The organism is Gordonia asplenii (genome assembly GCF_012933505.1).
Classification (GTDB): Bacteria; Actinomycetota; Actinomycetes; order Mycobacteriales; family Mycobacteriaceae; genus Gordonia; species Gordonia asplenii.
On sequence record NZ_JABBNB010000023.1, the window covers coordinates 1 to 57,671 of the forward strand.

General features: G+C 67.2%; 44 protein-coding genes and 2 pseudogenes (1 of these 46 running past the window's edge). 21 read left to right on the top strand and 25 right to left on the bottom strand.

Annotation, left to right across the window (positions count from 1 at the left end):
* Together HH308_RS19505 and HH308_RS19510 are read left to right on the top strand one after the other, a co-directional pair.
* Positions 1-329: hypothetical protein (locus HH308_RS19505; RefSeq protein WP_376767239.1), on the top strand; the 329-nt coding region annotated here is incomplete at its 5' end.
* A 980-nt stretch (positions 330-1,309) separates the two neighbouring features.
* On the top strand, positions 1,310-2,548 hold the full coding sequence (locus HH308_RS19510; RefSeq protein ID WP_170195999.1) for an IS701 family transposase: 1,239 nt from the start codon (positions 1,310-1,312) through the stop codon (positions 2,546-2,548).
* A gap of 266 nt (positions 2,549-2,814) precedes the next feature.
* Here HH308_RS19510 and HH308_RS19515 read toward each other — a convergent pair whose 3' ends face one another.
* Positions 2,815-3,228 carry a MarR family winged helix-turn-helix transcriptional regulator gene (locus HH308_RS19515; RefSeq protein ID WP_170195916.1) on the bottom strand — a complete coding sequence of 138 codons (414 nt, stop codon included), beginning with the start codon at positions 3,226-3,228 and terminating at the stop codon, positions 2,815-2,817.
* Positions 3,229-3,288: 60 nt separating this feature from the next.
* On the opposite strand from HH308_RS19515, the gene HH308_RS19520 reads away from it, so the two are divergent.
* On the top strand, positions 3,289-4,053 hold the full coding sequence (locus HH308_RS19520) for an alpha/beta fold hydrolase (protein ID WP_170195917.1): 765 nt from the start codon (positions 3,289-3,291) through the stop codon (positions 4,051-4,053).
* 13 nt (positions 4,054-4,066) lie between these two features.
* On the opposite strand, the gene HH308_RS19525 is transcribed toward HH308_RS19520, so the two are convergent.
* Positions 4,067-5,587, bottom strand: a complete 1,521-nt coding sequence (locus tag HH308_RS19525; protein WP_170195918.1) for a glycerol-3-phosphate dehydrogenase/oxidase — start codon at positions 5,585-5,587, stop codon at positions 4,067-4,069.
* A complete protein-coding gene (locus HH308_RS19530) occupies positions 5,587-6,249 on the bottom strand; it encodes a TetR/AcrR family transcriptional regulator (protein ID WP_170195919.1) in 663 nt (220 codons plus the stop codon). Before HH308_RS19530 ends, HH308_RS19525 begins: the two co-directional genes overlap by 1 nt.
* Positions 6,250-6,269: 20 nt before the next feature.
* On the opposite strand from HH308_RS19530, the gene HH308_RS19535 reads away from it, so the two are divergent.
* Both HH308_RS19535 and HH308_RS19540 read left to right on the top strand, forming a co-directional pair.
* On the top strand, positions 6,270-7,889 hold the full coding sequence (locus tag HH308_RS19535; protein WP_170195920.1) for an FAD-binding oxidoreductase: 1,620 nt from the start codon (positions 6,270-6,272) through the stop codon (positions 7,887-7,889).
* Entirely contained in the window at positions 7,889-8,812 is a 924-nt protein-coding gene (locus tag HH308_RS19540) for a diacylglycerol kinase family protein (RefSeq protein ID WP_170195921.1), read from the top strand. Before HH308_RS19535 ends, HH308_RS19540 begins: the two co-directional genes overlap by 1 nt.
* A 4-nt stretch (positions 8,813-8,816) precedes the next feature.
* Here HH308_RS19540 and HH308_RS19545 read toward each other — a convergent pair whose 3' ends face one another.
* Positions 8,817-10,274 carry a CCA tRNA nucleotidyltransferase gene (locus tag HH308_RS19545; protein WP_170195922.1) on the bottom strand — a complete coding sequence of 486 codons (1,458 nt, stop codon included), beginning with the start codon at positions 10,272-10,274 and terminating at the stop codon, positions 8,817-8,819.
* A 173-nt stretch (positions 10,275-10,447) separates the two neighbouring features.
* On the opposite strand from HH308_RS19545, the gene HH308_RS19550 reads away from it, so the two are divergent.
* From HH308_RS19550 to HH308_RS19565, 4 genes are read left to right on the top strand one after another with little or no spacing between them, the layout of a single operon-like run.
* Positions 10,448-11,551, top strand: a complete 1,104-nt coding sequence (locus HH308_RS19550) for an NUDIX hydrolase (protein WP_170195923.1) — start codon at positions 10,448-10,450, stop codon at positions 11,549-11,551.
* Positions 11,544-14,171, top strand: coding sequence for a DUF6049 family protein (locus HH308_RS19555; protein ID WP_170195924.1), 2,628 nt, complete (start codon positions 11,544-11,546; stop codon positions 14,169-14,171). The genes HH308_RS19550 and HH308_RS19555 overlap by 8 nt, the downstream gene beginning before the upstream one ends.
* Positions 14,168-18,019 (top strand): murein biosynthesis integral membrane protein MurJ, encoded by a 3,852-nt coding sequence (locus HH308_RS19560; RefSeq protein ID WP_170195925.1) that lies wholly within the window; start codon positions 14,168-14,170, stop codon positions 18,017-18,019. Before HH308_RS19555 ends, HH308_RS19560 begins: the two co-directional genes overlap by 4 nt.
* Before the next feature lie 11 nt (positions 18,020-18,030).
* Positions 18,031-18,654, top strand: a complete 624-nt coding sequence (locus HH308_RS19565; protein ID WP_170195926.1) for a DNA-3-methyladenine glycosylase I — start codon at positions 18,031-18,033, stop codon at positions 18,652-18,654.
* A 19-nt stretch (positions 18,655-18,673) separates the two neighbouring features.
* Here the strand turns inward: HH308_RS19565 and HH308_RS19570 are convergent, their stop codons facing one another.
* The gene (locus tag HH308_RS19570; RefSeq protein ID WP_170195927.1) at positions 18,674-19,159 is read right to left on the bottom strand and encodes a hypothetical protein; all 486 of its coding nucleotides are present in this window, start codon (positions 19,157-19,159) and stop codon (positions 18,674-18,676) included.
* A 62-nt stretch (positions 19,160-19,221) separates the two neighbouring features.
* Here HH308_RS19570 and HH308_RS19575 point away from each other — a divergent pair, with 62 nt between their 5' ends.
* On the top strand, positions 19,222-20,328 hold the full coding sequence (locus HH308_RS19575; RefSeq protein ID WP_170195928.1) for an aminotransferase class V-fold PLP-dependent enzyme: 1,107 nt from the start codon (positions 19,222-19,224) through the stop codon (positions 20,326-20,328).
* Here the strand turns inward: HH308_RS19575 and HH308_RS19580 are convergent, their stop codons facing one another.
* The 3 genes from HH308_RS19580 to HH308_RS19590 are packed head-to-tail and all read right to left on the bottom strand — an operon-like array spanning position 20,329 to position 25,000.
* Positions 20,329-21,732, bottom strand: a complete 1,404-nt coding sequence (locus tag HH308_RS19580; protein ID WP_170195929.1) for a phytoene desaturase family protein — start codon at positions 21,730-21,732, stop codon at positions 20,329-20,331.
* Complete coding sequence (locus HH308_RS19585; RefSeq protein WP_170195930.1) at positions 21,729-23,519, bottom strand: DUF3556 domain-containing protein; 1,791 nt, start codon at positions 23,517-23,519, stop codon at positions 21,729-21,731. Before HH308_RS19585 ends, HH308_RS19580 begins: the two co-directional genes overlap by 4 nt.
* Before the next feature lie 2 nt (positions 23,520-23,521).
* Positions 23,522-25,000: a class I adenylate-forming enzyme family protein gene (locus tag HH308_RS19590; protein ID WP_170195931.1), complete on the bottom strand. Its 1,479-nt coding sequence runs from the start codon at positions 24,998-25,000 to the stop codon at positions 23,522-23,524.
* Positions 25,001-25,139: 139 nt separating this feature from the next.
* Here HH308_RS19590 and HH308_RS19595 point away from each other — a divergent pair, with 139 nt between their 5' ends.
* Positions 25,140-26,393, top strand: coding sequence for a PucR family transcriptional regulator (locus HH308_RS19595; protein WP_170195932.1), 1,254 nt, complete (start codon positions 25,140-25,142; stop codon positions 26,391-26,393).
* 23 nt (positions 26,394-26,416) lie between these two features.
* Here HH308_RS19595 and HH308_RS19600 read toward each other — a convergent pair whose 3' ends face one another.
* Positions 26,417-26,983, bottom strand: a complete 567-nt coding sequence (locus tag HH308_RS19600) for a TetR/AcrR family transcriptional regulator (protein ID WP_170195933.1) — start codon at positions 26,981-26,983, stop codon at positions 26,417-26,419.
* Between the two features lie 86 nt (positions 26,984-27,069).
* Between HH308_RS19600 and HH308_RS19605 the strand changes: the two genes are divergently transcribed.
* On the top strand, positions 27,070-28,326 hold the full coding sequence (locus HH308_RS19605) for an MFS transporter (RefSeq protein WP_170195934.1): 1,257 nt from the start codon (positions 27,070-27,072) through the stop codon (positions 28,324-28,326).
* Here HH308_RS19605 and HH308_RS19610 read toward each other — a convergent pair.
* Both HH308_RS19610 and HH308_RS19615 read right to left on the bottom strand, forming a co-directional pair.
* On the bottom strand, positions 28,323-29,447 hold the full coding sequence (locus HH308_RS19610; RefSeq protein WP_170195935.1) for a sensor histidine kinase: 1,125 nt from the start codon (positions 29,445-29,447) through the stop codon (positions 28,323-28,325). The two genes, HH308_RS19605 and HH308_RS19610, sit on opposite strands and share 4 nt — an antisense overlap.
* Before the next feature lie 56 nt (positions 29,448-29,503).
* Entirely contained in the window at positions 29,504-30,460 is a 957-nt protein-coding gene (locus tag HH308_RS19615) for an NADPH:quinone oxidoreductase family protein (protein WP_170195936.1), read from the bottom strand.
* Between the two features lie 124 nt (positions 30,461-30,584).
* Between HH308_RS19615 and HH308_RS19620 the strand changes: the two genes are divergently transcribed.
* Complete coding sequence (locus HH308_RS19620) at positions 30,585-31,256, top strand: response regulator transcription factor (RefSeq protein WP_170195937.1); 672 nt, start codon at positions 30,585-30,587, stop codon at positions 31,254-31,256.
* Between the two features lie 594 nt (positions 31,257-31,850).
* On the opposite strand, the gene HH308_RS19630 is transcribed toward HH308_RS19620, so the two are convergent.
* On the bottom strand, positions 31,851-33,182 hold the full coding sequence (locus tag HH308_RS19630) for an MFS transporter (protein ID WP_170195938.1): 1,332 nt from the start codon (positions 33,180-33,182) through the stop codon (positions 31,851-31,853).
* 69 nt (positions 33,183-33,251) lie between these two features.
* Here HH308_RS19630 and HH308_RS19635 point away from each other — a divergent pair, with 69 nt between their 5' ends.
* Both HH308_RS19635 and HH308_RS19640 read left to right on the top strand, forming a co-directional pair.
* Positions 33,252-33,824, top strand: a complete 573-nt coding sequence (locus tag HH308_RS19635; protein WP_312870730.1) for a YqgE/AlgH family protein — start codon at positions 33,252-33,254, stop codon at positions 33,822-33,824.
* Positions 33,825-33,939: 115 nt separating this feature from the next.
* Positions 33,940-35,988 (top strand): CocE/NonD family hydrolase, encoded by a 2,049-nt coding sequence (locus tag HH308_RS19640; RefSeq protein ID WP_170195940.1) that lies wholly within the window; start codon positions 33,940-33,942, stop codon positions 35,986-35,988.
* A gap of 5 nt (positions 35,989-35,993) precedes the next feature.
* Here the strand turns inward: HH308_RS19640 and HH308_RS19645 are convergent, their stop codons facing one another.
* Both HH308_RS19645 and HH308_RS19650 read right to left on the bottom strand, forming a co-directional pair.
* Entirely contained in the window at positions 35,994-37,004 is a 1,011-nt protein-coding gene (locus tag HH308_RS19645; protein WP_170195941.1) for a bile acid:sodium symporter family protein, read from the bottom strand.
* 3 nt (positions 37,005-37,007) lie between these two features.
* Positions 37,008-37,526 (bottom strand): SdpI family protein, encoded by a 519-nt coding sequence (locus HH308_RS19650; RefSeq protein WP_170195942.1) that lies wholly within the window; start codon positions 37,524-37,526, stop codon positions 37,008-37,010.
* 46 nt (positions 37,527-37,572) lie between these two features.
* Between HH308_RS19650 and leuS the strand changes: the two genes are divergently transcribed.
* Complete coding sequence (leuS, locus tag HH308_RS19655; RefSeq protein ID WP_170195943.1) at positions 37,573-40,437, top strand: leucine--tRNA ligase; 2,865 nt, start codon at positions 37,573-37,575, stop codon at positions 40,435-40,437.
* A 765-nt stretch (positions 40,438-41,202) separates the two neighbouring features.
* On the opposite strand, the gene HH308_RS19660 is transcribed toward leuS, so the two are convergent.
* Complete coding sequence (locus HH308_RS19660; protein WP_170195944.1) at positions 41,203-41,565, bottom strand: TfoX/Sxy family protein; 363 nt, start codon at positions 41,563-41,565, stop codon at positions 41,203-41,205.
* A 70-nt stretch (positions 41,566-41,635) separates the two neighbouring features.
* Here HH308_RS19660 and HH308_RS19665 point away from each other — a divergent pair, with 70 nt between their 5' ends.
* A complete protein-coding gene (locus HH308_RS19665; RefSeq protein WP_170195945.1) occupies positions 41,636-42,856 on the top strand; it encodes an acyl-CoA dehydrogenase family protein in 1,221 nt (406 codons plus the stop codon).
* A gap of 16 nt (positions 42,857-42,872) precedes the next feature.
* On the opposite strand, the gene HH308_RS19670 is transcribed toward HH308_RS19665, so the two are convergent.
* Entirely contained in the window at positions 42,873-43,727 is an 855-nt protein-coding gene (locus tag HH308_RS19670; protein ID WP_170195946.1) for an RDD family protein, read from the bottom strand.
* Between the two features lie 319 nt (positions 43,728-44,046).
* Here HH308_RS19670 and HH308_RS30735 point away from each other — a divergent pair.
* The 3 genes and pseudogenes from HH308_RS30735 to HH308_RS19680 all read left to right on the top strand — a co-directional run.
* Positions 44,047-44,217: pseudogene (locus HH308_RS30735) on the top strand (transposase domain-containing protein); the annotation flags it as partial.
* 85 nt (positions 44,218-44,302) lie between these two features.
* Positions 44,303-45,313 (top strand): annotated as a pseudogene (locus HH308_RS19675) (IS4 family transposase); the annotation flags it as partial.
* A gap of 31 nt (positions 45,314-45,344) precedes the next feature.
* The gene (locus HH308_RS19680; RefSeq protein ID WP_170195947.1) at positions 45,345-46,343 is read left to right on the top strand and encodes a stage II sporulation protein M; all 999 of its coding nucleotides are present in this window, start codon (positions 45,345-45,347) and stop codon (positions 46,341-46,343) included.
* 678 nt (positions 46,344-47,021) lie between these two features.
* Here HH308_RS19680 and HH308_RS19685 read toward each other — a convergent pair.
* From HH308_RS19685 to HH308_RS19705, 5 genes are read right to left on the bottom strand one after another with little or no spacing between them, the layout of a single operon-like run.
* Positions 47,022-48,314: a DUF58 domain-containing protein gene (locus HH308_RS19685; RefSeq protein WP_170195948.1), complete on the bottom strand. Its 1,293-nt coding sequence runs from the start codon at positions 48,312-48,314 to the stop codon at positions 47,022-47,024.
* Positions 48,314-49,279, bottom strand: a complete 966-nt coding sequence (locus HH308_RS19690) for an AAA family ATPase (RefSeq protein WP_246284729.1) — start codon at positions 49,277-49,279, stop codon at positions 48,314-48,316. The genes HH308_RS19685 and HH308_RS19690 overlap by 1 nt, the downstream gene beginning before the upstream one ends.
* Before the next feature lie 31 nt (positions 49,280-49,310).
* Positions 49,311-50,543, bottom strand: a complete 1,233-nt coding sequence (locus HH308_RS19695; RefSeq protein WP_170195950.1) for a DUF4350 domain-containing protein — start codon at positions 50,541-50,543, stop codon at positions 49,311-49,313.
* Positions 50,540-51,238: a DUF4129 domain-containing protein gene (locus tag HH308_RS30495; RefSeq protein ID WP_170195951.1), complete on the bottom strand. Its 699-nt coding sequence runs from the start codon at positions 51,236-51,238 to the stop codon at positions 50,540-50,542. Before HH308_RS30495 ends, HH308_RS19695 begins: the two co-directional genes overlap by 4 nt.
* Positions 51,235-52,395 carry a hypothetical protein gene (locus tag HH308_RS19705; RefSeq protein ID WP_170195952.1) on the bottom strand — a complete coding sequence of 387 codons (1,161 nt, stop codon included), beginning with the start codon at positions 52,393-52,395 and terminating at the stop codon, positions 51,235-51,237. Before HH308_RS19705 ends, HH308_RS30495 begins: the two co-directional genes overlap by 4 nt.
* 98 nt (positions 52,396-52,493) lie before the next feature.
* On the opposite strand from HH308_RS19705, the gene HH308_RS19710 reads away from it, so the two are divergent.
* Complete coding sequence (locus HH308_RS19710) at positions 52,494-52,883, top strand: nuclear transport factor 2 family protein (RefSeq protein ID WP_170195953.1); 390 nt, start codon at positions 52,494-52,496, stop codon at positions 52,881-52,883.
* A 236-nt stretch (positions 52,884-53,119) separates the two neighbouring features.
* On the opposite strand, the gene HH308_RS19715 is transcribed toward HH308_RS19710, so the two are convergent.
* From HH308_RS19715 to HH308_RS19730, 4 genes are all read right to left on the bottom strand, one after another.
* Positions 53,120-53,797, bottom strand: a complete 678-nt coding sequence (locus tag HH308_RS19715) for an SDR family oxidoreductase (protein WP_170195954.1) — start codon at positions 53,795-53,797, stop codon at positions 53,120-53,122.
* 23 nt (positions 53,798-53,820) lie between these two features.
* A complete protein-coding gene (locus tag HH308_RS19720; RefSeq protein WP_170196000.1) occupies positions 53,821-55,023 on the bottom strand; it encodes an MFS transporter in 1,203 nt (400 codons plus the stop codon).
* A 94-nt stretch (positions 55,024-55,117) separates the two neighbouring features.
* Complete coding sequence (locus tag HH308_RS19725) at positions 55,118-55,555, bottom strand: MarR family winged helix-turn-helix transcriptional regulator (protein ID WP_170195955.1); 438 nt, start codon at positions 55,553-55,555, stop codon at positions 55,118-55,120.
* Between the two features lie 79 nt (positions 55,556-55,634).
* Positions 55,635-57,671: the 3' portion of a TPM domain-containing protein gene (locus HH308_RS19730; RefSeq protein WP_170195956.1), read on the bottom strand. It continues 36 nt past the right edge of the window; the window shows 2,037 of its 2,073 coding nt (coding positions 37-2,073); its start codon lies off the right edge, out of view — the gene reads right to left on this strand; its stop codon occupies positions 55,635-55,637.

Sequence of the window (57,671 nt, forward strand, 5' to 3'; positions counted from 1 at the left end):
ACCTGTTCGACACCCTCACCCACATCCGCTTCGCCGACCCACCCACCACACCCACCACCACCAGCAGCACCAGCACTGGCAGGAAGAAGCAGCGGCGGCGGTCGGCGTCGACCGTCGACAAACAACGCCGCCGCCAACAAGAACGCGACGCCAATCGAGCCGAACGCGAAACCGCCCAGGCCGCGCACGCAGCCGCCGCCGAACACGACCGCGGCACCGGTGACCCCGTCACATACTGGCGGATCCGCTCCCACCATCCGAGTCCCACCAGTCACACCCGTGACAACGAACCGTTACCGCAATACGACGACACCCCACCACCCTTCTAAACCATGCACATGCGGCGCTCAAACCGAACGCGACAACCCACCCGGAACTCCCGACCGCGGCCAAAAGTGCTGCGGCACAGTTCATCCCACACAGATGCGGCGGTCGGCGGCGACGGTCGACAAGCAACGCCGCCGTCAACGCGAACGCGAAACCACCGAAGCCGCGTACGCAGCAGCCGTCGAACGCGACCGCATCGCCGGCGAGCCCGTCACATACTGGCGTATCCGCCTCCCCGATACCACAAATCCCACCAGCAACATCCGTGACAACGAACCGTTACCGCAATACGACGACACCCCACCACCCTTCTAGAACCAGGCACCACACCGACGCTCAAACCGACCGCGACAGCGCATCTGTCTGTTCCGCACCCGCCCACCGCGAGCCTCCCGACCGCGGCCAAAAGCGCCGCAGCACAGTAAATCCCACAGGTGCGAGGGTCTCGACGCCCCCATCGAACACCCAGGCCCCAGTCGCCCCACCAGTTACAACGAATCGTTACATCGAACAACTCCCCCGAGCTCGCTTCGGTGGAACCGGCCGACTTTCGCTCACCGGTGGGAGGCAATGGGCTACAACACTGGTAGTGGCGTATCGCGGCTAAAGAGTTGTGTGATGTCGAAACCTCTCAACCACAACGACTTTCGACGGTCCGCGCCAATATCGGCGATGACACCCGGCAAGCGTCGCGTGTGCACCCTACGGATGCACACGCCTCGATGTTCGATACCATCACAGCTCGACGCGTGCGCTACCATCAAATGCATTGTGGTACAGGGGTTTCGACACGCTCGTCACTTCGACTCGGCTAGTACTACAGCCGTAGATCGGTGGTGGTGTGGTGTTGCGGCGTGTTTGCGCTGGTAGAGGCGACCGCCGGGGCATGATTTGAGGATTTGTGAAGAAACTAAATACGTCCGCGGCGGCCGCGGCTTTGAGGGTAGACCATGACCGGTGGACCGCACAGCTGGATGTGTTGATCGACGTGATCAGCCCGCGGTTCGCGCGCCGTGAGGCGGCTGGCAATGCGGCGGCGTTCATCGTGGGAGTGTTGTCGTCGTTGCAGTCGAAAAACTGTTGGACCATCGCGGAACTGTCGGGGCACAGATCACCGGACAGGTTGCAGCATGTGCTGTCCCGCGCGAAATGGGACGCCGACGACGTACGGCGGGATCTGCAGGCGTTGGTCGTTGATGCATTCGGATCCGGTGACGCGATCCTCGTCGTCGATGAGACCGGCGATCTGAAGAAGGGCACCAAAACTGTTGGGGTGCAACGCCAGTACACCGGTACGGCGGGTCGGATCGAGAACAGTCAGGTCGCGGTGTACCTCGCCTACGCCGGTAGCGGCGGGTATGGATTCCTTGACCGTGCCCTGTACCTGCCGCAGTCGTGGACCGACGATCCGACTCGGTGCGCACAGGCCGGGGTACCCGCCGATATCGAGTTCGCGACGAAACCCGCGTTGGCCGCGGGCATGATCGCCGACGCCCTCGATGCGGGCGTACCGGCCTGCTGGGTTGCCGGCGACGAAGTATACGGGGCAGACCCGACGCTGCGAACTATGCTGCCCGACAGGAAGATCGGCTATGTGCTTGGCGTGGCCGCCAACCGCACCGTCCCCACCGCCGGCGGTGACATCCGGGTCGACGAGTTGGCCGACGGGCTGCGTGCGCGGGCGTGGCGACGGCTGTCGGCCGGCGACGGAGCCACGGGCCGCCGCTGGTATTCGTGGGCCAGGGTCGCCACCACCGAGACACCCGACACCGGCACGTGCACGGTGCTGGTCGGTCGCAACGATCGCACCGGTGAGCTGGCGTACTACCGCTGCTACACCCCGCACCCGGTGGCACTGACCGCGCTGGTACGGGTAGCCGGGCGACGCTGGATTGTGGAGGAATCGTTTCAGTCGAGCAAGGGACTGACCGGGCTCGAGGAGCATCAGGTGCGAACCTGGACGTCGTGGCATCGCTGGACGATCCTGGTGATGCTCGCTCACGCATTCCTGGCCGTCGCCACCGCCGAGCAACGCACCCACGACACCGCCGACCGATCGCTGATCCGGTTGAGTGTCAACGAGTTCCGCCGACTATTCATCGCACTCTTACTGCCGCCAACCCAGTCAACCCGTCAACTCCTACGCTGGTCCCATTGGCGACGCAGGCACCAAAAACGCGCCCAACAATGCCACCAAAAACACAGAGCCACAACACAATAACCAAATCTACGACTGTAGTACTAGCGCTACTTCGACTCGGCTAGCGCCTCGCTCAGCACGGCGCTCGTCCGGCTCAACCAGCAGAGGGGCGCTTCGACCGGTGAAACCAGGTTGAGCGAGCGGAGCGAGTCGAAACCCGCCGGCCGGGTAATGACGCAACCCGCAGCGTCGCAGTGGTTTCGACTCGGCTTCGCCTCGCTCAACCAGCGGAATGCGGCGAAGCGGGGTGCGCGCAAAATATCAATACCATTAGCCTCGACACATTATTAGTCGCTTGAGGCCGCCTTTACGAGCAGCTCGAGAAGTGCGGTCCGCTCCGTGGTGTCCAATTTGCCGATGGTCTCCTCCAGTACAGACTCGACGACGCTGACACCGGCCTCAAAGGACTGCTCGCCCGACTTCGTCAGGCCGTGGCGAACGGCTCGGCCCGGGCCGTCGATGCGAACCAACAGGCCACGGTCGACCATGCGTCTGGCCAGCTCGCCCATCGATTGGTCGGTCTGGAAAGTCAGCACCGCGAGCGCGTGAAGAGTGGCGTCGGGCTGCTCATGCACGTGGCGCAGAACGTCCCACTGCACCAGTGAGAGTCCCACGTCGGCCAGACGACGGTTCGCCTCCCGATGGTGGATCCACTGGAGCCGCTTCACAGCCAAACCGATGTCCCGTAGACGAGTAGCCACGGAACGACTGTATCTCAGGTTCCTTGCATAGATCACGAAAGCTATATAAGGTTCCTTAGTATGAATCTGGATATCAATGGCACTCAGCTCACAGTCGCCGACCACGGCGACGGCTTCCCGATCCTGCTACTGCACGGCGGTGGTGGACCGCAAACCGTCGCCACCTGGGGCGAGGAGCTGGCCGAAACACGCGGCTTACGCGTGATCGTCCCGACGCATCCCGGATTCGCCGGGACGCCCCGACCAACCGAACTTCGCACCATCGGTCAACTCGCCGAACTCTACGTGCGGCTGCTTGACGCACTGGACGCGACGAATGTGCTGGTCGTCGGCAATTCCATCGGCGGCTGGATCACCGCGGAGATGGCGATCCTGGCCTCACCGCGCGTGCGCGGATATGTGATCGTCAACGGCACCGGAGTCGAGTCACCCGGAAACCCGGTCGCCGACTTCTTCAGTCTGACGCCCGACGAGATCGCACGGTACAGCTATGCAAACCCCGTCCGCTTCGGGCTCGACCCCACCAAGCTTGCGCCGGCCGCGCGGCAGATGATGACACAGAACCGAGCGACGCTAGAGATCTACGGGGGCACCACCATGACGGACCCGACCCTGGGCACGCGCCTTGCCACAGTCTCGACCCCGACGCTGGTGGTGTGGGGAGAAGCTGATCGAATCGCACCCCGCGCCATCGGCGACGCCTTCGTCGATTCGATTCCCGGGGCCGACTTCGAACTCATGCGCGATGCCGGTCACCTGCCCCAGATCGAACAGCCCACCGCCTTGGCCGACATCGTCGAACGCTTCGGTCTGCGGGTCCGTTAGTGAGATCCGGCCCTCACCGGACAGCGGCGACGATCTCCTCGACCGCGCCGCGCACCTTCGCCGCATCATCGGGCACCAGACCTATCCGCGTGCGACGTTCGACGACGTCGTCGAACGTCAGAGCGCCCTCGTGTGTCAGGGCGTACTCGATCTCCGCCCGCGTCACGTCGATTCTCTCAGCGATGGGCGATCCGGCGTCGGGAACTGTTGCGCTACTCAGGACCTTGGCCGACTCCGTCCCGAACCGCGCGACGAGCGATGCCGGCAACTCACCACGACTCGGACCGCCGGAAGCGCCGATCAGCGGCGTCGATGTGGTGATGCAGGGGCGCGAAACAAGTTGTGCCGCATCGACCGCGGCGTCGACGGCGTCCTGTGCCATCCGACGATAGGTGGTCAGCTTACCGCCGACGATGCTCACCAGCGTCGAATCATTCACCCGCACAGCATGTTTACGTGACACATCGGCGAGCGATCCGTCGCCGCCGCCGGAAGTGTCGATCAGTGGCCGCAGACCCGAATAGGTGCCGCGGATATCAGAGCGTGAAAGTGGTTGGCGCAGTGCGACGTTCACGGTGTAGAGCAGGAAATCGATCTCGTCGTCGTCGGGGGTGGGGACGTCGGGGATCTCTCCCGGTGCGTCGACGTCGGTCAGCCCCAAATAGACTCGCCCCAGCTGTTCGGGCATGGCGAAGACGAACCTGCTGATCGATCCGGCGACCGGAACCGTCAGTGCCGCAGTCGGATTGCCGAACGACTCGGCGTCGAAGACGAGATGCGTGCCGCGGCTCGGACGGATGCGCAACGTCGAGTCGACGTCGCCCGCCCACACCCCGGTGGCGTTGATGACACTTCGCGCCGCGACGTCGAAGCTCTCCCCAGTGCGACCGTCGGTGAGCGTCGCACCGGTTCCGGTGACGTTCGACGCCCGCGTGTAGGTGCAGACGGTGGCGCCGAAAACCGCTGCGGTGCGCGCGATTCCGACCACAAGCCGGGCATCGTCGATGAGCTGACCGTCGTAGGTACCCACGCCGCCGCGCAATCCGGCGCGCGCCACGGTCGGCGCCGCCTCGATCATCTGCGCGGCGCTGAGAGCTCCGGGACCGGGCAACACCGACGTCGGCGTCCGCGCGACCCGCCGCAGCACATCACCCGCACGAAAACCGGTGCGCACCAACTGCTTCGAGCGTCGGTCGCCGAAATCGGGGACCACCTGGTGCAGCGGCGAAATGAGGTGTGGCGCAATGGTCGTCATCAGGTGATGTCGTTCGATGGCGCTCTCATAGGCGATTGAGACGCTCGCCGACGCCAGGTACCGCAGACCGCCGTGGACCAGTTTGCTCGACCAGCGCGACGTCCCGAACGCGAGATCATTCGCTTCGACCAGCGCGACCGACAATCCCCGGGACGCGGCGTCAAGCGCTGTGCCGCAACCGGTTACGCCGCCACCGATGACGAGGACGTCGAGCGGTTCACGCCGCTCGGCGAGCTTCTGTAGGTCGGTGCGACGGCGCTGGGCGTTCAAAGCAGACATCAGGAGTTCTCCGGTTCGGGATAGCGTGGGCCGCGTAGCGGCCCCGACTGTGGGTTGTGCAGGTATGAGGCGAGGGCGTGATGCAGTTCGACGGTCCAGTCGTCGCCGAGGATCGGCTCGACGAGCGACCGCGACTGCACCGCGGACTGGGTGATCAACAGGACCATGGCGGCGAGTTTGTCGGGGTCGCCGGCGCGGACGTGACCGTCGCGCTGTGCGTCGGCGATGCCGTCGGCCAGCAGTCGCAGCAGGCCGCGTTGACTTTGGCCGAGCCGGTCGAACACGTACGGCGTCATGAAGTCGGAGCGCGCGGTCCACAGCACGGCGAACAGCTCGTCGTCGCGCATGGCGGCCGCGATGCGGACTACCTGATCGACGGTGGCGTCGAATCCGCGTCCGGTGCGTAGGGGCGTGGTCCCGGTGACGGCGTCGACGATCCGCCCGACTTCGCGCGTCATCAGGTCGCGCAGCAGGGCATCCATGTCGGCCCAGCGGCGGTACACCGTCGGGCGGCTGACGCCGGCTTCGCGAGCGACCTCGGCGAGGGTGACCCGACGACCCTGATGTCGCAGTACCGCGGCGCGGGTGGCGTCGAGAACGCGGTCGGCGATTTCGTCGCCCGCTGAGCTGGAAACACTCGAAGTGTCGTTACGGATTGACATAGTGTGTAACACTGTAGCTCATGACGAACTCATTCGCTGCCCGATTGCCACAACCGCCGATGAAATGGGATGCGTGGGGCGACCCCGAATCAGCCGCTCCGCTGTCCGACTCGATGTCGACACTGATCCGGGGGATGCTCGGCGTCGATGCCGAACCCGCCGCACCGCGAGAGCCCGCCGACGTCGAACTTTCACCATCGCGTCTCACCGCCGCCGACATCGATGCGTTGAGCGGGATCGTCGGGCCGGAGTGGGTCTCGGCCGACGATGCCGACCGACTGCCTCGCGCCGGCGGAAAATCAACGCTTGACCTGCTGCGGCGACGCCGGGCCGGGCAAGACGCGCCCGACGCCGTGGTGCTGCCGGCCGACACCGGCGAGGTGGCCGCGATCCTCGAGTGGTGCTCCGCCAACGGCGTCGCGGTGGTCCCGTTCGGCGGTGGAACGAGTGTCGTCGGCGGACTCGACCCGCTGGCCGGACCATTGCGTGCGGTGATCAGCGTCGACCTGCGTCGGCTCGATGCACTGATCGCGCTCGACGAGGTGTCGGGCATCGCGACGCTCGGCGCAGGCATGACCGGACCCGCGGCGGAGGCCGCCCTGGCCGAGCGCGGATTCTCGCTGGGCCACTTCCCGCAGAGCTTCCGTTTCGCGACGATCGGCGGTTTCGCGGTGACGCGGTCCTCGGGCCAGGCGTCGGCGGGTTACGGGCGCTTCGACGACATGGTCATCGACCTCACCCTCGTCTCCCCCGCCGGCGTGCTCACCGTCGGGCGCGCGCAGAAGTCGGCCGCCGGGCCCGACCTCCGGCAGCTGATCATGGGATCGGAGGGCACCTTCGGCATCGTGACCGCGGTTTCGGTTCGGGTCCACCGGCTGCCGGCGACGACCGGCTACGAGGCGTGGCGCTTCGACTCCTTCGCCGCGGCCGCGACGGCGTTCCGGACGCTTGCTCAGGAGGGCGTCATGCCGACGGTGCTGCGCGTCTCCGACGAGGCCGAGACCGCCCTCAACCTGGCGCGACCCAGTGAAATAGGCGAGGCCAACTCCGACGACGCGCTGCCCGCCGGCGGCTGCCTGGCCATCACCACCTTCGAAGGGTCGCCGACCGCAGTGGCCGCGCGGATGAGCGTGACACGCGAAATCTTCACTGCCGCAGGAGGATTGTCGGGCGGCGAGGGGCCGGCCCGCAGCTGGGAGCACGGCCGCTTCAACGCGCCCTATCTGCGCGACGCGCTGCTCGACATCGGCGTCGGCTGCGAGACCCTGGAAACTGCGACCGTATGGTCGAAGGTCGACGCTGTGAAGGCCGCCGTCACAACGGCTTTGACGTCGGCGCTGCCGGAGCCGACGGTCGTGATGTGCCACATCTCGCACACTTACGCGGCGGGTGCATCGTTGTACTTCACCGTCGTATACCGCCAGGAGGGCGATCCGATCGCCCAGTGGTCGGCGGCGAAAACCGCTGCGTCGCAGGCGATGAGCGACGCCGGGGCGTCGATCACCCACCACCACGCGGTCGGCGTCGACCACAAGCCGTGGCTGATCGCCGAGGACGGCGAGCTGGGCATCGCGGCACTCGCCGCGGTGAAACGCGTATTCGATCCCGCCGGCGTGTGCAATCCCGGCAAACTGATCTGATGAGTCACATCAAAAAGATTGCGCTGCTGGTCAATCCGCATTCGCGGCACGGCCTCGGGGTACGGGTCGCCGAGCACGCACAGCGCGGGTTCGCCAATCGCGGTGTCGCCGTCGAGGTGCTGACCGGATCCGACGCCGTCGACGCCGAGCGACTCGCCGTCGACGCCTGCAACTCCGACGACATCGACGCGGTGGTCGTGGTCGGGGGCGACGGCAGTATCCGGCTCGCGCTCGACGCTGCCGTCGCAGCGGGCGGCACGACGCCGATCGGTGTGATTCCGGCGGGCAGCGGGAACGACCTCGCGCGGGCCCTGCGCCTTCCGATCGACGACGTCAGCGCCGCCGTCGACGTGATCGTCGGAGGCGGCGTGACGCGCATCGACCTGGGGCGGGTGACGCTCGACGGCGGGGCCACGACCACCTTCGTGACCGTCGCCGCAACGGGATTCGACGCCGATGTCACGGCGCGCGCGGTGTCGATGCGGTGGCCGAAAGGACAGTCGCGCTACACGCTCGCCGCCGCGCGGGAGCTGATCGGGCTCGGTCCGCGGCGGTATCGGATCGTCGTCGACGGGGAACCGAAGGTCGACGCCGACGTCGTGTTCGCGGCCGTCGGCAACACCCGGTCGTACGGCGGTGGGATGCTGGTGACGCCGGATGCGTCGTTGACCGACGGGCAACTGGATGTCACGCTCGCCGCCTACCAGCGTCGGCTCGGGCGGATCACCATCGCACGGATCTTCCCGCGAGTGTTCACCGGAACCCACGTGGAGCACTCGCTGGTCCGCCAGTTGCGCGGAGCGCGTATCGAAATCAGTGCTGAGCCAACGGCTTTGGTATCCGTCGACGGCGACGTCGTCGGGTCGCTGCCCGCGGTCTTCGATGTGCTGCCGTCTGCGGTCGGGGTGCTGACGGCGGGGTAGGCCGCTACTCCGGAACTGCTTCCGCCGTCCGCTCGGCCCACCATTGTTTCAGCGCCGCCTCGGCTTCGTCGCGGTCCATGGGGCCGCGATCCAGCCGCAGCTCCTTGAGGTACCGCCACGCCTGCCCTACCTGCGGGCCCGGTGGCAGCCCGAGCAGCTGCATGATCGCGTTGCCGTCGAGGTCGGGCCGCACCCGGTCGAGGTCCTCGGCTTCCTTGAGCACCGCGATGCGCCGCTCGAGGTCGTCGTAGGTCTCCTGCAGCTTCCGGGCCCGGCGCTTGTTGCGGGTGGTGCAGTCGGCGCGAACCAGCTTGTGCAACCGGTCGAGCAGGTCACCGGCGTCGGTCACATAGCGGCGCACCGCCGAATCGGTCCAGCGGCCGTCGCCGTAGCCGTGAAACCGTAGGTGCAGAAAGACCAGCTGCGCGACGTCGTCGGTGACGGCTTTCGGGTACTTCAGTTCCCGGAGTCGTTTGCGCACCATCTTCGCCCCGACCACCTCGTGGTGGTGGAAGCTGACGCCGCCGTTGGGCTCGTGGCGTCGGGTGGCGGGTTTGCCGATGTCGTGCAACAGCGCAGCCCACCTCAGCACGAGGTCGGGGTCACCGGTTTCCAGGTCGATCGCCTGCTGGAGCACGGTCAGCGAATGCTGGTACACGTCTTTGTGCTGGTGATGCTCGTCGATGGTCAACTTCATGCCCGGGATCTCCGGCATGATGCGATCGGCAAGGCCCGTCGCGACCAGCGCGTCGACGCCCTCGATGGCGTGTTCACCGCAGATCATCTTGTCGAGCTCGACGGCGATGCGTTCGACGGTGATCCGGTCGATCTCCTCGACCATCGCACCGATGGCGTCGAATGTCCGCGGTGCCAGCCGGAAACCCAGCTGCGCGACGAAGCGCACCGCGCGCAGCATCCGCAGCGGGTCGTCGCCGAAGGACTGCTCCGGTGCAGCCGGGGTGTCGATGACACCGGCGAGGAGTGCGGTCATCCCGTCGAGCGGATCGATGAAATCCTGCGCGCCGTCGGCGGTGATCCGCACCGCCATCGCGTTGATGGTGAAGTCGCGGCGCACCAGATCGCCGTCGAGGTTGTCGCCGAAGGTCACCGTGGGGTTGCGTGACACCTGGTCGTAGGTGTCGGCGCGGTAGGTCGTCACCTCGACGATCGCGCGGCCCTTGCGCGCACTCACCGTGCCGTACTCGATGCCGGTGTCCCAGACGGTGTCGGCCCAGCCGTCGAGGAGTTCCTTGATGCGCTCCGGCCGGGCGTCGGTGGTGAAGTCGAGGTCCTCGCTGAGCCTGCCGAGCACGGCGTCGCGCACCGACCCGCCGACCAGGTACAGCTCGTGGCCGGCCGCGGTGAACAGCTCGCCGAGTGGATTGAGTACGTCGGATTCCGCGCGCAGCGCCACCGCGGCGGCAGCGAGCAGCCGAGTACGGCGTTGTGCGGGATCATTCACGGTCAGACAGCTTACCTGGGGACCCGCCTACCTCCCCAAACGTGCAAATGTGCAGGTCCGGCCGCCAAGAGTGGCGGTCAGACGCTGCCATCATCGAGCGCGACAGTCTCAGGTGCGACACTCACTAGCCCTTCCAGGCAAACGGAAGGTGTCCAACGACTAGCATTCAAAGCGTGTCCGCCGAACCGTCCAGCTCACATCGAGGCGTCGACGCCGACGCCGATGCGGGCCCGACCTCTGCGGGCAGGCCTCATCGGGGTCGACGTCGTCGTGGGCGTCGTCCTGCCCAGTCGGGGTCGTCGAATCCCGCGGTGATCAGCAGCGTTGACACGTCGCCCGACCAGAAGCCGCAGGTCAACGGCAATGCGCCGAAACCTGGGCCGCCACCCGGACGCGTCGCCGCCCGACCACCCAAGCCGTCGGATCTGACCGGACCGCGCAGCGTCGTCGAACCTGCGCCTGCGCCCAAACCGGGCCCGCCCAAGCCTGCTCCCGCGCAGTCGAAGCAGACCGTCGACCAACCGGCGCGGCCCAAGCCCGGCCCACGCGGCCCCCGCCCCGACAAGAATCGCCGCCGTCGGAACAGAAAGCCCGTCGACGTCGAACCGGCGACCGTGGAAGCGGATGTCGGCGAGCCGGTCAACGGCCGACCGCGCAACCCCAAACTGCGTACCGTCCGCGAGACATCCGCGGGCGGCCTCGTCATCTCGACCTTCGGCGAGCCGTTCACGGAGTTGTCCGCGGCGCTGATCGGCCGTGTCGACCGCCGCGGTCGGATGATGTGGTCGTTGCCCAAAGGGCATATCGAGACCGGCGAGACCGCCGAGCAGACCGCGATCCGGGAGATCGCGGAGGAAACCGGCATCACCGGGTCAGTCGTCGCGCCGCTGGGCAAGATCGACTACTGGTTCGTCAGCGAGGGTCGTCGCATCCACAAGACGGTCCACCACTACCTTTTGCGCAGCTTGGGCGGCGAACTGTCCGACGCAGACTACGAGGTGGCCGAGGTCGCCTGGGTCCCGTTGACGGAACTGCCCCGCCGACTCACGTATTCTGACGAACGTCGCTTGGCACGGATGGCCGAGGGAGTCATCGCCGACTTGACGGCCGATCCCACCCGATTGGCGCAGTCCGAAGCCGAGAGCATTCGTACCGAACCCAATGCCTATGAACGAGCCGCCGCCGCACGCAATGAGCGTCGCAACGATCCGCCGACACCGGCGCGATCGCGTCGACGCCGCCGTCGCGGACGTCGCAGCCCGTCATCGGATGACTGATCGGACGCGGGCGCGGGTCCGGCGCATCACCTCCACGACGTTTTCGCTCATCGCGGTCATCGTTCTCGCCGTGGCCGGACCGCTGTTGGCCGGGCTGAACTCGCAACTCGCGGCCACCGCGTCGGCGGCACCGAGCGGCGAAACCACCGCACGATTCGCCAAGGTGTCCATCGAATCGGTGACACCCAGCATGGTCACCACCACGAGCAGACCGGTCGTGACCATTGCGGGCGAGGTCACCAATACCAGCGACCGCGACCTCACCCAGCTCAGCATCCGGATGCAGCGCGGACAGCGAGTCGCCGACGCGGCCGGACTGCGCACCTCGTTGGCCGCCGACGCCGCGACGTTCGAACGGTCCGGCCCCTTCGTCAACGTCGCCGACAGACTGGCGCCCGGCAAGAGCACGGCCTTCACGCTGTCGATGCAGCTGTCCGGCGCAACCGGACTGGGCATCGAGTCGACGGGGGTCTATCCCCTGCTGGTGAACCTGAATGCGGTGCCCGCATACGGGGTCATGGCCCGCGTCGCCGACTCCCGGACCCTGCTGCCGGTACTGTCGCTCCCGCCCAACGCCCAGCGGGCACCCGCGGACAGCGACGTCGGGCAGGACTCGACGACCGGCGACGTCGGCACCGACGGTTCCGTCGCCGCGGATATGAGCGCACCGGCGTCGTTGACGATGCTATGGCCGCTGGCCGCGCCGCCGCAGATGGCGCCCGGCCGAGTCGGCGGCTCGCAGCCGCGCCTGATCAGCGAAGACCTCGCGCATTCGCTCGCCGCCGGCGGCCGGCTGCGGACCCTGCTCGACAGCGTCTCGACCGCGGCGGGACTGCCCGACCAGACGCCGGACACGTCCGACGGGCCGGGGTCGTCGGCGCCGCCGTCGTCGACCACGCCGAGTGTCGCGCCCACCCCGTCGAAGCTGCAGCAGGCGATCTGCCTCGCCGTCGACCCCGACCTACTGGTCACCGTCCGTGCCATGACCGGCGGTTACGTGGTCACCAGCAACCCCGCCGACCTCGACGCGCCGACGACCCCCGGCACCGGCTCCGACGACGCCGCCGACTGGCTGCACGACCTCACCCAGGTCGCGTCGCGGCTGTGCGTCGTCGCGCTGCCGTTCGCCGGCGCCGACCTCGATTCGCTGCATCAGGTCGGCAACGGCGCACTGTCGGAATCAGCGCTGACATCGCCCGCCGACATCGTCGACTCCATCCTGGGCGTCCGGAGCATCCGCGGCCTCGTCGTGCCCTCGATCGGCGCGATCACCACCGACGGTGCGACGGTGCTGGCGGCGAACAAACTGTCCAATGCCGTCACGTCGGCGTCGTCGCTGGCGGGCGGCGGGTCGTCGGCCGGTCAATACCGCGTCGGCAACCTGCGGCTGCAGAGCTACGACGCGCCGATCAGCGCCGCGCTCGGCGGCATCGGGACGCACCCACTCACCCCGGTCCTCACTCCGCACGACCAGAAGGTCGACCTGGCCGACGAGTCGGCGGTGAGTCGACGACAGTCGGCTCTCGCCGCGATCGCCTACCCGAGCATCGCCGTTCCGGTGTCGAAGCCGGCCGATCCGACGTCGGGCCAGGCGGCGAGCCCCGCCGACGCCGAGCCGACCGTCGGGCGATCGGCGCTGCTCATGCCACCGAACTTCTGGTCGCCGAGTACCGCCGACGCCGACGCGCTGCTGTCGTCGGCGACGCTGCTCCTCGAGGCGGGCGTGGCGAATCCGACTCCCCTGACGAAGGTCGTCCAGCAGTTGGAGGGGGAGGTTCCGCAGAACGCTCGCCTGGTCGAGCCGAGCGGGACGATGCTCGCCGCCAACCGCGGCTGGCTGCCGTCGGCGGGCACGTCGAGTGACATCTCGGCCGACGCCACGCTCAGCTGGCAGCTGCAGGCATCGTTCGTCAGCAGCACCGACGTCAACTCGTCGCCGGAGACCTACCTCGCGCCGATCCGCGCCGATCTGCTGCGTGGGCTGGGCAGTCCGTCGCAGGATACGTCGATGGACCGCATCTCCTTGCGCGCCGACCGCACCCTGCGCGTCGCGGCGGTCGGTGAGGCGCTGTCGCGGATGCGGTCGTCGGTCACCCTGCTCGACCCGGGCGGGCGCTACACGCTGGTCTCCGAACGCAGTCCGCTGCTGCTCGTCGCGCGCAACGACCTCGACCTTCCCATCCGCGTGCGGCTGGACACCATCGCACCGGCGGAGCTCAACATCGACGACGTCGGTGTGATCGAGATCCCGGCGCGTGGTACCCGCCAGGTTCAGCTGCCGACGCGTGCGCAAACATCGGAGTCGATGTCGGTGCAGATCGCGTTGGTGACGAGCACCGGAGTCGGTGTGGGAACCCCGATCAGCCTGTCGGTGAATTCCAACGCCTACGGAAAGCCGCTGTTCATCGTCACGCTGGTGGCCGGTGTCGCGCTGGTTCTGCTGGTGGTCCGTCGCCTCTGGCACCGCTTCCGCGGTCAACCGGACAAGGCCGACGCCGACCGTCCCGAAGCAGACGAGGCGACGAAGGCATTGGCCGCCACCGACTACGAACATCGACTTGCGCAGGAAGCCGAACGTGATGCACTGGAGAACGGCCATCAGGAAGGAGGGCACGAATGAGTGACCGGCAGCCACCCGGACGTCCCCTTCGTCCGCGCCCACCGCAACAGCCTGGACCGCAGCCGGGTCCCGGTTTCACGCCGTTGTCCGGACCGGTCGGCGATCGCCCGCCGCTGGCAGGCGGACGCGGCGATCCGCACGGCGCCCCGATGCGCGGCATGCCGGAGCGGATTCCGCCACGTCAGGCCGGCAATCCGGGACCCCGTCCCAATCCGCCGCGCCCGCCCGGCCCCCGATCGGCCCCGGCGCAGCGCGGTTCCGTCGCCGCGCAGATGACCCCGCAGACGCACGACGACGCCGCGCCGCCGACCGAGTCCACCCCGGATTCGTCGATCCTGAAGACCAGCGGCTCGATCGCCATCGCCACCCTGATGAGCCGGATCACCGGCTTCATCCGCACGGTGCTGGTGCTGGCGATGCTCGGCGCCGCGGTGTCCTCGGCGTTCCAGGCGGCCTACGTGCTGCCGAACATGGTCGCCGAGGTGGTTCTCGGTGCCGTCCTCACCGCGATCGTCATCCCGGTTCTGGTCCGCGCCGAAGCCGAAGACGCCGACGGCGGCGCGACGTTTATCAACCGCATCTTCACGCTGACGGTGACCCTGCTCGGCGCCGCGACGATCGTCGCCTTGATCGGTGCGCCGGTATTGACCTACCTCAACGTCGGAAACGGCGACGTCAATCGATCACTGGCTACCGCGCTGGCCTATCTGCTGCTGCCGGAGATCCTGTTCTACGGTCTGTCCGCCCTGTTCATGGCGATCCTCAACGTGAAGGGCTATTTCAAGCCGGGTGCGTGGGCACCGGTGCTGAACAACTTCGTGCAGATCGCGACGCTGGTCATCTACGCGGTGCTGCCGGGCGAGATCACTCTCAACCCGGTCCGGATGAGCAACCCGCAGATCCTGGTGCTGGGCATCGGCACCACCGTCGGTGTGATCGTGCAGGTCGCGGTGCTCATTCCGTACCTCAAGCAGGCCGGCGTGAAGCTGCGTTGGGTCTGGGGCATCGACGACCGGCTGCGTCGCTTCGGCAACATGGCCCTCGCGGTCATCGTGTACGTGGCGATCCTGCAGGTCGGCCTGATCATCACCTACCGCATCGCGGCGTCGGCCGCGGCGTCGGGCATCAGCGTGTACGCCACGCACTGGCAGCTGCTGCAGCTGCCCTACGGCGTGCTGGGCGTGACGATCCTGACCGCGATCATGCCGCGGCTCTCGCGCAACGCGGCGTCGAACGACACCAACTCGGTGATCGACGACCTGTCGCTGGCTACCCGGTTGACGATGGTCGCGCTGGTCCCGGTGGTGGCGTTCATGACCTTCTTCGGACCGGCCATCGGTCTGGCGGTGTTCAACTTCGGGCAGTTCGACGCCGCCGTCGCCTCCCAGCTCGGTTCGGTGCTCGCCTGGGGCGCCTTCACCCTGATCCCGTACGCGATGACGCTGGTCCAGTTGCGGGTGTTCTACGCCCGCGAGGACGCCTGGGCCCCGACGCTGATGGTCCTCGGCATCACCGCGATCAAGGTCGGCTTGTCGTATCTGGGGCCGGTGCTGTTCGACGACCCCGACCTCATCGTTCGCTGGCTGGCCCTGTCCAACGGCGGCGGCTACCTGATCGGCGCGATCGTCGGGCATTTCCTGCTCCGCAAACGGCTCGGCAACGTGGCGATGACGAATGTGACGCGCACCAGCGTGCTGTCGATCGTCGTCTCGGTGGCCGCCGCGGGCCTGACCTATCTGCTCGCCGACGTCTCCGGCCTGCATCGCCTGGCCGTCGACACCGGCAAGATCGGGGTGCTGGCGTACCTGATCCTCACCGCGATCGTCGCACTCGGACTGTCCTATGCGGGACTGGCCGTGCTCAAGGTGCCCGACGTCGTCGCGATTACCGTCAGCGTGCGCCGAATGCTGGGCCGATTCATTCCCGCGCTGGCCCCGGCAAGTGTTCCCGAGCCCGAGAACATCGCCGAGATGACGATTCAATTTCCGCGCATCAGTACCGAGGAATCGGTGCCGTACTCTGGTCAGGTACAAGTTTTGCGGCGCTTCGACCGCGGGACGTCGACCTGGCAGTCTTACTCCGTCCACAGTGGCGGCGCGGCGGGGACCGGCGCACTGCGTCTGGCGCCGCAGCAGGGGATGTCCAGCCCACCTGACATGAGGTATCGCAGGAGAGGAGTTCGGGGTATGAGCGACGGTGACGTCGAAACCGCGAACAAGACTGAAACCGTTAACTCTTCAAACGATGCCGTACCGCCCAGTCCGGCGCCGACGCCGGTGGGCAAACCCGCCCCCGCCACACCCGACGCCCCCCGTCCCCGCGGCCCGCGGCTGGTTCCCGGCGCGGCGGTCGCGGGCGGACGCTATCGGCTCCTCGACAATCACGGCGGCACACGCGGACTCCAGTTCTGGCGGGCCCTGGACATCAACCTCGACCGTGACGTCGCGCTGACCTTCGTCGACGCCGAGCAGCTCGCGGCTCCGCCGACGCCCGGCGCCAAGACCGACACCCGCGAAGAGGGGCCGCAGGCCGTCCTGTCGCGGACGCTGCGGCTCGGTCACGTCAACTCCTCGGGCGTCGCCCGGGTGCTCGACGTCGTGCGCGGATCGTCGGGCGGAATCGTCGTGACCGAGTGGGTGCCCGGTTCGTCGTTGCGCGAAGTCGCCGAATCGACGCCGTCGCCGGTCGGCGCGGCCCGTGCCGTGCGCGCGCTGGCCGCCGCCGCCGAGGCGGCCCACCGCAACGGCGGCGCACTGTCGATCGACCATCCCGACCGCATCCGCATCTCCACCGACGGCAACGCCGTGCTGGCTTTCCCCGGCACCCTCGTCGGTGACGACAAGGCATCTGACGTGCGAGGACTCGGCGCCGTCCTGTACGCGCTGTTGCTCGCGCGGTGGCCGCTCGACGGCGAGACCGGATCGAAGATCGTCACCACCAACGACAAGCTGGGTTCGGTCGGCGGTCTGCCGCCCGCCATCCCGGACAGCACCGGCAAGCCCGTCGAACCGCGCGAGGCGCGCTCCGACGTCCCGTTCGAGATCTCCGCCGTCGCCGCTCGTGCCCTCGACGGTGACCGTGGCATCCGCACCGCGGGCACCGTGCAGCATGTGCTCGACCAGGCGACCGTCGTCGACCTCAAGACCGACATGCTGCCCGCCGTCGACGGCGGACCCGAGCCGGTTGCGGTGACCCGCAGCGACCGGCTCTCGCCCGGGCGTGACACCGACGAACCCGAACGCAAACGCAACGTCGGGCTGATCGTCGGTTCGGCATTGCTGACGCTGATCGTGGTGGTCGCCCTGATCGTCTGGCTGTCGAACATGCTCGGCGGCAGCAGCGGTCCGACCAACATCGACACCATCATCACCACCTCGACGTCGGGTCAGGCGCAACAGCCGGCCGCGGGGCCGATCTCGCTGACCAACGTCAGTGTCGTCGACTTCTCCGATCAGACCCCCGATCCGTCGACCAATGTGTCCAATGTGATCAGTGGGCAGCAGCCGTCGTGGCGGACCGACAACTACCGCACGACGTCGGACTTCGGCGGGCTCAAGAAGGGCCTGGGGTTGATGTTCAACCTCGGTGGATCCAAGACCGTCAAGACGGTGACCATCAAGACCACCACCCCGGGATTCAACGTCCAGTTGCGGACCGCGCCGTCGCCGACGGCCACCCTCGATCAGACGAAGGTCGTCGGATCCGGCGACGTCATCAGCACCACCACCAACCTGCCGGTGCCCAACGCCGCGGCCAGTCCGTACTTCCTGGTGTGGATCACCGACCTGCCCAACGGCCCCGACGGCGGCTACCAGGCGGTCATCAGCCAGGTGTCGATGAGCGGCTAGGCCCGCGTTCGATGCCCGATACCGAACTGCCCGATACCGAACTGCCCGACGGTGCCGTCCGCGGTGACGACGGCCTGATCCGTGCCGCGTGGGGCGCGCAACCGGGCCCGCTGCGCGATTACTACGACACCGAGTGGGGCATACCCGTCGTCGGTGAGTCGGCACACTTCGAACGCCTTGCGCTGGAAGGGTTTCAGTCCGGCCTGTCCTGGGCGATCATCCTGCGCAAACGGCCCGCGTTCCGCGAGGTCTTCGCCGGATTCGACGCCGACGTCGTCGCGGCGATGACCCCCGACGACGTCGAACGACTCCTGGGTGACGCGCGAATCGTGCGTAACCGCAAGAAGATCGAGGCCGCGGTGAGCAACGCGCACGCGGTGATCGCGCTGCGCGACGAGGGCGGCCTGGAGAAGTTCCTCTGGTCGTTCAAGCCCGACGACACGCCGCGCCCGACGACGACGGCGGACGTCCCGACCACCTCCCCGGAGTCGGTAGCCTTGTCGAAAGCTTTGCGCAAGAAGGGGTTTCGATTCGTCGGCCCGACGACGATGTACGCCTTGATGGAGGCGATCGGTATCGTCGACACCCATCTGCTGGTGTCGCACCGCCGCGGGGCGTCGGGTGTCTGGGACTAAAGCGGTGCGGGAGTAGGGCTCACAGCTTCTCCCCCGCATCGGCCACCCCGTCGCCGTCGCGATCGATGAGGACGTAGTCGAAGCGGCCGTCGCCGTCGGTGTCCAGATAGACGCGGCCCGCGCTGCGCGCATCGCCGTCGCGGCGCACCTCGGTGGCCTTCGCGTCGACGGTGCCGTCGTCGTCGAGGTCGTAGGTGACGTCGGGTGCGTCGGCCGGTGGCGGCACTCGCGGCGCGGGCGACGTCGGCTTCTCCCACAGTCCCGACCCGCCGTCGGCGAAGAAGGCGTCGGGTACCCCGTCGTCGTCGAGATCGAGGGCGGCCACGTCGGCGACACCGTCGCCGTCGGAGTCCCACATGGCGTCGTCGACGCGGCCGTCACCGTCGAAGTCGAGGAGGACGGCGTCGGGCGTGCCGTCGTGGTCGAGGTCGGCGTCGGGCGCGGCGAACCAATGCGTGCTCGGCCCGGTGCCGGTGCCGAAGAAGTAGTCGATGACGTGGTCCACCTCATATTGGACGCAGCGCAGCGGCGTCGGGTTCCATCTGATTTCCGACTATTCTCATCACCATGTTCATCAGTGAGCTCGGCGAGCGGTGGCATGCCGCGCGCATCGACCCGACGATCACCCATCTCGACTCCGCCTCGGCAGGCCGGTCGTCGAATTCCGTCATCGAGACCATCACCGAACATCTGTGGCGTGAGTCCAAACGCGGCTCGTACGTCGCGCTCGACGACGTCTACAACGAACTGCTCGACGGCCGCAACGCGCTCGCCGCGCTGCTCGGCACCACCGGCGATCGGATCGTCTACCGGGACAGTGCGCGTGCGGCGTTGCGGTCGCTGCTGTCGGCCTGGAATCTGCCGATCGCGACGACGGTCTGGGTCGCGAAGAACGAGTTCGGCGCCAACCTGATCGAATTCGAGCGGCGCGGCTTCGCGGTGCGCACCCTGCCCGACGCCGACGTGTACGGACGTGTCGACGTCGATGCGCTGGAAAACATGCTGCAGTTCGAGCAGCCGCAGTTCATTCACGTCTGTTACATCGGATCGGCCAGCGGCGTGGTGCAGCCGGTGGCGAAGATCGTCGACGTCGCACACCACGCGGGTGTGCCCGTCGTCGTCGACATGGCCCAGGCCGTCGGCCACGTCCCGACCGTCACCGGCGCCGACTTCGCCTATGGCACCAGCCGCAAGTGGCTGACCGGCCCGCGCGGCGTGGGATTCGTTGCGGTACAAGAGAAATCGCTGCGACCGCTCGCCCTCGCGGACCTCGAGGTCGGCACCGACGCCGGGTATATCGCCGGCCGACTGGGCTTGGGACGCGCCGTCGCCGAACTGACGACGATCGGTGCGGCGAAGGTCTACGGCGAACTGGCCGACGTCGGGCGCGCGACCCGCGAGCGGATGCATGGCATCGGCAGCTGGGAGGTCGTCGAGCCGCTCGACGAGGCGTCGGCGCTGGTGACCCTCGCCCCGCCGCCGGGCTGGCAGGCCGGCGACGTCGCCGCGGCTGCCGCACATCTGCGCAACACCGGAGTGCTCGTCACCGCGGCACACGCCCAGCGTGCGCCGTTGGCGATGGAGAATTCCGTGTTGCGCTTGAGCCCGCATCTGGATGTCACGCGCGAGCAGTTGGATCGGGTGGCGAACGAATTGCGGACGATGGGGTACTGATTACAGCGTGGCCAGCGCCCGGTTGGCGGCGTGGTAGCCACACATGCCGTGGGCGCCCGCGCCCGGCGGGGTAGCCGCCGAGCACAGGTACACGCCGTCGATTCCGGTGTGGTACGGATCGACCGCTACTCGTGGTCGAAATACCAACTGCCGCAAATCATTTGATCCACTCACCACGTCACCGCCGACATAGTTGGCGTTGTAGCGAGACATTTCGGTGGTGCTGCGCACGTAGGTGGCTTCGATGGCGTCGGCGAACCCCGGCGCGAACTGCTCGATCCGCGCGATGATGGCCGCGGTCGCATCACCGGTGTAGCCGGCAGGTACGTGTGCATAGCTGTACAACGGATTGAGCCCGTCCCGCGAGCGACTCGGGTCGGCGAGATACTGCTGACCGACCAGCACGAACGGGCGCTCCGGCATCCGGCCCCGCACGACGTCGCGCTCGCTCGCCGCCATCTCGGCGAATGACCCGCCGAGGTGAATGGTGCCGGCCCGACGGGCCGGTCGATATGTCCACGGAACCTCACCGCGCACCGCGAAATCGACCTTGAAGACGCCGGGCGCGTGCCGATAGCGGCGGTAGGCGCGCTGGACGTTCGCGGGCATCGCCGCTGCGCAGATATCGGCCGCGGCCGCCGGAACCGTATCGAGCATCACGATGTCGGAGTGGCCGAGTTCGCCGAGTGCGGTTACCCGACGCCCGGTCTCGAAACGGACGCCCCGCTCGGTCGCGCGCGCCACGATCGCGTCGCGGATGGACTGGGAACCGCCCTGCGCGACCACCCAGCCGAATCGATGCGCAGCCGTGGTCAGCGCCACTCCGATCGCACTCGACGCGAGCGAGGTGAACGGCCGGAACGCGTGCGCGGCGACTCCACCGAACAATGCCCGCCCGGCCTCGGTGTCGAACCATCGGGCCACCACCGCGGCCGGCAGACCAGACGGAACGCCGAACCGCGCGAGATGAATCGGGTGCCGCGGCACGTGCAGCATCGGCTGCAGAAACTCCTCGGCGATGGTGTCGAACCGATCGGTCAGCGGACCGAACAGCGTCGCCCAGCGCGGGTCGCCGATCGTCGCGGCGGTGTCGGCGGGTGAGTGCAGCGCGACGGCGCCGTCGGAACCGTCGAGGGGATGCGCGAACTCGGCCGGCGCGGCCAACCAGCGAAGTCCGGCCCCGGTGAGGTCGAACCTCGCCGCGAACTCCGAGCCGAGCGCGAGCGGGTGAAAGCCGGCGCAGTCGTCGTGGATCAGACCGTCGACGGTGAGTTCGGAAGAGCGGATGCCGCCGCCGAGGGTGGCGGCGGCTTCGATCACCGTCACCTGCACGCCGGCGTCGGCGAGGGTGAGCGCGGCAGCGAGCCCGTTGGGCCCGCTGCCGACGACGACCGCTGTGGTCACTCGACGACCTCGGTGTTCGTCGCCCGCCACGTCACCTGATGCGGGATGGGTCCGTTGGGCAGCCAGGGCTGCTCGTCGATCAGATCCTTCACCTGCCAGGTGCCACGTTCGATGATGCCGAGTGCGGCGTCGATCACCTTGTACTCCTGATAGTTGCGGTGGATGGGCTGCGACTCGACCCACACTACGACCAGTTCGCCCGGAGCCAGATTCAGCCGTCGCTGGATCGCGGCGATGAGGCGCTCGTCATGCAGGTGGCCGTCGCCGAAGTTCCAGCCGACCAGCAGGTTCGCGGCGACCTCGCCCTCGCGGACCGTGTAGCGGTCGATGTCTTCACCGAGTTGCCTGCTGAGCACCGACAGCACGCCGCGCCCCTGACTGTGCATCGCCCGCCACGCGACGAACAGGGACATGGTGAGATCGGCGAGATCGTCGGTGTAGCCGAGTGCCTTGAGCTGACGGTCGTGCGACTGGACCGGGATCGGCAGTTCGTTCAGACGATCCTCGACGCCCGGAGCGAAGGCCCAGACCGCCGACGCCCAGTTGCCGGCGTACTGCCGCATCGACGGCAGGAACGACACCAGATCGGGACGAAGGTTGCCCAACACCGGGAAGAAGAACAATGCGATGACCACGACCGGCAGCATCCATGCCTGGGAGAAGTCGAAGACGCCGTAACCGTCACCGTTGGGGAAGCCGAGGAACAGGCAGATCGCGATATAGCTGAACAGCAGGTTCCACTCCAGGGGGACGGCGAGCGGGAAGGTGGAGATGATGAACAGGTGGAATCCGACGATGCCGACCAGGCAGACGACGGTCAACCACTTGTTGGTGCTGAACAGCAGTAGGAGCGGAAGAATCAATTCGACGGTGGTACCCATCACGTGAGCCATGAATCCGGCGAGCTTGGACGGCAACAGATCGTTCGGCGCATTCCGATAGTGCGCGAGGCGCGACCACTTCGGCATGAACGGCGCATTCGACACCATCGGCGGAATCACATTGGTGAAATGCACGCCGAATTTCGACACCGCGGCACCGACCCACACGATGACGATGATCAGTTTCCCGGCGATGATGAAATCACTGAATTCGAACAGGAACGGAAACACCGCGGAGATCACGAAGATCGGAATGTACTGTTCGCCGCGGGCCGCGAGGAAGATGACCTTGTCGCGCAGGCCGAGGAGAGTCAGCAGAACCGCCGGAATCGCCATCAGAATCGGATTGACCAGATGCTGGTTGGTGGCATCGCCGGCGATCTGCGCCAGCGAAGAGCAGTATTCTCCGGGCAGCACCAGGGCCACCGCCAGACTGATCAGCACCGCTGCGTACAGCACCGCGTCGCCGACGGTCCGCGTATCGCCCGCGGTTCCCGGAACCTTCGATCCCCACGGTGGCAGTCGCAGCGTGCCCGGTCGCAGCCAGTAGCGCGCGCCGCCGTAGAACGGCTTGAAATGGCCGGTCAGCGGTCCCCAGGCGCCGCCGACGCCGATCACCTCGAGCAAAGCCACCCACAGCACCAGCTTCTGGTACATGATCGGCTCGTTCCACCACTTCTGCACCTCCCACGGTGCGCCGACGTCGGACGTCAGGGTGGTGATCACAATTCCGACGATCAGGGTCAATCCGAAGAGTTTCACCAGGTAGATGGTGTGCAACATCTTCGCGCTGCCGAATCCGTTCTCGGCCCAGAATCCGGTGAGCACCTTGAGGCGTTCGAAGAACGGTCGGGTGCGGAACTCCGCGGGATCGACCTCCGGCAGGGTCGGCGTTTTGAACGGCATGATCAGGATCCTTTCTGGGTGCCGGCGAGCGTGCCGGTGAGTTCTTGTCGAGTGCGCAGGGTCGGTTTGTCGATCTTGCCGACCGGATTCTTCGGAATGACGTCGAGAACGTGGAAGGCCACCGGAACCTTGAACTTCGCAAGGTGGTCGTAGCAGGTGGCGCGCAATTCTTCGACGTCGATCTCGACGCCGGGATAGGGCGCGACGAAAGCCACCGGCACCTCGCCGAGTACGGCGTCGGGTGCCCCGACTACGGCGACTTCCAATACGCCGGCACAACCGGCCAGCACGTTCTCGATCTCTTTGGGATAGATGTTCTCGCCGCCCCGGATGATCATGTCTTTGATTCGGTCGACGATGCGCAGGTAACCGTCGGCGTCGAGGATGCCGATGTCACCGGTGTGCAGCCAGCCGTCGCGGACGGTGTCGGCGGTGGCCTCGGGTCGGCCCAGGTAGCCGGCCATCACGTTGCCGCCCTTGATGACCACCTCGCCGCGTTCGCCGTGGGGCAGGATCGCGCCGTCGGGGTCGACCACCTCAACGCGCGTCCCGGGTATCGCCGGCCCGACCGTTCCGACCTTGCGCTGACCGTTCATGGGGTTGGTGGTGGCGACGCAGGTGCACTCGGTGAGTCCGTAGCCCTCCAACAGGGGGAAGCCGAGTGTCGTCTCGGCGGCGACCAGTAGCTCTTGCGACGCCGGCGCGGCGCCGCAGTAGGCGTATTTCACCGAGCTGAGGTCGGCGTCGGCGGCATGTGCCACCAGCATCGCGTAGATCGCCGGCACCCCGGAGAAGAACGTCGGGCGCCATCGCGCCACGGCGTCGACGAATCCGTCGACGGTGAACTTGGGCAGAATCGACAGCTGAGCACCCGACCGGTAGGGCATGAGGAAGCTGACGAACAGTGCGTTCGCATGGAAGAGCGGCAGGAACAGCAGGCAGTGGTCGTCGACGCCGAGTTCGTTCAGCTCGATCAACGAACCGGTCAGCGATTCGATGTTGCGGTGCTCCAGCATGACGCCCTTGGGGCGTCCGGTGGACCCGCTGGTGTAGATGAGCATCGCGAGGTCGTCGGCGCCGGTCGTCGGTGCGGGCAGCGTGCGGGCCGGTTCGCGTCGCAGATCGGCGACGTCGATGGTTCGACGGCCGTCGAGGGAGATGCCGTCGACCACGACGACAGCGGCAGCGGCGTCGTCGAGCTGATAGCCCGCTTCGTTCGCGGTGAACGCCGGGTTGAGCGGCGTCGCGGCGGCCCGCAGCCGCCATGCCGCCACAATCGCGATCAACAGCTCGACGCGGTTGCGCATCATGATTCCCACGACGTCGCCGGACCGCACGCCTTCCTCGGCGAACTGCTCGGCGACCGCCTCCACCCGGTCGGCGAACTGCGCGTAGGTCAACTCCTGCGCACCGTCGCGGACCCACGGTCGGGCGGCGTAGTCGTCCGGCTGGAGCCACGGGAGGTAGTCGAGTGTCGGCATTGCTTCTCCTTCGCTGTGATCTGCGTCAACGCTATTGGCGAGCATGAAGAAGATCACTGTCTCCGCGGACCAATCCTCGTCGGCCCGACGCTGCCGATAACTGCGATACGGGTCGCCTGGCATTCGGTAGGTTGTGCTGATGGAACAGTCCGACGCCGTGCGAGCCGTGCTCGCCGCAGCCGCCGGCGCGCTGGTGGAACCCATCGACCGCATCGTCATCGAGATGACGGAGCTGCTGTTGGACGAGATCCCCGCGCTGCCCGGCGACGCCGAGATGGTCGCTTCGTTACGGTCGAGCGTGCGCAGCAACGTGCACACCGGAACGATCCTGCTCCGCGGCGACATCGGGCTCGCCGACGTCGTCATCCCCGACGGCGCGCGGGAGTACGCGCGGGCACTCGCCCAGCGCGGCGCGTCGGTGACCGCCCTGACCCGGGCCTATCGGTTGGGTCAGCAGATGTTCATCGATCGCACGATCGACGCGTTGGCCCGGCAGACGACGCGGCCCGCGCTGCTCACCGCAGCCACCCATCTGCTGATCGAGCTGAACTTCGGCTACATCGACCGGATCAGCGAGAGTGTGATCGACGTCTATCAGGCGGAGCGCGAAGTCTGGCTGTCGCACCGGCGCACCGAGCGGGCCGCGGTTCTCGAGCGCCTGCTCGGCGCCCACGCGCCCGACCTCGCCATGGCCGAGGCGACCATCGGCTACCGCCTACGGCGCCGACATCTCGGACTGGTCGCCTGGACCGACGAAACCAGGGCCGAGTCCTCCCGACTGGCCGAACTGGAGGCGGTGGTCGCGACGTTGGCCGACACCGCCAACGCCATCGACGAGCCACTCGTGTGGTTGCGTGACACCTCGACGTTATGGGCGTGGCTCCCGGTGCCGAGCGACACGACGATCGCGTTCGGCCGGTTCGACGACGCCCTGGCCGAGCTCGCGGAGGGAATCCATGTGGCACTCGGTGTGCCGGCGTCCGGACCGGCGGGGTTCCGCGATTCCCATCGCGACGCGGTCCGAGCCGCGCGGGTGGCCTCGACCGGCGAGCCGAAACCGCGGCTGACCTCGTACGCCGACACCGGCGTCCGCACCGCCGCACTGCTGGCCGCCGATCTCGACGAGGCCCGCAGACTGGTCGTCAGCACCCTCGGCGACCTCGCGGTCGACGACCCGGCGACGGCGGTTCTACGCGATACCCTTGCGGTCTACTACGAGGAGAACGGCAGTCACCTGGCGGCTGCGGCCCGCCTGCACGTCCACAAGAACACGGTGAAGTATCGGATCACCAAGGCCGCCGAATTGCGTGGCCGACCCGCCGACGTCGATCGCCTCGACGCGCAGTTGGCCTTGATCGCCACCCGATTCCTGGGGTCGGCGGTACTGCGGTAGCGAACGCACCGGGACAGTGCCGCTTACCTACCCATCGTCAGAACGTCGCTGACGAGCAATCGCGCGTACGCCTCGTCGATCGGCAGCCCGAACACCGCGTGGTGGTAGAGCGGGGCGATCACGTGGTCGAGGACTTGGCGGACCTGCGGCGTCGCTTCACCGCGCTGCTCGGCTCGATCGATCATCTCCGCGGCCTGGGTGGTCCGGATGGCCCAGCACGGACACCCTTCGACGATGCCGTCGCGGGCGGCGACCATCGCGCGCAGGTACGACCGCCGGTGCGGCTGGGTGATGTCGGCGGCGATGATGGCCGCCCATTCGGAGAGATCTCCGACGAGGGTCCCGGTGTCGGGGAGGGGTTCGTCGCGGGTCAGCGCGGCGACGGCGACCTCCTCGAGCAGTACGTCGATAGTGCCCCAGCGCCGATAGATACTGGTCGCGTTGACGCCCGCCGCCTCGGCGACCTGCGGGATCGTCATGGTCTCGCGGTGCCCCTCGCTCACCAGGGTGCCGACCGCTCGGTAGACGGTGTCGCGGACGCGAGCACTGCGGCCGCCGGGGCGCTTGCGTGGTGCTGTCGTCGTAGTCATGAGACCATTATTGCAAAGTAGTTGGCTTTTGTGCAGCGATTGGCTTACGCTTCTAATGCAACGATTACTGCTTTAGAGGAGAATCGATGGAAACCAGTCGTTCACCGCGTGGCACGCTCCCGTTCTGGTGCGTCTCGGCGGTCACTGCCCTCGTGCTCTTCGCGTCGGCGGCACCGTCCCCCATTTACCCTCTCTACCAACAACTTTGGGGATTCTCGTCCTTCACGCTGACGATCGTCTTCGCGGTCTACGTGATCGCCCTGTTGGCCATGTTGCTGACGGTGGGATCGATCTCCGACCACATCGGTCGCCGCCCCGTCCTCCTCTCCGGCATCGCGATGCTGATCGTCGCCATGGTTGCGTTTGCGCTCGCCGACGGTGTCGGCACGCTGATGGCTGCCCGAGTGCTGCAGGGCATCGCGACCGGTGCGATCCTCGGCGCGTTGAGCGCCACCATGCTCGACCTGCAGCCCGACGAACAGACCGGCGCGATGGCCAACGGCGCGGCACCCGGCGTCGGACTCGCACTCGGGGTCATCGTGTCCGGCGTGTTCGTCGAATACGTCCCCGACCCGCGCGTCGCCGTGTACGCCCTCACCGGAGTCGGGCTGCTCGGTGCACTCGCCGTGGTGTTCTGGCTGCCCGAGACGTCACCCCGCGTCGGTTTCGACGATCGTCGCCACCTCCTCGCGACCATCGCGCCGAGGGCGTCGGTGCCCTCGGCGGTCACCCCGGTGTTCGTCGCCGGCGTCCCGGTGATGCTCGCGACGTGGTCGCTCGGCGGTCTGCAACTGTCGCTGGGGTCCTCGGTGGTGGCGCGCATTCTGGGCATCACCAACCACGCGGCCGCGGGGGCCGCGCTGGCGGTCTTCTTCGTCGTCGCGGCCATCGCCGCGGTGGTCTTCACCTCGATCGACCCCGAATCGAAGCGCGCCATCGGCCTGGGCGCCCTGTTCGTCGGCGTGCTGGTGACCTTGGCCGGCGCACTGACGGCGTCGACGCCGGTCTACCTCATCGGATCGGGAATCGCCGGAATCGGCTTCGGCACAGCGTTCGTCGCGGTCGTCGCGCTGCTCGGTGCGGTCACTCCGCCGGCCGAACGCGGGCGGGTGTTCGCGGCGGTGTTCGTCGGCAGCTACCTGGGATTCTCGGTCCCGGCGGTGATCGCTGGAGCCGCGGCCGGCCACTTCGGTTTGCGCACGACCTATATCGGCTACTCGGTGTACGTCATCGTGCTGGTGGCTCTCGCCGGCGTCATCGCCCTGGTCGTCGCGCTCCGGCAGCGTCGGGCGGTGGCGACACCGCCGCGGATGTGCCCGCTACCCGACGAAGCCGCGGTCTAGTCCGGATTCCACTGCGCCACAACGCGAAACCCGCCGTCGTGCGGCCCGGCGTCGAGCGTTCCCCCGGTCGCGCTCACTCGCTCACGCATCCCGATCAGCCCCAGCCCGGTGCCGAGAGCGGCGGGCCGGGGTGACCGGCCACCGTCGTCGACGACGCTGACGGTCACCGTTCGCGGCCCCGCGACGACGATCCGCACACTAACCCGTACGCGCTCGCCGCCATGGCGCACGACGTTGCTCAGCCCTTCCTGGACAACGCGATACGACGCCGAGCTGATCGCGGGCAACGCTGCCGGCGGATCACCGTCGATGCGCACCGCGACGTCGAGGCCGTCCGCACGAAATCGGTCGATGAGCGAGTCGACGTCGGAAAGTCGTTGTGCCGGACTGAGATTCACACCCTCGCCGGGTTCCCGAAGAGCGGCCAGAATCGCCGACATCTCGTCGAGAACCTCGGCGCTGGCCTGCCGGATCGCATCGAGGGCCACGGCCGCTTGCGCGGGCTTGCGGTCGACGAGGGCTGCCGCGACGCCGGATTGCACGTTGATGGTGACCAGCGCGTGCGCGACGGAGTCGTGCAGATCGCGGGCGATGGCCAGTCGTTGCTCGGTCACCCGTTGCCGTTCGAGCATCGTGGTCCGCTCGTGCGCGGCGGCGCGGCGCTCATTGCGTTGTGCCAGCAGGTTCCCGCCGAGGGTGAACGCGAAAGCCCAAGCGGGACCGGCTATCGCGATGGTGCCCGGCAGTCCCGAACCGATCCATTGCCCCGCGACCACGGCGACCGACAACGCAACCGCCCCGCACAGCGCTACGGTGCGCGGGGCGAGCAGCCCGAGTGCGACAGCGGCGATCGGACCCGGCAGCAACGCCGGGCCGCCGGGAAATCCCGCGGCCAGATAGGCGAACAGCGTTGCCGCGACGACGACCACCGTCACCCACGGGCGGCGTCGGACGCAGAGCAGGGCCGCCGCCCCGACGACGCCGAGAATCGTTGCGGCCCAGGCTCGTCCGGCGTCGTCGAACATGACCGGCGTACGGATCGCGATGGGCGCGATGATCAGCGCGACCACCGCGAAGTCGTACCAACGTGCGACGGGCGCGGTAGTCGAGGGGGTGGACATACCCGTCGACACTAGGCCGCGGCGTACTCACCGCGCGTCATACCGATGTTGAGAAGTCAGTCGAACGTCAGCACCACTTTGCCGGTCGCCGATCGGCCTTCCAGAGACTGCAGCGCCTCGGTGGCCTTCTCCAACGGGAACGTCGGGCCGACGATCGGCTTGAGCGCGCCGCTGCTCAGGTGCTCCTCCATCGCCGCCCACTCCTTCGCGATGTGCCCCGGCCGCGACAGCGCATAGGCACCCCAGCCGACGCCGGTGACCGAGACGTTGTTCAGCAGAAGGCGGTTCACCTTGACGGTGGGAATGTCGCCCGCGGTGAACCCGATGACCAGCAGCCGGCCGTGTTCACGCAGGGTGCGCAGCGAATCGGTGAACCGGTCGCCGCCCACCGGGTCGACGACGATGTCTACCGAAGCATTGCCCACGGCCTCGCGGAACCCGTCGGCCAGCACGAACTCGTCGGCCCCGGCGGCCAGTGCGATCGCCCCCTTCTCGTCGGTGGACACCACCGCGATCACGCGGCCGGCGCCGAACGCTTTGGCTACCTGGGTGGCGCTGGTGCCGATGCCGCCCGCGGCACCGTGAATCAGGACGGTCTCGCCCGGCGCCAGGTGACCGCGTTCGATCAGCGCGAAATACGAAGTGCCGTAATTGAAGATATACGACGTCCCCTCTTCGAAGGAGACATTGTCGGGGAGTTTGAAGGTGAGGTCGGGGGCGGCGACGACGGTCTCAGCGAATCCGCCCTGCAGGGGCAGCGCCGCGACGCGATCACCGACGGCGACAGCCGCACCGTCGGGCGCGTAGGTCACGACACCGGAGACCTCGGAACCCGGAATGAACGGGAGTTCGGGCTTGATCTGGTAGAGCCCGCGCGTCTGCAGCAGCTCGGGAAACGACACCCCGGCCGCCTTGACGTCGATGGTGACGAGATCGGGATTCGACGGTGCGGGGACGTCGACGAGTTCGATTGCCGTCGGGCCGTCGAGGCTGCTGATGTGGATGGCGCGCATGGGTACTCCGTTTCGGGCGTCGGGGATCATCCTGAGCCTAGCTGAACTTGAATCCGGATTCGAGAGTTGGGCAGATCCCGACGGCAGTGGCCGATGGCCGAACACTGTGCGAAAGTCGAACCCGATGATCACCGTAGCCCTCGCCGACGACCAGCCGCTGGTGCGCTCGGGTTTCCGGGCGCTGCTCGACGCCGAGGACGACATCGAGGTGGTCGGCGAGGCCGGTCGCGGTGATGACGCGGTGAGTCTGGTGACTCGGACGGTCCCCGACGTCGTGGTGATGGACATCCGCATGCCGGGCCTCGACGGTCTCGAGGCGACGCGCCGGATCACCGCCGACCCGGCGCTGTCGTCGGTGCGGGTACTCATCCTCACCACCTTCGAACTCGACGAATACGTGTTCGACGCACTCGCGGCGGGTGCCAGTGGATTCGTCGTGAAGCACACCGAACCCGCCGAGCTGCTCCGTGCCGTGCGGGTGATCGCGGCCGGTGAGGCGCTGCTGTCACCCGGCGTGACCCGACGTCTGATCAGCCGGTTCACCCGGCGCAACCAGCCGGCGACCGCGCTCGACGTCCCGGTCGGCGCCGTCGACTTTCTGACCGAACGCGAGACCGACGTCGTGCGCCTGGTGGCGGTCGGGCTGTCCAATGAGGAGATCGCGCAGCGCTGGGTGGTCAGCAACGCGACGGTACGCACCCATGTGAGCCGGGCCATGTCCAAACTCGCGGCACGTGATCGCGCTCAGTTGGTGGTCCTCGCCTATCAAGTGGGGCTGGCGTCTCCACCGGTCTGAGGCCTCAACATCTGACGTATGCCGATCTCCACATCCGTCCGACGCCGAGCGCTGCGGAGAACGAGACCCTCAACGGCATGGACAACACATTCCTGCAACGACGCAAACGGCTGCGCAACGGCGTGCTGGTGGTACACGTCGTCGCGTCGGTGGCCTGGATCGGCGTCGACCTCGCACTGCTCGCACTGCTCTCGATGACGATCACCACGTCCGACGGCGCAGTCGCCGCGGCGGGTGTCCGAGCAGTGGCGGTGGTGATTCCCGCGACCGTTCCCGCACTGGCGCTGATGATGGTGACCAGCGGTGTGCTGCTCGGTCTGGGCACCAAATGGGGCCTGCTGAAGTACACCTGGGTCGCCTGGAAACTGTTCATCGGCGTCGTGCTCACCGTACTGGTCGGTGTCCTGCTGTTGCCGACCGCGCTGACCCTCGACGTCCCCGACGCCGCGCGGTCGGCGGATCAGGTACGTGCCGGGGTGACATTGCCGGATCTGCTCGCGCCGCCCATCGTGTCGGGGATCGCCCTGATCACCGCGGTGGTGCTGTCGGTGTACAAGCCGGGCGGGCGGGTGAGGCTACGTACCGCGCAGTCGGCTACGGCGCGACGCCGGGACCCGCGGCGACCGCGGGCTGACCGGCCGAGCGATGCTTCACGCCCCGATAGAACACACACATCACCGCCCCGCCCACCGCGTAGAGCGCCGCTCCCGAGATGATCAACCACGACGATCGGCCGTCGGCGGGGATGGTGAACGCGGCGATCGAGATCGCGAGGACGTAGGCGATGTTGAAGACCGCGTCTTGGACGGAGAACACCTGTCCGCGCACGGTGTCGGTGATGTCGAGCTGCATCGCGACGTCGCCGCACAGTTTGACGGTCTGGCCGACCAGGCCCAACACGGTCGCGGCGACGGCGACCGCGACGGGCTGCAGTCCGAGGAGCGCGAGCTGCGCGACCAAGCCCACCACCATCGCCGCCAGAATCGTGTTGCGCCTGCCGATGTTCGCTACCGACAGCGGTGTCGTCACGGCGGCGATGAACGCACCGATCGCCGTGCAGGTGGCGATCATGGCGATGTCGCCGAAGCCCCCACCGAGCTCGCGGTGCTTGATCAGCACCAACAGCATCAGCGTGTTCATGCCGAACACCAGCCGGTGCGCGCCGATCGCCGACAGCGCGGCGGCCACCGACCGACTCGCCGCGACGGCCCGCACGCCGTGCAGCAGACCGACCGACACCGCGTGGGTCGCCGAGTGCCCGGCGTCGTCGGGGATGTCGGGGCCGAGGGCCTTTCGCGGGAATCGATGCGCCAGCCACGCGGCGATCAACGCGAAGACGACTCCGGCCAGCGTCGTCTCGGCGCTACCCGAGTTGTTGTCTCCGAACAGCGCGCGCAACCCGACGGCGATGCCGGCTCCGACTGCCAGCATGCCTGCGCCGAGTGTCGTGAACAGCGAGTTCATCGCCACCAAGACGTCTTTGGTGACCACATGCGGAAGGCTGGCCGACAAGCCGGAATTCACGAACCGACTCGCACCCGTGACCACCAGGGCGCCGACGAGCACAGCGGTCTGCGGTGCACCCGACGCCACCGTCACCGCGACGACGCCGATCAGCACCGCCCGAATGATGTTCGCGTACACCAGAACCGATCGTCGGTCCCAGTGGTCGAGGAGCGCTCCGGCGAACGGCCCCAGGATCGAGTACGGCAGCAGCAACACCGCGAAGCCGCCCGCGACGGCGAGCGGATCGGCATGTCGTTCGGGGTTGAACAGGATCGCGGTGAACAGCGCGGCCTGAAACACGCCGTCGGTGATCTGACTCGTCAGACGCACCGCGAGCAACCGGCCCAGCCCGGGCGAGTGAGTCAATTGCGATAGAAAGATCCCCGTCGTCGACTGCTGCTTCGGGGATCGAGATGACACTGTTCAAGACTACCGACCTCGATGCCGTGCGCGTGCCATGATTGACCCGTGAACGGCGGTGATGAATTCGTGGCATCGCAACCTCGAGTGCGAGCAGGGACATTGCTGATCGCGTCGACGACGCTGACCGAGTCCATCTTTACGCGCTCGGTGATTTACATGATCGAGCACAACGAGGACGGCAGCCTCGGCGTGATCCTCAACCAGATGAGCCAGACCGCGGTGCACAATCTGCTGCCGCGATGGACCGATCTCGCGGCCAGCCCGCGCGCCCTGTTCATCGGCGGGCCGGTCAAACAGGACTCCGCGCTGTGCCTCGGCGTGCTCAAGCCCGGCGTCGATCCCGCGCCGATCGAAGGTATCCGACACGTGGACGGGCGCGTGGTACTCGTCGACCTCGACGCCGATCCCGAGCAGCTCGTCGAAGCGATCGAGGCGGTCCGGCTGTTCGCCGGATACGCGGGCTGGAGTAGCGGTCAGCTCGACGGCGAGCTCGGTCAAGACAGTTGGCTGCTGGCCTCCGGGCTGCCCCGCGACATCACCGCACCGGCGACCGTCGATGTGTGGTCGTCGGTCCTGCGCCGACAGCCGTGGCCGCTGCCGCTGCTGTCGACGTTCCCGCAAGACGTGATGCAGAACTGATCCGACCCGCCGGTAACATCCGCTCCCGCCCAGGGTTAGGCTGTTGCGCAGCTCACAACTCTCAGCTCGCGCTCAGGCTGCACTCAGCTCGCGAGCTCGGTGGAACGGGGATGGAATGCGGATTCCGAGGTTGTTGTCGAAGGCCGGGTCGACGGCGGGCGTCGTCGCGACGTCGGCGTTGCTGCTCGTAGCGCCCGGGACCGCGGGCGCGGCCACCGCGGTGGGTCCGAGCGGCGGCGCGGCGGGTGCGGCCTGGACGCGCAACCACGACGGCCCGCACACCTACGCGGGCGTGCACACCGACTGGGACGTGCCGATCCGGATGAGTGACGGAACCATCCTCAAGGCCAACGTCTATCGCCCGGCCGACGCCGCGCAACGCCCGGCGTCGACCAAGACCCCGGTCATCGTCAACATGACGCCGTACACCAAGCTGGTGAGCGCGGTGACCGCGGCGGCACTGCAGAATCCGGTGCTCGAACCGTTCGTCATGCAGATCGCGTCGATGATCAATCTCAGCGGCACCCCGATCGACGGCGTCACCGAACTCGCCAAAGCCGCGAAGGGCGGTGGCATCCGGTCGTTCTCGGTCGATTTCGACTTGGTCCGCAGCGGCTACACGCAGGTCGTCGTCGACGTGCGCGGTACCGGCTTCTCGCAGGGCGTGTGGAATGTCTTTCAGCAGCGCGAGCAGCAGGACACCGTCGAGGTGATCGATTGGGCGTCGCGGCAGCGGTGGTCGGACGGCAAGGTCGGGATGAGCGGGGTCTCATACTCGGCGATCAATCAGATCCAGGCCGCGAACAAGAATCCGGCTGCGCTCAAGGCGATCATGCCGGTGGAGCCGGGCGGCGACCTCATCCGCGACATCGTCGCGCCCGGCGGCGCGCTCGGCTTCGGCTTCCTGCCGAACTGGCTGCTGGCGGTCAACGGGTTGAAGATGGTGCCCGACGTGAAGTCGATGTTCAACGGCACCTTCGACTGGAAGTGGTTGGCCAGCCGGATCTCCGACCCGCTGGTGTTCTTCCCGCAACTGTTCCAGGCCCTGTTCGCACCGGATATCCGGTCGATCCCGCCGGAGCTCAAGCGGCTGCTGGTGAACAATTCGCAGGAGCGTCGCAGCTGGCAGGATCACGCCGAACGCATCACGACGCCGACGATGATCTACGGCGGCTGGTTCGACCTGTTCACCAATTCCGAAGTGCGGATGTACAACAAGATCCCGCTGCCACCCGGACGCAAGCAGCTCATCATGGGCGAGACCTACCACATGACACCGGGCATGGACTTCGGGGAAAACGGCAACCCACCGCGGCTCGACGTCCTCGCCAAGGCCTGGTATGACAAGTGGCTCAAGGGAATCGACAACGGCATCGACACCTACGGTCCGGCCACGCTCTATCAGATGGGTAACCGCTGGATCACCGCGAAGCAGTTCCCGCGGGCGGGCATGACCCGTCAGCGGCTGTATCTGTCCGACCGACCGTCGGGGACCGCGCCCTATGCGGTACGGGACGGAAGTCTGACCGTCGGCGCGCCGAATACCCATGGGCGACTGACCATTTCGCCCGGAGTGCTGACGGTGTGCTCGCGTGACTCGGCCCAGCAGACGGCGGGCATCATGGCGGTGTTCTCGTTCTGCGGCAAGGACAATCGGCTGGCCGAACACAATGCGCTGACCTTCACGACGCAGCCGGTCGGTAAGACGCGCACGCTGTCGGGATATGTGAACCTGCATCTGAACGCGGTGATGGACGCCACCGACGGATACTGGACGGCGATGCTCACCGACGTCGCGCCGGACGGATCGTCGAGGCCCATCAGTTCCGGTCAGGTGATGGCGTCGCTTCGCGCAATCGACAAGGCGCAGAGCACTTTTGCCGGCAACGGTGACGTCATCGATCCGTTCTACAAGCTGACGTTGGCGTCGCGGCAGCCAGTCACGCCCGGGCACGCGGTGTCGCTCGACATCGGCCTACTGCCCACCGAGGCGATGCTGAAGGTCGGGCACCGGCTGCGCATCGACGTCTACGCGATGAACTTCCCCCGCGGACTTCCGTTGCGTCCCCTGCTGAATGAGACCGGCCTCAAGCCGGAGCACATTCAGCTCGATCCGAATCGGCCGAGTTTCGTGAACATCCCGGTGTCGGAGGCGCTGCGGTAGCTGGGTTACTCGCCCGCGGTCAGCGCGTCGGCTTCCCGACCGTACCGCGCGGCGAGCCACGCGCAGATGATCAGCTGAATCTGGTGGAAGATCATCAGCGGCAACACGATCAGGCCGACGGTCGAGCCGGCGAACAGCACCGTCGCCATCGGCAGGCCCGTCGCCAGTGACTTCTTGGTGCCGCAGAACTGGATGGCGATCACGTCGCCGCGGTCGAAGCCCAACCGCTGCGGCACCCAGCGGGTCACGCCGAGCATCACGACGACCAACACCAGCGCCAGCACGATCATCGCGATGACCTGCCAGGCGTCGACCTTGGACCAGATGCCGTTGACGACGCCCTCACTGAACGCCGCGTAGACCACCAGGACGATCGAGCTGCGATCGACCAGTTTGGTCGGTTCGGCATGCCGCTTGAGCCAGTCGCCGATGAACGGCCGCGCCAACTGGCCGACGATGAAGGGAACCAGGATCTCGGCGACGATCTTCGCGATCGACGACGCATCGATCTGCAGCCCCGACGTCGACGGGCTCATCAGCCACACGACCAGGAGCGGAGTCAGCACGACGCCGAGCAGATTCGACGCCGATGCGCTCACGATCGCGCCCGCGACGTTGCCTTTCGCGATCGACGTGAACGCGATGGACGACTGGACCGTCGACGGAACCAGACAGAGGAACAGCACGCCCGAGTAGAGATCGGCGCCGATGACCGGGGTCAACACCGGTTTCAGCGCCAGCCCGATCAGCGGAAACGCGACGAAGGTGAACGCGAGGATCGTCACGTGCAGCCGCCAGTGCGTCAGGCCGGCGAGTGCCTCACGCGGATGCAGCCGCGCACCGTAGAGGAAGAACAGCAGCGCGATCGCCGCGATCACGACCCAGTTCAGAATGTCGGCGTAGACACCGCGCGCCGGGATCGCCGCGGCCACGAGCACCGCGGTGAAGATCGACAGCACAAAGCCGTCGATCGGCGAACGTTTGAGGAGTCCGGCGCCGGGAAGCCGCAGAGGCATCCCCTACGCCTGAGCTGTTTCGTTCGTGCACATCCCCGACAGCGCGCAGGAGCCGCACGACGACTGGCCGCAGTCCGACGCCGGGTCGTCGGCCTGCGCGGCGTGGTCGTCAGCGCACGACGACGCCTCATCCCCGCCCGAGCAGCATCCCACGCCGCAGCCGGTGTCGTCGTCCTCGGGCGGAACGACCGCTGCCGCACGGATCCCGATCCCACTGACGATGCCGATGACCAGCATCGATACGACGATCGCCGCCACTACGAAGATGGTGCCCCAGAGCCCGCCGATCGCGAGGCCCAGCCCGGCGCCGACCGCGGTCATCACCGCGGCGGCCACCATTCCGGGACCGGCGGCCCTGTTCGCCACGGTGAACGCCTTCGCCGAGCGCATGGTGTCGTCGTTGCGCACACCGAGCCACTTGTTGCGCTGCAGCCGCCCGGCCAGGCCGGCTATGCCGACGCCGCCCCACACCGTCGCGAGAGCGAAACCGATGATGGCGACCACAACAGACACAACACTCACCCGACCACCATACTTCGTCAGACTGCGCACGATTTACGCTGGTGGGGTGACTGGATCGAATCCCGCCGACGCCGCGCCGAGCGCGCCCCACCGCTACACCGCCGAACTGGCCGGTGCGCTTGAGCAGCGATGGCAGCAGAACTGGACCGATCGTAAGGCGTTCGAAGCACCCAATCCGGTCGGCCCGTTGGCAGGCGATCTCGAAGCGTTCGGCGGCGAGGCCGCCTCGGGCGAGCGCAAGCTCTTCGTCCAGGACATGTTCCCGTATCCGTCGGGCGCCGGCCTGCACGTGGGGCACCCGTTGGGCTTCATCGCCAGTGACGTCTTCGCGCGGTTCGCCCGAATGGACGGACGTAATGTTCTGCACACCATGGGCTTCGATTCGTTCGGCCTGCCCGCGGAGCAGTACGCCGTGCAGACCGGCACGCATCCGCGCACCACGACCGAGGCGAACATCGAGCGCTATCTCGCCCAGATCCGCCGGCTGGGCCTGGGCCACGATGAACGACGCCGCGTCGCGACCACCGACGTCGACTTCTACCGCTGGACCCAGTGGATCTTCCTGCAGATCTACAACGCCTGGTACGACGAGTCCGCCGGCCGCGCGCGTCGCATCGATGAGCTGATCGCCGAATTGGATTCCGGCGCGCGCACGCTCGACGACGGCCGGGTCTGGGCTGATCTGGACGCCGCCGCGCGGGCCGCAGTTGTCGACTCGTATCGCCTTGTTTACGAAAGTGATTCGCTGGTCAACTGGTGCCCCGGTCTGGGTACCGTCCTGGCCAACGAAGAGGTCACCGCCGACGGACGCAGCGAGCGCGGCAACTTCCCGGTCTTCCGCAAGCGCCTGCGCCAGTGGATGATGCGGATCACCGCCTACTCCGATCGCCTGCTCGACGACCTGGATCGGCTGGACTGGCCGGAGAAGGTCAAGACCATGCAGCGCAACTGGATTGGGCGCTCGCGTGGTGCACGGGTGCATTTCCCGGTGCCCGGGACCGAGTCGTCGATCGAGGTGTTCACGACGCGTCCCGACACGCTGTTCGGCGCCACCTACATGGTGCTGGCGCCGGAGCATCCGCTGGTCGACGAGTTGGTCGCGGCCGACTACCCGGCCGATGTTAACCCCAAATGGACTGGCGGACAAGCAGATCCGGCATCCGCGGTGGCGGCGTACCGGGCCGCCATCGCAGCGAAGTCCGACCTGGAGCGGCAGGAGAACAAAGAGAAGACCGGCGTCTTCACCGGTGGCTATGCGACGAATCCCGTTAACGGGCAACAGGTTCCGGTCTTCATCGCCGACTACGTACTGATCGGCTACGGCACCGGCGCCATCATGGCGGTGCCCGCCCACGACGGCCGCGACCATGAGTTCGCGTCCGAGTTCGGGCTGCCGATCGTCGAGGTGATCGGCTCCGACGTCGACGTGCAGACCGAGGCCTTCGTCGGCGACGGCCCGCTGGTGAACTCCGACTTCTTGACCGGACTCGACGTCGAGGCGGCCAAGTCGGCGATGATCGATCGCCTGGAATCGGATGGAAGCGGTTCGGGCACAGTCGCTTTCAAGCTGCGCGACTGGCTGTTCGCCCGTCAGCGGTATTGGGGCGAGCCGTTCCCCATCGTCTACGACGCCGATGGTCGCGCGCATGCGCTGCCGGAGTCGATGCTGCCGATCGAGCTGCCCGAGGTCGAGGACTACGCACCGGTCGCCTTCGATCCCGACGACGCCGACAGCGAACCTTCTCCCCCGCTGGCCAAGGCCACCGAGTGGATGACCGTCGAACTGGATCTGGGCGACGGGCGCAAGACGTACACCCGGGACGCCAATGTGATGCCGCAATGGGCCGGAAGTTCGTGGTACCAGCTGCGCTACATCGATCCCACCAACGAGACCGAGTTCTGCGCCAAGGAGAACGAGGCCTATTGGATGGGACCGCGGCCGGGCGAACACGGTGAGAACGACCCCGGCGGGCTGGACCTGTACATCGGCGGCGTCGAGCATGCGGTGCTGCACCTGCTGTATTCGCGGTTCTGGCACAAGGTGCTGTTCGATCTCGGCTACGTGACAAGCGCCGAACCGTACCGAAAGCTGTTCAACCAGGGCATGATTCAGGCCTTCGCGTACACCGATGAGCGCGGCGTGTACGTGCCCGCCGAAGACGTCGTCGTCGAGGGCGGCAAGTACTTCTACGATGGCAAGCCGGTCACGCAGGAGTACGGCAAGATGGGTAAGTCCCTGAAGAACTCGGTGGCGCCCGACGACATCGCGCGGGACTACGGCGCCGACACGCTGCGCGTCTACGAGATGTTCATGGGACCGTTGGACCAGTCGCGCCCGTGGGCGACGAAGGATGTCGTCGGCGCACAACGATTCCTGCAACGCGTGTGGCGACTCGTCGTCGACGAGGAGTCCGGGGCGACGGTCGTCGTCGACGCCGAATTGTCGCAGGACACCGACAAGCTGCTGCACAAGACGATCGCCGGTGTGCGCGAAGACTATGCGGCACTGCGCAATAACACCGCGGTGGCGAAGCTGATCGAGTTCACCAACCACCTGACCAAGCAGTACCCGGGTGGCGCGCCCCGCGCGGCGGTGGAGCCGCTGGTGACGATGCTCGCACCGCTGGCGCCGCACATCGCCGAAGAACTGTGGCTGCGGTTGGGCCACGACGGCATGTTGGTGCGTGGTCCGTTCCCCGTCGCCGACGAGTCACTGCTGGTGGAGGCCACCATCGAGATCCCCATCCAAGTGAAAGGCAAAGTGCGCAGCCGGATCACGGTGGCGGCCGACGCCGACGAGACGACGGTCCGCGCCGCGGCCCTGGCGGACGAGAAGATCGCCCCGCTGCTCGACGGCGAGCCCCGCAAGGTGATCTACGTACCAGGCCGAATGGTGAACGTGGTCCCGTAGTCGGGAGCCGCCGCTGCCCCCAGTGCCGAAGCGAGGAACGGGATTTCGGGCCGCGACCCCCTCGCTCCCCGAGTGCCGAAGCGAGGAACGAGCTTCGGTGTAACGAGGGGTTGGTGAGCCGAAAGACCAACTGGGGAAAGGGATTTCGGTCCGCGACCCCCTCGCTCCCCGAGTGCCGAAGCGAGGAACGAGCTTCGGTGTAGCCGCCGTGCTGAGTGACCGCGAGGAACGAGCGGTTGTATCGAAGTAGAGGGGTTGGCGAGCCGAAAGATCAACTGGGGAACGGGATTTCGGGCCGCAACCCTACCCTCCTCGAGCCTGGTTTCACCGGTCCGGGCACTGCATCTGCTGGTTGAGCCGTGAGGAGCGTTGGCGACGAGCGTGTCGAAACCCCTGTACCACAATGCATTTGATGGTAGCGCACGTGTCGAACTGTGACGGAATCGAACATCGAGGCGCGTGCATCCGAAGGGTGCACACGCGATACTTGCCGGGTGAGAGTCGCCGATATTGGCGCGGACCGTCGAAAGTCGTTGTGTCACCGTGGTTTCGACACGGACTCGGCTAGCGCTACTTCGACTCGGCTAGCGCCTCGCTCAGCACGGCGCTCGGACCGGCTCAACCAGCGGAGAGAGCCACCATCGGTGGATCCGGGCCCGAGTGCCGAAGCGTGGAACGAGCGGTTGCGCGCCGGCCCACGACCTCCATGGTGGCACCCCCGGTTGTTCGATGACAGCATTCGACCACACGCCACCGACAAACTCGCTACTTCGGATCCAGCCCACTCGTGTACGACGTGCACCGCTGCATCCACGTCCGCAGCTGACGCTTCGTAGCGAGACCCTCGGCGTCGACGCGGAACCAGCCACGCATCTCCTTGCCGCGCATGACCATCGGCCCAGTGTGTGCCTTCTTGAGGATCGCCTCGGTGTCGTCGACGGCGCACCGCCCGAGGATCCCGCCCTCCCGGCTGACCGCCACCGTCATGTGCCCGTTGACCATGAAGCCGAGTCCGCCGAACATGGCCTTCTCGGTGATCGACGACCCCGTGACGGCGACGTCGTCGCGGGCGCAGAATTCGGCGAACAACTCACGGACGCGGTTGGCCAGATCGGCGTCGTATGCCATGGCCACGAGCCTACTCAGCGGTGGCGCAGCTCACTGGCCTTTTATCTTACCGCGGAGTAAGGTAGCGCCCATGGCAATCAACCTTGAGCTGCCGGAGAAGCTGAATTCGACGGTCGAGCGCACGCACCTCGCAGCCGAACACATCTTCCGGCCCATCTCCCGCAAGTACGACAAGGCCGAGCACGAATATCCCAAAGAGCTCGACGACCTGGCGAAACTCGCCAAGCAGGCGGCGTCGGCCGAGAAGAAGTCCGACGGCGACGCCACCGGACCCAAACCGGACACGGTCAACGGCGCCAACATGCGCGCGGTGCTCTCGGCCCGCGAGATGAGCTGGGGCGACGTCGGCCTGATGCTGTCCATTCCGGGCCGCGGACTCGGCAACGCCGCCATCGCGGCGGTCGCCAACGAAGAGCAGCTCGAGCGCTTCGGCGACGTATGGGCCGCGATGGCGATCACCGAACCCAGCTTCGGCTCGGACTCCGCCGCCGTCTCGACGACGGCCACCCGCGACCGGGGTGAGCGCAGCGACGGGGAAAGTTACGACGACTACCTGATCAACGGCGAGAAGATCTTCGTCACCGCCGGCTCACGCGCCGACCACGTCGTCGTCTGGGCGACGATCGACAAGACCGCCGGCCGCGCCGCGATCAAGAGCTTCGTCGTACCGATGAGCACCGACGGTGTGACGGTCGCCCGCCTCGAACACAAACTCGGCATCAAATCCTCCGATACCGCCGTCGTCCGTTTCGAGAATGCCCGCGTACCCGCCGAGAACCTGCTCGGTTCGCCGGAGATCGACACCAAGAAGGCCTTCGGCGGGGTCATGCAGACCTTCGACAACACCCGGCCCGTCGTCGCCGCGATGGCCGTCGGTCTGGCCCAGGCGGCGTTGGAGTCCTACGCGAAGATCCTCGAAGACGCCGGCCACGACATCGACTACGACCGTCCCGCCGCTGCGCAGCACGCGGCCGTCGCCGAGTACATCCGCCTGGAATCCGACCTCGAAGCAGCCTGGCTGCTGACTCTGCGCGCCGCGTGGATGAGCGACAACAAGGATGCGAACTCGGTCGAGGCATCGATGTCGAAGGCCAAAGCCGGCCGGATGGTCAACGACCTCACCAACAAAGTCGTTGAAATCGCTGCTACCGCAGGCTATTCCGAGCGCGACCTGGTCGAGAAGTGGGCTCGCGACGCGAAGATCCTCGATATCTTCGAAGGCACCCAGCAGATTCAGCAGCTGGTCATCGCGCGCCGCATCCTCGGACTGAGCTCGGGTCAGCTGAAGTAGGAGTCCTGACGCCGCGCTATCCCGCGACGCGCTCGCGCAGCCGCTGATCACGCGCGATGCGAGCGGCATCGCGGGTCCGTCGCTCGGCGAGTATCGCGGCGATGACCATTTCCGGTGGCGCCGCGGCCGGTGGCGGCGGTGCGACGAAGCGAGCCATCTGACCCGCCAGTTGACCGCCGAGTTGTGCGCGCGCAGGAGGAGTCATGGTGTCGGCGCGAGCGAAGAATGAGCGCGCGGCGATCGTGAGGGGCACTGGCAGGGGTGCCAGATCGGCGGTCGACGCCCACCCGGCCAACTCCGGCGGCATAGGCGCCGGCTGCGGAAGGTTCAGCGAAAAGCGGTCGCGCACAACATAAGTGCCGGCCAGCAAGTCGCCGAAGCGCTTGCCTTTGCGGCTGACCGCCGAGCACAACAGCGCGGGAAGTCCACCGCAACTGTAGATTTCGACGAAGCCGAGCATGGCGCGGGTCAACGCCTGCCGGAAAGTGATCGGCCCGGCGTCGTCGCGCACGGTGCGCAAGCCGACCACCAGATGCCCCAGAGTCTTTCCGCGCGTGAGGGTTTCGCAGACGGTCGGGATGCCCACCAGGGATGCGATGATCACGCAGGTGTGCAGCGACAGCAGCATGGCGACGCTGGTGTTGTCGAAGAAATGGTTGCTGATGAAGACCTGCAACAGCAGAAACACCAGGCCGATGTACACCGCGACGTCGACCACCACGTCGATCAGCCCGGACAGAATCCGCAATCCGACGCCGGCCGGCGGCAGGTCGAGGGCGACGGCTTCACCGGAGACGAAATCGTCGCGCCCGACGCCGGTGGTGGCGCTCGTCGACACCGACACCGGTGGCGGCAGCGGGCGAAACGTCATGGCTGCCACAATACTGGCCGGTCGACCCGGCGTCGGCCGTCTGACCGAGGGCGCAACCCGCACCGATGCGGCTAGGCTCAATGCCGGGTAGTTAAGGGTGTGGCTGGTGTGTCAAGTATGACGCGCGGGGTTTGTGGTGTGTCGTGTGGCGTGGGCATCGGAACTCGCGGTATCGATGGATAGTCGACCAAAACCGTCCACGATCGCGGGAGTTCCGATGCCTTCACAGTGTGCCACGACTGTCCTGCCCGACGACGATGATGGTGGCCCGTTCACCGCTGCTCACCTGGGGGATCTGACGAGTGTGATCCCGCCGGACATGGTTGATCAGGTGTTGCGCGACACCCACCGCACCCAGCGTCGGATCCGCGCGTTGCCCGCCCGCGCGGTGGTCTACCTGTTGCTGGCCGCGGCACTGTTCGCCGATATGGGCTATGAACAGGTGTGGGAACGCCTGACCGCGGGCACTCGCGCGCACCGCGTGCCGAGCAGTTCAGCGTTGACCCAGGCGCGGCGGCGAGTCGGGGTGGCACCATTGCGGGCGCTATTCGGGTTGCTGGCCGGCGCCGGCGCCGGCGCACCGGTGGCACGGGTTGGTCGTCTGCGCGATAGACGGCACGTTCCTGTCGGTGCCCGACACGCCCGCCAACCGCACCTGCTACCGGCATGTCAAAGGCACCCACGGTGGTGCCAGCTATCCGATCATGCGGGTGGTCGCGTTGGTGGCCTGCTCGACCCGCACCCTGCTCGACATCGCATTCGGACCCGACAGTGACGGCGAAATCCGGTATGCGACACAACTTTTCCGGTCCCTGCGGTCGGGAATGCTCGTGTTGGGTGACCGTGCCTACGACTCGCAGGAGGTGTACCAGGCGATCATCCTCGGCAGCCACGCCGATCTGCTGATCCGCGCCAGCAGCACCCGCAAACCCGTCCTGATCGAACGGTGCGCCGACGGGACCTGGCTCACCCGCATCGGCGCGGTCACCCTACGCGTCATCGACGCCACCATCGACGTCTACGACGCGCAGGACCACACTCTGGTCAAGACCGGCCACTACCGGCTGCTGACCTCCCTGCTCGACCCGGACCGGTACCCGGCGGCCGACCTCGTCGAGCTCTACCACCAGCGCTGGGAAATTGAGACGACCTACCTGGAACTGAAATCGACGCTCCTGCACGGTCGGGTGCTGCGCGCCCGCACCCCCGACGGGATCGAACAGGAACTCTACGCCCTGCTGAGCACCTACCAGGCGCTGCGACTGGCCATCGCCGACGCCGCCATCCCCGCGGCCGTCGCCCCGGACCGCGCCAGCTTCAGCATCGCCGTACACGCCGCCGCAGATCGAATCATCCAATGCCGCAACGCAAACGAAGCCATCTCCGCCACCATCAGACACATCGCAGAAGCGATCCTGGCCCGACTCCTACCCCAACGACGATCCCGATCCTGCCCCCGCGTGGTCAAACGCGCCATCTCCAAACACCGCGCCAAAGGCCCCATCGACCGCACCAACCACCGCACAACCATCACCGTCAACACACCAACAACACCCACACCCTTGACAACCACCCACGGACCTTAACTACCCGGCATTGCGGCTAGGCTTGGACGTCGTGGACCTCGACGCATACGTTGCTGCACATCAAGGCAGCTGGCAGCGGCTCGATGAGCTGTCCCGACGACGCTCCCTCAGCGGGGCCGAAGCCGACGAGATCCTCGACCTCTACCAGCGCGTCGCGACTCACCTGTCGGTCATTCGCTCGACGGCCCCCGACGCAGGCGTCATCGGATACCTGTCGGCGCTGCTGGCCCGCGCCCGCGCCAAGGCGAGCGGAACCCGGGCGATGTCATTGCGCGACATCGCAACCTATTTCACCCGAACACTGCCGGCCGGCCTCTACCGGCTGCGCTGGTGGTGGATCATCACCATGCTCTCGTCGTTCGCGGCGATCGGTGTGGTCATGTGGTGGATGGTGTCGCATCCGCGGATCGAGTCCTCGCTCGCCTCGCCCAGCGAAATCGACCAGCTCGTCAACAACGACTTCGAGAGCTACTACTCCGAAAGTGCCGCGGGCGCTTTCGCTTTCCATGTATGGACCAACAACTTCTGGCTGGCTGCCGTCTGCATCGCATTCGGCGTGTTCTGTATCCCGGTCGTCTACATCCTCATCGACAATGTCATCAACGTCGGCGTCGTCGGGTCGATGATGATCAGCCACGACCGCGGCTCGTTGTTCTTCGGCCTGATCCTCCCGCACGGCCTGCTGGAGATGACGTGCCTGTTCGTGTCGGCGGCGGTCGGGCTGAAACTCTTCTGGACGTGGGTCTCACCCGGCGCCCGAACCCGGGTGCAGGCACTGGCCGAGGAGGGTCGCACGGCGTTGGCCATCGCACTCGGACTGGTGGTGCTGTTGCTCATCACCGGTGTCATCGAGGCGTTCGTGACGCCGTCGGCCCTGCCCACCTGGGCACGCATCGGGGTGGGCGTAGCCGCCGAGATCGGCTTCCTCGCCTACGTTTTCACGTTGGGGCGCAACGCCTATCTCGACGGCGCGACCGGCGATCTGGAGTCGGAGAGCGACCGCGGATACATCGCGCCGGTAGCGGCCTAGTGGGTTGTCGCGCCTAATGGTATTGATATCTTGCGCGCCCCATGCTTCGCCGCATCCTGGTGGTTGAGCGAGGCGAAGCCGAGTCGAAGCCACGGTGACGCTGCGGGTTTCGTCACTGTCCGCCGGCGGGCTTTCGACTCGCTTCGGCCCGGCTCAACTCATCTCGCTGGTTGAGCCGGACGAGCGCCGTGCTGAGCGAGGCGCTAGCCGAGTCGAAGTAGCGCTAGCCGAGTCCGTGTCGAAACCTCTCAACCACAACGACTTTCGACGGTCCGCGCCAATATCGCGATGTCACCCGGCAAGTGAGGCGTGTGCACCCTTTGGGTGCAGACGCCTCGATGTTCGATTCCATCACAGTTCGACACGTGCGCTACCATCAAATGCATTGTTGTACAGGGGTTTCGACACACTCGTCGCTAGCGCTCCTCGCGGCTCAACCAGCGGGCCCGGCTCAACCAGCGGGCGGAGCGGCGGGCCCGGCTCAACCAGCGGGCGGAGCGGCGGGCCCGGCTCGGCCGGCGTGTGTGGTGGTTTCGACACGCTCGTCGCTAGCGCTCCTCGCGGCTCAACCGGCGGGTGGAGTGCCCCGGCCGGTGGGGTTTGGACTCGCTCCGCTCGCTCAACCGGCAGAGGAACGCAACGTCATACAACTCGTCAAGTGCGACACACCACTGGGCCCTACAGCAGTCCTCGCGACTTCAGCGTCAGATAGTGGTCGGCCAGCGCGGGCGGGAGCTTGTCGGGAACCGCGTCGATCACGTCGACGCCGAGCCGGCCGACCGCCGACGCCATCCGCTCACGCTGCTCGATGGCTCGCGCCGCGGCCGCTGCGTCGAACGTCGACTCGGTGTCGCCGCGGTCGGCGAGCATCGCGGGCAGGGCGGGGTCGGCGACCGATCCGATGACCACCCGATAACGCTGCGCCAAGACGGCGAGGGTCGGGAGAAGCGACTCCTCGATGGCGGCCGGTTCCAGCGGCGTCAGCAGGACCAGCAGGGCCCGCTGCCTGCTCAGCCGCGCTACCTCGGCGCCGAGCAACGGCCAATCTGCTTCCAGCAGAGCAGGTTCCAGTGGTGCCATCGCGTTGACCAGATTGCTCAGCAGGTCGATACCCTTCGTCGAGGTGACCCGGCGATGAATCTTTCGGTCACCGGCGATCAGGTCGACCCGGTCACCGGCGTGTGCGGCCAACGCGGCCAACAGCAGCGCGGCGTCCATCGCCGAATCCAGCCGGGGCATGTCTTCCACGCGCCCGGCCGACGTCCGCGACGTGTCGAGCACGATCACGATGTGCCGGTCCTTCTCCGGCTGCCACGTCCGCACCACCGTCGAGCGGCGTCGAGCGGTCGCGCGCCAGTCGATGCTTCGGACGTCGTCGCCTTCGACGTAGTCGCGCAGCGAGTCGAATTCCGTTCCCTGGCCCCGAATCCGCACCGCGGACCGGCCGTCGAGCTGCCGCAGCCGGGCCAACCGGGACGGTAGGTGCTTGCGGGAATCGAAGGGCGGCAACGCCCGCACCTGCCCGGGCACGAACTGCGACTTCTGCCGCCCGGCGATGCCCAGCGGCCCCCGACGTCGCAGCGTCACCCGAATGGCCAGCCGATCGCCGCGCCGCGTCGGCCGCAGAACCGTTGTCACAAAACGACGTTCGCCGCCGGGGATGTCGATGCGATGCGGCGTCGACGACGCCCCCGCCGACGGCTGCCACGCGTCACGGATCTCACCGTGAAAGGCACGCTTGTCCATGTTCGTGAGAAACAGCGTCGACGACGATGCGTCGCCGAGGCGAATCGGATCCGACGCCGAGCGGGCGATCAGCAGTGTCGAGGTACGTCCCGCGACCAGGTAGTCTCCGACGGCTACGAAGGCGCACAACAGAAACCAGACGAAGACGACCCAGTACTCGGGGTGCACGATCGTCGGAATCGCGCCCACCGCGACGAGTCCGAGCAGTCGGCCGGTGACGTACATCAGCGTGGAACGGGAACGGAATTGATGGCGGCATCGAGCACGGTCGACACCGCGACTCCCTCCAGCTCGGCCTCCGGTCGTAGGGAAAGACGGTGTGCGAGAGTCGATTGCGCGAGCGCCTTGACGTCGTCGGGGGTGACGAACGTCCGTCCGTTGAGCCACGCCCACGCTCGGCTGGTGCTCATCAGCGCCGTCGCGCCGCGTGGGCTCACGCCGAGTGCCAACGACGGCGACACCCGGGTGGCTCGCGCGATGTCGACGATGTAGGCGAGTACCGCCGGCGCGATCGCGACCTGCCGGACCGCTGCTGCGCCCGCCTCGATGTCGACGCCCGAGGCGACCGGCGCAACACCGGCGCCCGCCAGATTGCGCGGATCGAAACCGGCTGCGTGCCTTGCCAATACGGTGATCTCGTCATCGCGTGGCGGCAACGGGAGGGTCACTTTCAACAGGAATCGGTCCAGCTGGGCCTCGGGAAGCGGATAGGTGCCCTCGTACTCGACGGGGTTCTGCGTGGCGGCGACGAGGAAGGGTGCGGGCAGTGGCCGCGGCACGCCGTCGACCGAGACCTGCCGCTCCTCCATCGCCTCGAGCAGGGACGCCTGCGTCTTCGGCGGCGTGCGGTTGATCTCGTCGGCGAGCAGCAGATTGGTGAACACCGGCCCGGGCCGGAAGGTGAACTCCGACGTCGCGTTGTCGTAGACGAGTGAGCCGGTCACGTCGCCCGGCATCAGGTCCGGGGTGAACTGAACACGCTTGGTGTCGACGGCCAGTGCCGCGGCCATGGTGCGCACCAGCAGTGTCTTGGCGACGCCGGGCACGCCTTCGAGCAGGATATGCCCGCGGCACAGCAGGGAGATGAGAATTCCGGCGACTGCGGCATCCTGTCCCACAACGGTTTTCGCCACTTCTGCGCGGACCCGGGTCAGCGCGTCGCGGGCGCGTTCGGGGTGCGCGGCGCTCATCGGCGTGGACGCGGGCGCAGCTTTGGACAGATCAGCCATAGCGTCGGTGAACTTCCTCTTCGATACGTGACAGGTCGTTGGCGTAGGAGAGCAATTGGTCCTCGGTGCCCGGCAGCGGTCCGGCGAGCAGGTGCGCCAGCCACGCCCTCTCTGCGCCGGAAGCCGTTGCGGCGGTGTCGATCACGATGGTGACGTCGGTCCGGGTGGGCAGTCCGAGCGACTTCGTGAGTCGGCGAATCGTGTGATCCCGCAACTGTTTGCCGGCACGCGGCACATCGCCCGCACGATGGTAGAGCCGCCCGCGTGCCTGTGTGGTCTCGATGGCCTTCACCACCGCGGGCAGCGGCTCGACGACGAGCCGACCGAACCGGCGTCCGCGCCACACCATGGCGGCGAGCAGCGCGACGAACGCCAACGCGATGAGCGGGCCGATCGCCCGCGGGATGTCCGACGGTCCGCCGGCGGTCTGGCTCGGCGGAACATCCTTCACCGAGGGGATGTACCAGAGCAGGCGGTCGTGGCCGCCGAGCATGCGTACCGCGACTCCGGCGTTGTCGAACATGTCGATGGAACCGTTGGTGAACTGCAGACCGCTCGCGACCACGACCTGTGGCCGCGAGCCGTTAGCGGGCAGCACAACGACATTCGAGCCGCCGGTGGTCGACGACGTCCGGAGGGTGAAGCAGCTGGTCGCCGAACTCCCGGGGGCCACGACGTAGGTCGCCGAACTCGCCGAGATGACGTCGGACGGCGCGATGCCCGGCGTCGAACAGTCGGCCCGGACCGACGAGATGCTGATGTCGTAGCCGTATCCGGTCGATGCCGGCGGTGCGAGTTCGGTCAGCGTCGACTGCCGCGGATTCAGTAGCACCAAACGTGCTGCGCCGCCGACCCTTTCGCGTAGCTTGCCGGCCGTGTAGGAATTCAGCGCACTGTCGCCGGTGACGACCACCGTCGTGTTCGCATCGGGTCGGCCCGCGGCGAACAGCTGCTTCTGATTGCGGACGACGTCCACGTGCACGCCGTGTGCGTCGATCACGCGCGCCAATGCGCGTGTGCCCGACGTTCCCGGGTTGTCGGGGTCGAGAGGGTCCGACGTGGTGCCGAGCTTGTTCGACGCCGCCGAGACGGCTAGGGCCGCAATGCCGCCGACGACGATCAGCGCCACGGCGCCGAGCACCGCGAACAGGATCCAGCGCCGGGGCCGGGGAGCCTTCGGTGCCCTGGCGGGCACCGGTGGAGCGGCCTGAGCGGGTGCACTCATCGGGCCGCCTCCCGAATCGGTGGGAGGCTGGGCGGGGGCGCCTCGACGTCGTCGACGAGACGCGGTTTGGTGCTCTTCAGCTTGGTGTCGAGAGCCTGGATGGTCAGTGCGTGCTCGTGGGTCGCGGGCCGACCACCATAGGCGACGTCGTCGAAAAGATCTGCCCCGCTGAGTAACTCGTTCACCAAGGTCGGGAACGGAGCAGTCAAGCGATACGCGATTTCGTGAGCGGTCAACGACGCCGCGCGAGTCAACAGCGTCCGTTCGACCGCCTCCTGGGCGATCGCGCGCATGCTGCACACGATGCTGCGCAGATAGTCACCCGCCTGCAACGCTTCGGTGGCGAGCTCACGATGCTGTGCCGCAGTCAATTTCGACGATCCCAGCACCGCGCGATCCCCCGTCGCGGTGTCCTCGGCCCGCCGATTGCGGCGCAGTCGGGCGAGCAGATACACGGCCCCGGCGAGGATCGCCAGCGCGATGACGATGGAGATGATCAGCGGCGTCGAACCGGAGTCGGAGCCGAAGACGTTCTGGAAGAAGTCCGAGAACCACCGGCCGATCGCGTCGCTGATCCGGTCCCACCAACTCGGTTGCGGGTGATAGTCGTTCTTGCGCAACTCGTCTTCGAGCCAGCGTCGGGCTTCGTCATTGCTCGGATCGAGCCCGGCGGCGAGGGTGCGGGTGGCGCTCACGGCGACCCCGTCGGCGCCGCGTCGCCCGAACCCGCGATCAGTGTGATGTCGAAGCCCTCCAACCGAATTCGTGCGTCCGTGTAGAGCACGGTGATGGCGGTGCCGAGGAACGGCAGCGTGACGAAGTCGGCGAGCGCGGTCAGTGCCGTGGACGCGATCAGTTTCGTCGTGGACGCGACGATCCCGCCGGACACTCCGTCGGCGACGTCGGCGATGTCACCGGTCGGCGAGGTGATGACCGACTGTGCGATCGCGATGATCAGCGCCACCAGCAGCAGGCAGCCCAGCACCCGCCAGCAGACCGGCCGGACCAGCGCCACCGAACGACGAAGAGCCGCAATGGGAGTCAGTCCTTCCAGGACGGTGATCGGCATGGCGAACACGATGAACGTCGTCACCGCGACGAGCGCGACGGCGGACACGATGCCGAGCAGTGCCCCCAGCACCGCCAGTCCCGCCGACGATGCCGCACCCGCTGCGGAGAAGATGGCGGTCACTGCGATCAACGGCACCGCGATGATCACGAATGCGATCGCGGCGATCGCCAGGACGGCCGGAAGCCGCGGGGCGAGGCGTTCCCAACAACGCTTCAGCGGAGGGTATCGACCTTCGACGGCCCGGCTCGTCGGGTAGGCGAGGGCGCCGGTCAGGACCGCGGTCAAGAACACCGCTGCGGCGGTGCTCAGTGCCGCCAGGCCGCCGAATGCGCTCAATGCGGTGCCGTCGGCGACGTCGATCGAGTCGGCCAGTGCCGACACGAGCAACCCGATCAGTGCGCTGATCACGGCGATCACCGCTGAAATCGGCGCCACCGCACGAAGATTGGTGGTGATGGCCGCGAGCGATCCGGTCACGACGTCGCCGATGCCGAGGGGCCGCAACGGAATGATTCCCGGCTTGTGCGCGGCCAGCGTGTTGGCGTACGTCGGGGGCGGTTGGTAGCCGTAGATCTCGCTGGGGTGAGCGACGGGGTCGTCGAAGCCCGCCTGGGGGCCGGGAGCCGCGAAATCAGCGGGCGCCCAGCCGGGCGGAAGGTCGGATTGCGGTGTTGGCACAGCGGGTTGGGTGCTCGGCGCGATCCAGTGCGCCGACTCGCCGGATGCGGCGGCGTCGTCGGTCATCTCGGGTGCGCCCCCTTGTTCGGTCGAAAGGTTCATTTGTTGCCTGCGAACCTACCAAAATTGCTGCTAGGGTCGGACTAGAACACGTTCTAGATTGGTGCGCGAGTGCACCTCGAAAGACAAGGAAACCGCAGATGACAGTGGAACAGGCCACCCTGGCAGGCAAGATCGCCGACACCGTCGAGCAGTACATCGAACGACTGACCGCGGGTGACGCCGAACGCATCGTCGAACTGTTCGCCGACGGCGCCACCGTCGAAGACCCCATCGGCACCGACGTCCGCACCACCCGCGAACAGTTGATCGAGTTCTACACGATCATCCAGAACCTCGACGACCGCCAGGCGACCCTCAAGTGGAAGAAGGTCGCGGGTGACACCGCGGTCTTCGAATTCACCCTGGTCACCCACACCGCGGGCATGGCCTTCGAGATCACCCCCGTCGACATCATGGTCTTCGACGCCGACGGAAAGATCACGTCGATGCGAGCCGTGTGGGCGCAGGAGGATTTGAAGGTGTTGTAGTTCAGTCTGCTTGGTCGCCTGGGTGGCGCCCGCCGGAGAGCGGCCGTTTGGGCGTAGGACACCCGGGGGGGCGTGGCCGATTGCAAACTGTAAGTTGACCTTGGCCGAGGGAGCATTCACCTCGGTGACGCTGAGGTCGCATTTTGCAATCAGGCTCCCGATTGAACTCTGCCCCGTCACCTTGGCCGAGGGAGCATTCACCTCGGCTCACGTGAGATGGCCGTTTCCAATCCGACCTAGCGCCCCGTCGGGCGCAGCACGATCTCCTCTGGGCTCGCGTCCGCCGGCGTCAACACCGCGTGCGCCACGGCTGCCGCCACCGTCGAGGGCTTCAGGAAGTTCTCCGGGCGGTATTCGCGGCCTTCGATGGCGACGATGTCCTGCTGCATCTCGGTGTCGATGCGGCCCGGGAAGATCGACGTCACGCGCAGCGTCGGTTCCTCCAGGCGCAGGGCGTCGGCGAGCGCTTTCAAGCCGAATTTGCTTGCGGCATAAGGGGCCCAGCCCGCGTTGGCCCGACGCCCCGCGCCCGAATTGATGAACACCAGATGCCCCGACGCCGCACGCAGTGCGGGCAGCAGTACCCGCGTGAGTTCGGCTGCCGCGATGAGATTCACTTCCAGGAGACGCCGCCACTCGTCCACCGGCGTCATCTCGACCGTCTCCAGGCTGCTGGCGATCCCGGCGTTGTGCACCAGTACGTCGAGCGAGCTGATCGCCTCGGCGGCGGCCTCGACCTCGTCGTAGTCGGTCAGCTCGACGGCGAATGTGCTGGCGCCCTCCAATTCGATTGCGAGAGCGTCTAATTCGGCCGACGGCCGCCCGCCGAGGAGCAGGTCGTGGGTAGGGGCGAGGGCCCGGGCGATGTGTTCGCCCAGGCCCCTGCTGGCTCCGGTGATCAGTGCGGTCGGCATGCGTAGCAGCCTACCGTCGGACTCTAGAACTCTTCGGCTCCGACCAGTACGGCTTGCGGCTCGACGTCGTGCGACACCGCTGCCCTGGACCGGACCAGGCTGACGGCTGCGACGGCCACGACACAGTAGGCGGCGGCGAACCAGAACGGCGCGGCGCTCGAACCGAACCATTCGGCGAGGTAGGAGACCAGCACCGCGGCCACGGCCGCACCCATCCACCGCAGGAAGCTGTAGCCGGCGCTGGCCACCGACCGCGGGGTGTCCCCCGTCGACATCGCGACGCTGGTGAACAGCGTGTTGAGCACACCCGACGGCAGACCCGACGCGATGACGGCGAAACCGATCAGCGGGACAGATCCCTCCAGGGTGCCGATCGCGGCGATGGCCATGATCACGCCGTATGCGGTGATGGCGGCCATCACACCGCCCTTCTGACCGAGTCGTGCCGCAATGCGCGGCGCGATGAACACGCCCGAGAGTGCGGTCAGCAGGCCCCAGCCGAAGAAGATCATGCCGGCGTAGATGGGCCGCAGGTTCATTGCGAACGGTGACCACGCGATGACGGTGAACAGGGCGCCGGTGTAGAACGCCGAGCCGATGGAGGTGACCAACAGCGTGTGGTTACGCAGGGCCCGCACCGGGTCGAGGAGCTTGACCGGAGTACGCGTCGACCGTGGTGCATCCTTGGGAAGCAGTGCCGCACAAAGGATTGCGCCGATCAGCATCAGGATCGCGGTGCCGGCGAACGGGGCCCGCCAGGTCCACTCGCCCAGGATGGCGCCCAGCAGCGGGCCGATGGCCAAACCGGCGCCCAGGGCCGCTTCGTAGAGCAGGATGGCGCCCGACTGACTGCCCTTGGCGGCACCGACGATGAACGCCAGAGCCGTCGCCATGAACAGTGCGTTGCCCAGGCCCCACAGCACGCGCAGCGCGATGAGGGTGTTGATGTCGCCGGCGAGTGCGCTCACCCCCGCGGCGACGACGATCAGGACCAGTCCCGTGGTCAGGGTGCGTTTGGGGCCGAATCGAGCGGCCGCCCAGCCGGTGATCAGCATGGCGACCACCTGCACGCCCATGTAGACGCCGAACAGCAGGGTCAGCTTGCTCGCCGGAGCGTGCAGCGCCTCGGCGATCGACTTGAGGATCGGATCCACCAGGCCGATGCCCATGAACGCGATGACTGCGGCGAAGGCCGTGATCCACACGGTCCGGGGCTGCTGGCGCATGGTTTCCAACAATCCGGGGTGGGTGTCGGGCTGGGTCTGTTCATCGGTTTCGAACACGACAAATCTTCTTTCAAACCTAACGGGGAGAGCCACTTCAGAGGTTCTCGACCTGCTTGTGTAATTCCTTGAGGGCCTCGGTCGCGGCAGCGAGAGCGGCTCGGTGTTCATCACTGAGTCCGGCCAATGCGGCGGTCACGGCGTCGTCGCGTTCGGCGCGCACCCGGCGGAGCACGACGCGTCCGTGTTCGGTGAGCTCGATGACGACGGCTCGACGGTCGGTCGGATCGGCGTGGCGGGTGGCGAGATCGCTTTTGATCAGGCCGTCCACCAGGCTGGTCGCCGTCGGCATGCGGATCGATTCGCGCTCGGCGAGTTCGCCCATGCGCATCGGCCCGTGGTCGAACAGTGTGGCCAGCGCCGACGCCTGAGCGGCCGTGTACTCGGTGATGGGGGTATGTCTGCGCAATGAGAGGTACAGGCGAGTGAGCGTCGGACGTAGCTCGCTTGCCAGTTTCGCATTGTCGATGGACATATAGATAACCTAATACTTAGGTACTCGAAGTATCAAGCTGATGTGAGCGACCTAACGGGCACCCGGGGGTGTGCCCCGCCTAGAAACGTCCGCCGACGCCGATGCGGCCGGCGGTCCCGGTGCCGCCGAACGACCCCGGGGACCGACCACCGCTGCTGAATCCGCCCCCGAAACCTCCGTCGAATCCGCCCGGACGGCCTGCTGCTCCGCGCAGGAAGCTGTCGACCAGCACGCCTGCCAGGACTGCCCCGGCCGTCGACGAATCCGACGTCAAGTTGGTCGACTCGGCGTTCTGCCAGGACACGACGTCGGCCTGCGCGGCCATCAACGCCTGATCGGCGAGGCTGCCCGCACGTCGGGCCAGGTCGGTCATCGTCGCGATGTCCTCGGGCGTGCCGCCGGTCGACCGTTGCGCCTGATCGAGCAACCGCTGCGCTTCGGCCAGCCGCGTGCGTGCCGTCGCCTGCACGGCGCCGCGCCGGGTCTCGATGAAGTCGACGGCCGCCGACACCTTGGCCGATGCCGCGGTCATCGACGCCGTGAGCAGCTCGCTGCGTCGCACGCGCTCCGACGATCGCTGTCGTGCGCCGGCCAGCGCAGCGTCGAGTGCGGCGTCCGCCTGTACCAGCTCGGTGAACGAGCCGAGCAGGTCGTTGACGGCTCCGGTCCGGGCCGACGTGAGCGACGTCTGGGCCGCGGCGATCGCGGTCGTCAGGTCGGCTGCGCCGTCGCCGCGCGCGGCAAGTGCCTGAGCTTCCGCGATCTCGCCCTCGACCTCGGTGATGAGTGCGGGCAGCTGTGTGCGCGCCGCGCGCAGGTTGGCCTCGGCGTTGCTGATGGCATCGAGCAGGCGATTGGCCTGGGTGAGCGCGCCTTCCGCGGAGCGGATCGCCGCCACCGCGGGACCCTGCTTGCCGACCGGCGCGGCGATCGCCTCGCGGCCCTGGTCGGCGGAATCGTCGGCGAAGGTGATCTGCTCGGCTGCCAATTCGATGTTGTGCGCGATCGACGTCAGGGCGTCGGCACCATATTTGCTGGTCAGGTCGGCGAGCAGTGGTCCGGCGGCAGCCACGCGTGCTTGTGCGGCGACCAGTTCGCGGGTCAACTCGTCGAACCGGGTGTCGGCGTTGATCAGCAGATTGCGCATCTCGTCGAAGTTCGAGGCCTGTTCGTCGAGTGCGGCGTCGAGGTCGGTGCAGGTGGTGATGATCTGCACCAGCATCGACCGGCGTTCGTCGTCGGTCTCCGGAATGGCGTCGTCGAGCCGTTGCCGCAGCGCATAACTGGTCGCCAGCCCGGCGCGGGCCGCTTCGACGGCGTGCCGGAACGGCGCGGTTTCGACGGTGCCGAACTCGCTTTCGGCGAGCGCGAGCTCGTCGGCGCTGGTGGCGACGGCGTTGTCGGTGTCGGTGAGCACCTCCGAGGCCCACGGGTCGAGCACCGACAGCGGCTGTGCGGAGAGCTGGTCGGCGGTCAGCTCCTCTTCACTGTCGCGCAGCGCCTCGATGGCCTCCTCGTTCTTGCGACGCCGAGTGCGTCGCGTGTAGAGGTAGGCGCCACCGCCGCCGACGACCAGCAGGCCGCCCAGTGCGGACCCGACGATCAACCCGGTGTGCGAGGGCTGCAACTGGTCGGTGATTCCATTCGCTGCCTCGATGCCCGCTTGCGCCCAATTTCCTTGGTGCAGTTGCGGTTCCACGAACTTACTGGCGACGGTGGTAAGTTTCGCCGAGCTGAGCCCGTCGATGCTCCCGGATGCGTTGAGGTAGTACGAGCGCGAATCCGTGGCGACGGCGAGCAGGACGTCGCCGGTGCCGAGGTCGCTCATCGACGCGGTCCGCGCAGCCCAGTCCTGGGCGCTGAGGTTGCCGAAGTCGTGGACGTAGACCACCCAGAGTTGAACCTGGTTGTCGGCGTACAGCTTGTCGATCGTGCTCTGCAGGTTCGCGTGTTGCTGATTGGTGAGTGCGTTGGCGGTGTCGAGAACCGACTGTTGCAGGCGAGTCGGTTCGTCGGCACGCGCGGGCGCGGCGCCGACCGTTGCCATCGCCAGGGCCATCGCCGCAAGTCCGACGGTCAACACGGCGAGAACCGACGCCGCGAGCAGTCGCTGTAG

Coding starts and splice junctions, on each gene's coding strand:
- HH308_RS19670 (WP_170195946.1), bottom strand. CDS start 43,727: ATGACGTTTCGCCCGCTGCCGCCACCGGTGTCGGTGTCGACGAGCGCC.
- HH308_RS19620 (WP_170195937.1), top strand. CDS start 30,585: ATGATCACCGTAGCCCTCGCCGACGACCAGCCGCTGGTGCGCTCGGGT.
- HH308_RS19720 (WP_170196000.1), bottom strand. CDS start 55,023: ATGCGCCAGCAGCCCCGGACCGTGTGGATCACGGCCTTCGCCGCAGTC.
- HH308_RS19585 (WP_170195930.1), bottom strand. CDS start 23,519: ATGCCGTTCAAAACGCCGACCCTGCCGGAGGTCGATCCCGCGGAGTTC.
- HH308_RS19595 (WP_170195932.1), top strand. CDS start 25,140: ATGGAACAGTCCGACGCCGTGCGAGCCGTGCTCGCCGCAGCCGCCGGC.
- HH308_RS19610 (WP_170195935.1), bottom strand. CDS start 29,447: ATGTCCACCCCCTCGACTACCGCGCCCGTCGCACGTTGGTACGACTTC.
- HH308_RS19695 (WP_170195950.1), bottom strand. CDS start 50,543: ATGAGTGCACCCGCTCAGGCCGCTCCACCGGTGCCCGCCAGGGCACCG.
- HH308_RS19715 (WP_170195954.1), bottom strand. CDS start 53,797: ATGCCGACCGCACTGATCACCGGAGCCAGCAGGGGCCTGGGCGAACAC.
- HH308_RS19660 (WP_170195944.1), bottom strand. CDS start 41,565: ATGGCATACGACGCCGATCTGGCCAACCGCGTCCGTGAGTTGTTCGCC.
- HH308_RS19725 (WP_170195955.1), bottom strand. CDS start 55,555: ATGTCCATCGACAATGCGAAACTGGCAAGCGAGCTACGTCCGACGCTC.
- HH308_RS19520 (WP_170195917.1), top strand. CDS start 3,289: ATGAATCTGGATATCAATGGCACTCAGCTCACAGTCGCCGACCACGGC.
- HH308_RS19685 (WP_170195948.1), bottom strand. CDS start 48,314: ATGTACGTCACCGGCCGACTGCTCGGACTCGTCGCGGTGGGCGCGATT.
- HH308_RS19565 (WP_170195926.1), top strand. CDS start 18,031: ATGCCCGATACCGAACTGCCCGATACCGAACTGCCCGACGGTGCCGTC.
- HH308_RS19590 (WP_170195931.1), bottom strand. CDS start 25,000: ATGCCGACACTCGACTACCTCCCGTGGCTCCAGCCGGACGACTACGCC.
- HH308_RS19530 (WP_170195919.1), bottom strand. CDS start 6,249: ATGTCAATCCGTAACGACACTTCGAGTGTTTCCAGCTCAGCGGGCGAC.
- HH308_RS19705 (WP_170195952.1), bottom strand. CDS start 52,395: ATGAACCTTTCGACCGAACAAGGGGGCGCACCCGAGATGACCGACGAC.
- HH308_RS19690 (WP_246284729.1), bottom strand. CDS start 49,279: ATGAGCGCCGCGCACCCCGAACGCGCCCGCGACGCGCTGACCCGGGTC.
- HH308_RS19640 (WP_170195940.1), top strand. CDS start 33,940: ATGCGGATTCCGAGGTTGTTGTCGAAGGCCGGGTCGACGGCGGGCGTC.
- HH308_RS19665 (WP_170195945.1), top strand. CDS start 41,636: ATGGCAATCAACCTTGAGCTGCCGGAGAAGCTGAATTCGACGGTCGAG.
- HH308_RS19645 (WP_170195941.1), bottom strand. CDS start 37,004: ATGCCTCTGCGGCTTCCCGGCGCCGGACTCCTCAAACGTTCGCCGATC.
- HH308_RS19710 (WP_170195953.1), top strand. CDS start 52,494: ATGACAGTGGAACAGGCCACCCTGGCAGGCAAGATCGCCGACACCGTC.
- HH308_RS19560 (WP_170195925.1), top strand. CDS start 14,168: ATGAGTGACCGGCAGCCACCCGGACGTCCCCTTCGTCCGCGCCCACCG.
- HH308_RS19575 (WP_170195928.1), top strand. CDS start 19,222: ATGTTCATCAGTGAGCTCGGCGAGCGGTGGCATGCCGCGCGCATCGAC.
- HH308_RS19535 (WP_170195920.1), top strand. CDS start 6,270: ATGACGAACTCATTCGCTGCCCGATTGCCACAACCGCCGATGAAATGG.
- HH308_RS19615 (WP_170195936.1), bottom strand. CDS start 30,460: ATGCGCGCCATCCACATCAGCAGCCTCGACGGCCCGACGGCAATCGAA.
- HH308_RS19600 (WP_170195933.1), bottom strand. CDS start 26,983: ATGACTACGACGACAGCACCACGCAAGCGCCCCGGCGGCCGCAGTGCT.
- HH308_RS19540 (WP_170195921.1), top strand. CDS start 7,889: ATGAGTCACATCAAAAAGATTGCGCTGCTGGTCAATCCGCATTCGCGG.
- HH308_RS19555 (WP_170195924.1), top strand. CDS start 11,544: ATGACTGATCGGACGCGGGCGCGGGTCCGGCGCATCACCTCCACGACG.
- HH308_RS19605 (WP_170195934.1), top strand. CDS start 27,070: ATGGAAACCAGTCGTTCACCGCGTGGCACGCTCCCGTTCTGGTGCGTC.
- HH308_RS19525 (WP_170195918.1), bottom strand. CDS start 5,587: ATGTCTGCTTTGAACGCCCAGCGCCGTCGCACCGACCTACAGAAGCTC.